At 51.5% G+C, this 55656-nt stretch carries 56 protein-coding genes, 1 tRNA gene and 1 rRNA gene (1 of these 58 only partly in view); 33 read left to right on the forward strand and 25 right to left on the reverse strand.

The window, feature by feature from the left end:
* Positions 1-85, forward strand: a 5S ribosomal RNA gene (gene rrf, locus JYB63_RS16320); the annotation flags it as partial.
* Positions 86-325: 240 nt separating this feature from the next.
* On the opposite strand, the gene ppiC is transcribed toward rrf, so the two are convergent.
* The gene (gene ppiC, locus JYB63_RS16325; protein WP_205658976.1) at positions 326-601 is read right to left on the reverse strand and encodes a peptidylprolyl isomerase PpiC; all 276 of its coding nucleotides are present in this window, start codon (positions 599-601) and stop codon (positions 326-328) included.
* A gap of 69 nt (positions 602-670) precedes the next feature.
* Here ppiC and JYB63_RS16330 point away from each other — a divergent pair, with 69 nt between their 5' ends.
* On the forward strand, positions 671-1198 hold the full coding sequence (locus JYB63_RS16330; RefSeq protein WP_205658977.1) for a GNAT family N-acetyltransferase: 528 nt from the start codon (positions 671-673) through the stop codon (positions 1196-1198).
* A 2-nt stretch (positions 1199-1200) separates the two neighbouring features.
* On the opposite strand, the gene JYB63_RS16335 is transcribed toward JYB63_RS16330, so the two are convergent.
* Positions 1201-1989 (reverse strand): substrate-binding periplasmic protein, encoded by a 789-nt coding sequence (locus tag JYB63_RS16335; protein WP_205658978.1) that lies wholly within the window; start codon positions 1987-1989, stop codon positions 1201-1203.
* Between the two features lie 232 nt (positions 1990-2221).
* On the opposite strand from JYB63_RS16335, the gene JYB63_RS16340 reads away from it, so the two are divergent.
* The 5 genes from JYB63_RS16340 to JYB63_RS16360 all read left to right on the forward strand — a co-directional run bounded on the left by JYB63_RS16340 (position 2222) and on the right by JYB63_RS16360 (position 5564).
* Positions 2222-2653 carry a disulfide bond formation protein B gene (locus JYB63_RS16340; RefSeq protein ID WP_205658979.1) on the forward strand — a complete coding sequence of 144 codons (432 nt, stop codon included), beginning with the start codon at positions 2222-2224 and terminating at the stop codon, positions 2651-2653.
* The gene (locus JYB63_RS16345; protein WP_205658980.1) at positions 2653-3291 is read left to right on the forward strand and encodes a DsbA family protein; all 639 of its coding nucleotides are present in this window, start codon (positions 2653-2655) and stop codon (positions 3289-3291) included. Before JYB63_RS16340 ends, JYB63_RS16345 begins: the two co-directional genes overlap by 1 nt.
* Before the next feature lie 347 nt (positions 3292-3638).
* On the forward strand, positions 3639-4121 hold the full coding sequence (purE, locus tag JYB63_RS16350) for a 5-(carboxyamino)imidazole ribonucleotide mutase (protein ID WP_205658981.1): 483 nt from the start codon (positions 3639-3641) through the stop codon (positions 4119-4121).
* Positions 4121-5221, forward strand: a complete 1101-nt coding sequence (locus tag JYB63_RS16355; RefSeq protein WP_205658982.1) for a 5-(carboxyamino)imidazole ribonucleotide synthase — start codon at positions 4121-4123, stop codon at positions 5219-5221. The genes purE and JYB63_RS16355 overlap by 1 nt, the downstream gene beginning before the upstream one ends.
* Before the next feature lie 46 nt (positions 5222-5267).
* The gene (locus JYB63_RS16360) at positions 5268-5564 is read left to right on the forward strand and encodes a hypothetical protein (protein WP_205658983.1); all 297 of its coding nucleotides are present in this window, start codon (positions 5268-5270) and stop codon (positions 5562-5564) included.
* Positions 5565-6013: 449 nt separating this feature from the next.
* Here JYB63_RS16360 and JYB63_RS16365 read toward each other — a convergent pair.
* The 5 genes from JYB63_RS16365 to rpsU form a co-directional block, all read right to left on the reverse strand.
* Positions 6014-6090: transfer RNA gene (locus JYB63_RS16365), tRNA-Ile, on the reverse strand.
* A 63-nt stretch (positions 6091-6153) separates the two neighbouring features.
* Positions 6154-7986, reverse strand: coding sequence for an RNA polymerase sigma factor RpoD (gene rpoD, locus JYB63_RS16370; RefSeq protein WP_205658984.1), 1833 nt, complete (start codon positions 7984-7986; stop codon positions 6154-6156).
* A 214-nt stretch (positions 7987-8200) separates the two neighbouring features.
* Positions 8201-10192 carry a DNA primase gene (gene dnaG / locus JYB63_RS16375; protein ID WP_205658985.1) on the reverse strand — a complete coding sequence of 664 codons (1992 nt, stop codon included), beginning with the start codon at positions 10190-10192 and terminating at the stop codon, positions 8201-8203.
* A 96-nt stretch (positions 10193-10288) separates the two neighbouring features.
* The gene (locus tag JYB63_RS16380) at positions 10289-10738 is read right to left on the reverse strand and encodes a GatB/YqeY domain-containing protein (RefSeq protein WP_207758401.1); all 450 of its coding nucleotides are present in this window, start codon (positions 10736-10738) and stop codon (positions 10289-10291) included.
* A 112-nt stretch (positions 10739-10850) separates the two neighbouring features.
* Positions 10851-11066 (reverse strand): 30S ribosomal protein S21, encoded by a 216-nt coding sequence (gene rpsU, locus JYB63_RS16385; protein WP_124926012.1) that lies wholly within the window; start codon positions 11064-11066, stop codon positions 10851-10853.
* A 278-nt stretch (positions 11067-11344) separates the two neighbouring features.
* Here rpsU and tsaD point away from each other — a divergent pair, with 278 nt between their 5' ends.
* Positions 11345-12370 carry a tRNA (adenosine(37)-N6)-threonylcarbamoyltransferase complex transferase subunit TsaD gene (gene tsaD, locus JYB63_RS16390; RefSeq protein WP_205658986.1) on the forward strand — a complete coding sequence of 342 codons (1026 nt, stop codon included), beginning with the start codon at positions 11345-11347 and terminating at the stop codon, positions 12368-12370.
* A gap of 4 nt (positions 12371-12374) precedes the next feature.
* On the opposite strand, the gene plsY is transcribed toward tsaD, so the two are convergent.
* A complete protein-coding gene (gene plsY / locus JYB63_RS16395) occupies positions 12375-12965 on the reverse strand; it encodes a glycerol-3-phosphate 1-O-acyltransferase PlsY (RefSeq protein ID WP_205658987.1) in 591 nt (196 codons plus the stop codon).
* Positions 12966-13257: 292 nt separating this feature from the next.
* Between plsY and folB the strand changes: the two genes are divergently transcribed.
* Genes folB through JYB63_RS16415 form a run of 4 tightly spaced genes read left to right on the forward strand, consistent with a single transcriptional unit; the run spans position 13258 to position 16646 of the window.
* On the forward strand, positions 13258-13614 hold the full coding sequence (gene folB / locus JYB63_RS16400) for a dihydroneopterin aldolase (RefSeq protein ID WP_205658988.1): 357 nt from the start codon (positions 13258-13260) through the stop codon (positions 13612-13614).
* Positions 13614-14123, forward strand: a complete 510-nt coding sequence (gene folK, locus JYB63_RS16405) for a 2-amino-4-hydroxy-6-hydroxymethyldihydropteridine diphosphokinase (protein WP_205658989.1) — start codon at positions 13614-13616, stop codon at positions 14121-14123. Before folB ends, folK begins: the two co-directional genes overlap by 1 nt.
* Positions 14124-14156: 33 nt before the next feature.
* Positions 14157-14753, forward strand: coding sequence for a LemA family protein (locus tag JYB63_RS16410; protein WP_205658990.1), 597 nt, complete (start codon positions 14157-14159; stop codon positions 14751-14753).
* A gap of 12 nt (positions 14754-14765) precedes the next feature.
* Complete coding sequence (locus JYB63_RS16415) at positions 14766-16646, forward strand: M48 family metallopeptidase (protein WP_205658991.1); 1881 nt, start codon at positions 14766-14768, stop codon at positions 16644-16646.
* Here JYB63_RS16415 and JYB63_RS16420 read toward each other — a convergent pair.
* Genes JYB63_RS16420 through JYB63_RS16455 form a run of 8 tightly spaced genes read right to left on the reverse strand, consistent with a single transcriptional unit; the run spans position 16624 to position 24890 of the window.
* A complete protein-coding gene (locus JYB63_RS16420) occupies positions 16624-17724 on the reverse strand; it encodes a tRNA nucleotidyltransferase/poly(A) polymerase-related protein (protein WP_205658992.1) in 1101 nt (366 codons plus the stop codon). The two genes, JYB63_RS16415 and JYB63_RS16420, sit on opposite strands and share 23 nt — an antisense overlap.
* 2 nt (positions 17725-17726) lie before the next feature.
* Complete coding sequence (glpE, locus tag JYB63_RS16425) at positions 17727-18053, reverse strand: thiosulfate sulfurtransferase GlpE (RefSeq protein WP_205658993.1); 327 nt, start codon at positions 18051-18053, stop codon at positions 17727-17729.
* A gap of 4 nt (positions 18054-18057) precedes the next feature.
* A complete protein-coding gene (locus tag JYB63_RS16430) occupies positions 18058-18876 on the reverse strand; it encodes a symmetrical bis(5'-nucleosyl)-tetraphosphatase (RefSeq protein WP_205658994.1) in 819 nt (272 codons plus the stop codon).
* A gap of 11 nt (positions 18877-18887) precedes the next feature.
* Positions 18888-19274 (reverse strand): Co2+/Mg2+ efflux facilitator ApaG/CorD, encoded by a 387-nt coding sequence (gene apaG, locus JYB63_RS16435; RefSeq protein WP_205658995.1) that lies wholly within the window; start codon positions 19272-19274, stop codon positions 18888-18890.
* Between the two features lie 4 nt (positions 19275-19278).
* Positions 19279-20088: a 16S rRNA (adenine(1518)-N(6)/adenine(1519)-N(6))-dimethyltransferase RsmA gene (rsmA, locus tag JYB63_RS16440; protein WP_205658996.1), complete on the reverse strand. Its 810-nt coding sequence runs from the start codon at positions 20086-20088 to the stop codon at positions 19279-19281.
* Positions 20089-20135: 47 nt separating this feature from the next.
* Positions 20136-21137 carry a 4-hydroxythreonine-4-phosphate dehydrogenase PdxA gene (gene pdxA, locus JYB63_RS16445; RefSeq protein WP_205658997.1) on the reverse strand — a complete coding sequence of 334 codons (1002 nt, stop codon included), beginning with the start codon at positions 21135-21137 and terminating at the stop codon, positions 20136-20138.
* Positions 21137-22441, reverse strand: coding sequence for a peptidylprolyl isomerase (locus JYB63_RS16450; protein ID WP_243432032.1), 1305 nt, complete (start codon positions 22439-22441; stop codon positions 21137-21139). The genes pdxA and JYB63_RS16450 overlap by 1 nt, the downstream gene beginning before the upstream one ends.
* The gene (locus JYB63_RS16455) at positions 22431-24890 is read right to left on the reverse strand and encodes an LPS-assembly protein LptD (RefSeq protein ID WP_205658998.1); all 2460 of its coding nucleotides are present in this window, start codon (positions 24888-24890) and stop codon (positions 22431-22433) included. The genes JYB63_RS16450 and JYB63_RS16455 overlap by 11 nt, the downstream gene beginning before the upstream one ends.
* Before the next feature lie 188 nt (positions 24891-25078).
* Between JYB63_RS16455 and JYB63_RS16460 the strand changes: the two genes are divergently transcribed.
* From JYB63_RS16460 to djlA, 3 genes are read left to right on the forward strand one after another with little or no spacing between them, the layout of a single operon-like run.
* The gene (locus tag JYB63_RS16460) at positions 25079-26128 is read left to right on the forward strand and encodes an aminoglycoside phosphotransferase family protein (RefSeq protein WP_205658999.1); all 1050 of its coding nucleotides are present in this window, start codon (positions 25079-25081) and stop codon (positions 26126-26128) included.
* Positions 26128-26829: an N-acetylmuramate alpha-1-phosphate uridylyltransferase MurU gene (murU, locus tag JYB63_RS16465; RefSeq protein ID WP_205659000.1), complete on the forward strand. Its 702-nt coding sequence runs from the start codon at positions 26128-26130 to the stop codon at positions 26827-26829. The genes JYB63_RS16460 and murU overlap by 1 nt, the downstream gene beginning before the upstream one ends.
* Before the next feature lie 58 nt (positions 26830-26887).
* Entirely contained in the window at positions 26888-27730 is an 843-nt protein-coding gene (gene djlA / locus JYB63_RS16470; RefSeq protein ID WP_205659001.1) for a co-chaperone DjlA, read from the forward strand.
* A gap of 1 nt (position 27731) precedes the next feature.
* Here the strand turns inward: djlA and JYB63_RS16475 are convergent, their stop codons facing one another.
* Positions 27732-28979, reverse strand: coding sequence for a DUF3530 family protein (locus tag JYB63_RS16475; protein WP_336510898.1), 1248 nt, complete (start codon positions 28977-28979; stop codon positions 27732-27734).
* On the opposite strand from JYB63_RS16475, the gene rpe reads away from it, so the two are divergent.
* From rpe to JYB63_RS16490, 3 genes are read left to right on the forward strand one after another with little or no spacing between them, the layout of a single operon-like run.
* The gene (gene rpe, locus JYB63_RS16480; protein WP_205659003.1) at positions 28978-29646 is read left to right on the forward strand and encodes a ribulose-phosphate 3-epimerase; all 669 of its coding nucleotides are present in this window, start codon (positions 28978-28980) and stop codon (positions 29644-29646) included. The two genes, JYB63_RS16475 and rpe, sit on opposite strands and share 2 nt — an antisense overlap.
* An 8-nt stretch (positions 29647-29654) precedes the next feature.
* Entirely contained in the window at positions 29655-30335 is a 681-nt protein-coding gene (locus JYB63_RS16485; protein WP_205659004.1) for a phosphoglycolate phosphatase, read from the forward strand.
* Positions 30336-30387: 52 nt separating this feature from the next.
* Positions 30388-31389 (forward strand): CobW family GTP-binding protein, encoded by a 1002-nt coding sequence (locus JYB63_RS16490; RefSeq protein ID WP_205659005.1) that lies wholly within the window; start codon positions 30388-30390, stop codon positions 31387-31389.
* Positions 31390-31402: 13 nt separating this feature from the next.
* On the opposite strand, the gene JYB63_RS16495 is transcribed toward JYB63_RS16490, so the two are convergent.
* From JYB63_RS16495 to JYB63_RS16510, 4 genes are all read right to left on the reverse strand, one after another.
* The gene (locus JYB63_RS16495) at positions 31403-32506 is read right to left on the reverse strand and encodes a saccharopine dehydrogenase family protein (protein ID WP_205659006.1); all 1104 of its coding nucleotides are present in this window, start codon (positions 32504-32506) and stop codon (positions 31403-31405) included.
* Positions 32503-33150 carry a DUF4166 domain-containing protein gene (locus tag JYB63_RS16500; protein WP_205659007.1) on the reverse strand — a complete coding sequence of 216 codons (648 nt, stop codon included), beginning with the start codon at positions 33148-33150 and terminating at the stop codon, positions 32503-32505. The genes JYB63_RS16495 and JYB63_RS16500 overlap by 4 nt, the downstream gene beginning before the upstream one ends.
* Positions 33147-33614 carry a DUF2269 family protein gene (locus tag JYB63_RS16505; RefSeq protein WP_205659008.1) on the reverse strand — a complete coding sequence of 156 codons (468 nt, stop codon included), beginning with the start codon at positions 33612-33614 and terminating at the stop codon, positions 33147-33149. Before JYB63_RS16505 ends, JYB63_RS16500 begins: the two co-directional genes overlap by 4 nt.
* Before the next feature lie 267 nt (positions 33615-33881).
* Positions 33882-34409 carry a MarR family winged helix-turn-helix transcriptional regulator gene (locus JYB63_RS16510; protein WP_205659009.1) on the reverse strand — a complete coding sequence of 176 codons (528 nt, stop codon included), beginning with the start codon at positions 34407-34409 and terminating at the stop codon, positions 33882-33884.
* Between the two features lie 157 nt (positions 34410-34566).
* Here JYB63_RS16510 and JYB63_RS16515 point away from each other — a divergent pair, with 157 nt between their 5' ends.
* The 3 genes from JYB63_RS16515 (at position 34567) to JYB63_RS16525 (ending at position 37610) form a co-directional block, all read left to right on the forward strand.
* Positions 34567-35556, forward strand: coding sequence for a glycine betaine ABC transporter substrate-binding protein (locus JYB63_RS16515; RefSeq protein WP_205659010.1), 990 nt, complete (start codon positions 34567-34569; stop codon positions 35554-35556).
* Positions 35557-35668: 112 nt separating this feature from the next.
* Entirely contained in the window at positions 35669-36556 is an 888-nt protein-coding gene (locus JYB63_RS16520; RefSeq protein WP_205659011.1) for an ABC transporter permease, read from the forward strand.
* Positions 36549-37610, forward strand: coding sequence for a quaternary amine ABC transporter ATP-binding protein (locus JYB63_RS16525; protein WP_205659012.1), 1062 nt, complete (start codon positions 36549-36551; stop codon positions 37608-37610). The genes JYB63_RS16520 and JYB63_RS16525 overlap by 8 nt, the downstream gene beginning before the upstream one ends.
* A gap of 55 nt (positions 37611-37665) precedes the next feature.
* On the opposite strand, the gene JYB63_RS16530 is transcribed toward JYB63_RS16525, so the two are convergent.
* A complete protein-coding gene (locus tag JYB63_RS16530) occupies positions 37666-38598 on the reverse strand; it encodes a LysR family transcriptional regulator (RefSeq protein WP_205659013.1) in 933 nt (310 codons plus the stop codon).
* Between the two features lie 177 nt (positions 38599-38775).
* On the opposite strand from JYB63_RS16530, the gene JYB63_RS16535 reads away from it, so the two are divergent.
* Both JYB63_RS16535 and JYB63_RS16540 read left to right on the forward strand, forming a co-directional pair.
* The gene (locus JYB63_RS16535) at positions 38776-41202 is read left to right on the forward strand and encodes a GcvT family protein (protein WP_205659014.1); all 2427 of its coding nucleotides are present in this window, start codon (positions 38776-38778) and stop codon (positions 41200-41202) included.
* 5 nt (positions 41203-41207) lie between these two features.
* Positions 41208-42761, forward strand: a complete 1554-nt coding sequence (locus JYB63_RS16540; protein WP_205659015.1) for a trimethylamine methyltransferase family protein — start codon at positions 41208-41210, stop codon at positions 42759-42761.
* 109 nt (positions 42762-42870) lie between these two features.
* On the opposite strand, the gene JYB63_RS16545 is transcribed toward JYB63_RS16540, so the two are convergent.
* A complete protein-coding gene (locus JYB63_RS16545) occupies positions 42871-43968 on the reverse strand; it encodes a PQQ-dependent sugar dehydrogenase (protein ID WP_205659016.1) in 1098 nt (365 codons plus the stop codon).
* Between the two features lie 251 nt (positions 43969-44219).
* Here JYB63_RS16545 and JYB63_RS16550 point away from each other — a divergent pair, with 251 nt between their 5' ends.
* Positions 44220-44627 (forward strand): group II truncated hemoglobin, encoded by a 408-nt coding sequence (locus tag JYB63_RS16550; RefSeq protein WP_205659017.1) that lies wholly within the window; start codon positions 44220-44222, stop codon positions 44625-44627.
* 142 nt (positions 44628-44769) lie between these two features.
* Complete coding sequence (locus JYB63_RS16555; RefSeq protein ID WP_205659018.1) at positions 44770-45627, forward strand: CZB domain-containing protein; 858 nt, start codon at positions 44770-44772, stop codon at positions 45625-45627.
* Between the two features lie 74 nt (positions 45628-45701).
* Here the strand turns inward: JYB63_RS16555 and JYB63_RS16560 are convergent, their stop codons facing one another.
* The gene (locus JYB63_RS16560; protein ID WP_205659019.1) at positions 45702-46103 is read right to left on the reverse strand and encodes an MAPEG family protein; all 402 of its coding nucleotides are present in this window, start codon (positions 46101-46103) and stop codon (positions 45702-45704) included.
* Positions 46104-46465: 362 nt separating this feature from the next.
* Between JYB63_RS16560 and JYB63_RS16565 the strand changes: the two genes are divergently transcribed.
* From JYB63_RS16565 to JYB63_RS16580, 4 genes are all read left to right on the forward strand, one after another.
* Positions 46466-47788 (forward strand): FAD-dependent oxidoreductase, encoded by a 1323-nt coding sequence (locus JYB63_RS16565; RefSeq protein ID WP_205659020.1) that lies wholly within the window; start codon positions 46466-46468, stop codon positions 47786-47788.
* A gap of 92 nt (positions 47789-47880) precedes the next feature.
* Positions 47881-49389: a BCCT family transporter gene (locus tag JYB63_RS16570; protein WP_205659021.1), complete on the forward strand. Its 1509-nt coding sequence runs from the start codon at positions 47881-47883 to the stop codon at positions 49387-49389.
* Positions 49389-50513 (forward strand): mandelate racemase/muconate lactonizing enzyme family protein, encoded by a 1125-nt coding sequence (locus JYB63_RS16575; RefSeq protein ID WP_205659022.1) that lies wholly within the window; start codon positions 49389-49391, stop codon positions 50511-50513. Before JYB63_RS16570 ends, JYB63_RS16575 begins: the two co-directional genes overlap by 1 nt.
* A gap of 84 nt (positions 50514-50597) precedes the next feature.
* Positions 50598-51743: a mandelate racemase/muconate lactonizing enzyme family protein gene (locus tag JYB63_RS16580; protein ID WP_205659023.1), complete on the forward strand. Its 1146-nt coding sequence runs from the start codon at positions 50598-50600 to the stop codon at positions 51741-51743.
* Between the two features lie 40 nt (positions 51744-51783).
* On the opposite strand, the gene JYB63_RS16585 is transcribed toward JYB63_RS16580, so the two are convergent.
* Positions 51784-52668 carry a LysR family transcriptional regulator gene (locus JYB63_RS16585; RefSeq protein ID WP_205659024.1) on the reverse strand — a complete coding sequence of 295 codons (885 nt, stop codon included), beginning with the start codon at positions 52666-52668 and terminating at the stop codon, positions 51784-51786.
* Between the two features lie 150 nt (positions 52669-52818).
* Here JYB63_RS16585 and JYB63_RS16590 point away from each other — a divergent pair, with 150 nt between their 5' ends.
* From JYB63_RS16590 to JYB63_RS16605, 4 genes are all read left to right on the forward strand, one after another.
* The gene (locus tag JYB63_RS16590; protein WP_205659025.1) at positions 52819-53832 is read left to right on the forward strand and encodes a fatty acid desaturase; all 1014 of its coding nucleotides are present in this window, start codon (positions 52819-52821) and stop codon (positions 53830-53832) included.
* Positions 53833-53898: 66 nt separating this feature from the next.
* Positions 53899-54210 carry a non-heme iron oxygenase ferredoxin subunit gene (locus tag JYB63_RS16595; protein WP_205659026.1) on the forward strand — a complete coding sequence of 104 codons (312 nt, stop codon included), beginning with the start codon at positions 53899-53901 and terminating at the stop codon, positions 54208-54210.
* Between the two features lie 11 nt (positions 54211-54221).
* Complete coding sequence (locus JYB63_RS16600; protein WP_205659027.1) at positions 54222-55484, forward strand: NAD(P)/FAD-dependent oxidoreductase; 1263 nt, start codon at positions 54222-54224, stop codon at positions 55482-55484.
* Between the two features lie 69 nt (positions 55485-55553).
* Positions 55554-55656, forward strand: the 5' portion of a protein-coding gene (locus JYB63_RS16605; protein WP_205659028.1) for a M24 family metallopeptidase. 1196 nt of this gene lie beyond the right edge of the window; only the first 103 of its 1299 coding nucleotides appear in the window; it begins with the start codon at positions 55554-55556; its stop codon lies off the right edge, out of view.

The following is a 55656-nucleotide window of genomic DNA, read 5'->3' on the forward strand; positions in this document are numbered from 1 at the left end:
ATCCCTTACCGAACTCGGAAGTGAAACGTCTTAGCGCCGATGGTAGTGTGGGGCTTCCCCATGTGAGAGTAGGTCATCGCCAAGCACCTAATTAAGAAAGCCCTGCTACGTTGTAGCAGGGTTTTTTTTCGTCTGCAGGAAATGGTGATGCGAGAAATCTATCGCTAGAAGGCATGAGCAGAGACTCCCCGCTTGCTGTGAGGATATCTATCGCCAAGTACTTGATAAAGCGCCTCTTTAAGAAAAGGCTGTTACGTTACAGTGGCTTGTAATATCTGTAGGAAAGGACGTTTGCTTGGTTAAGGCTTACTGTGAGGAGATGACATCAGTCCCGGTAAATGGTTTTAATCAGATGGTAGCCAAATTTTGTTTTAACCGGTCCGTGTACTTTTAGTAAGGGTTTTTTAAACACCACGTCATCAAATGCTTTTACCATTTTACCTTTTCTGAATTCGCCCAGATCACCACCGCGCTTTGCTGAAGGGCAGATAGAGTGTTTTTTTGCCAGTTTGGCAAAGTCTTCACCTTTCTCGAGTTGTTTGAGGATTTTTTCTGCTTCAGGTTTGGTTTTAACCAGGATATGTATAGCGGCAGCTTTCATGTGTTTGTTTTATGGCTTTGTGACAGTGAACAGTTACTATAAGCGGAATATCCTGTGCAGGTAAAGTTTATGAATGCTTCAGAGTTGGTTGTGGATAACGAGATCGTGCTGGCATCTCTGCAGGAGAGTGATGCGGAAGTCCTATGGCAGCTTATCCGGGAGAACCGCCAGTATCTGGATAGGTATTTAGCCTGGGTAGCTGATGTTAACGACGTGTCGTCGACGGCGATGTTTATTCGCCAGCGTGTGGCAGTTCCGGGGCTGTTATCTGCCTGGTATAAAGTTTATGTTTCTGGGCAGTTGTGCGGAATTTTTGGCGCGAAATCGATTGTTGATGGCAGAGCTGAGCTGGGTTGCTTCATTGCTGAGAATAGTCAGGGTAAAGGTATTATAAACCGTTGCCTTATATATTTTTCAGATGTTCTGATCAGAGATTTCGGCGTTCAGGAAGTCGAGTGGCGTTGCCTGCCGGAAAATATTTCCAGTATCCGTGTTGCTGAGCGCTTTGGGGCGACTCTTCACGCAACAGAGATGTGTGAGGTTGCTGGCAGCAGCAAAGTGCAGGCATTAAGTGTTTATCGCAAAGCACTTGTGTAGGCTTACTTCCGTGCGTCCAGATAACCGTAATAACCGGGCATGCGGGTACGGTATATTCTGTCCCGGTTTGCGGCGACCAGATCCCAAATAGACTCGGTTATCTGAGGGTTTTTCTCAGCAAACTGGTGGCTGAAAATTAAGTAATAATGTTTTTCTGCCAGAGGTAGCCGTGCTTTTTCAAATTTACTGGTTTGCTGTTTCTGGAGGTATGCATCAGCGATTGCTTCCTGGTCGACCACGCCTTCAACCCGTTTAGCTGCCAGCATTGAAAAGAGTTGAGAGGTACTTCGCCCTTCGACCACTTCTATGCTTTTTTTCTTAATGTCCGCAACGATAGAATAATTGAGTTTTGCCGCGAGACTGCCATTGAGTTGCTCGAAGTCAGAGCCATTCCAGTTAAGTTTGCTGCTTACAGGACGGTAGAGTACGTATGAAAGGGTGTCCATACGTCTCTCGGTATCAACCTTGCCATCCTTCATGGGAAATACACCAAATTCCCGTCGTGCTTCTTTGTAAGAAAATATAAATGCTGCGTCCAGATCGCCTCTTTTCAGGCTCTGTAACACACGTTGCCCGGGCATGCGCTGATAGTCGATGTTCAGTTGGAGTTCCTCGGAGACATAATTTATCAGGTCAACAGATATACCTGGAGGCGATGCAAGTGCTTCACCTTTACCAAGGAAATAGGGAAAGGAATCTACATTGTTAAAGCCGATTCGCAGGTTTTCCTGTGCCGGGGCAAGTATTGGGCACAGTAAGCAGATCAGAAAGATGACTGACTGTTTAAGCATTACTACCTCTTTATGTTGAGAGGACTTACTTAAACTCTATCCCTGAGGTGTGAGATTTTTATTACGTTATAATTGTGACGCCAGAAGTATCCTATAACAGTTTTTTAAATAAGCCTAATTGTTGATATCTCCTTTTGACTCTGTAGCCACTTCAGGCTTTAAAATTGCCCGGATTAATCTCTGGCCGGTGACATTTCAGCCGGACATCCGTGTACTTTTAACGGGAAATATAATGTCTCAAAATTCTGTTGAAATGCCGGGGTGGTGGTTTTTACTGCTGGCCTGGTTTATCGCGCTGATTGCATCACTCAGTGCTGTTTTTATTGGTGAAGTGATGGGGCAAATGCCATGTACGCTTTGCTGGTATCAGCGTATTGCGATGTTTCCTTTGGTGCTGATTCTGGGGCTGGGCAGTTTCAGATCTGACTTTAATGCTGTGATGTATGCATTGCCTTTGGTGGCTGTGGGTGCTGTATTTGCGTTTTATCATTCTCTGACTTATGCCGGTGTTATTACCGGAGAGATTGTGCCCTGCGGGTCGGGCACGTCTTGCAGTGGCAGCTCTATGACAATATTCGGCTGGCTGCCGTTACCTTATCTAGCGTTGATCAGCTTTGTGGTCATTGCCTGCTTACTTTGTTTGGTTATCAGGAAGAATAAATAATGAGCCGTTCCAAGATCGTCATCCTTGTTTCAGTATTGGCCTTATTGGTTTTTGTGGTTGCAGGTTATGTGTGGCAGCAAAATCAAATTAATTCAGCACAATCTGTTGCAGACACTGCATCGTTGGAGCGGCCTTACTCGCCTTCTTTCGGGCCTGCTAATGCCAAAGTAACGATTGTTGAATTCTTTGATCCGGCCTGTGAGGCTTGTCGTGCCTTTTATCCCTTCGTGAAGAGAATTATGGCTGAATATCCACAGGATGTGCGCCTTGTACTTCGGTATACCACATTTCACGAAGGCTCCGATGAGGTTGTCCGTATTTTAGAGGCGGCGCGTAAGCAGGATCTGTTTAAGCCGGTGCTTGAGGAGATTCTCAAGCGTCAGCCTGAGTGGGCTATACACGGCAGTCCTGATATCAGTAAGGCCTGGGCTGCAGCGGAGTTTGCTGGCCTGGATATTGCTCAGGCAGAAAAAGATGCGAATGCAATTACTGTGACGTCCTTGCTGAAGCAGGAAGCGGCGGATGTAAGAACGATGAAAGTTGAAAAAACGCCAACATTTTTTGTGAATGGTAAAGCCTTGCCTAGCTTTGGTGCGCAGCAGCTCTATGATTTAGTCACTGCCGAAGTAAACCGGTAAGTATTCGCGGCGCTGCCGGAATACACCGCCGGCAGTGCCTGTCATTATTGCGCCTGTGCCGAAAGAAAATGGTTATTTTATAGCTAGTTTTGGTATCATAGCGGCCTCTGATCGGGACGGCAGCCAGCCGTCATATCCAGAGCATGTTCTTCAGTACCGGATACCGGCTGCGAATGAATTTTAAATGCTGCTCCGGCCTTTATATGCCTGCCTTCCCCGTCGCCAATCAGAACCTTTATTACTCTTTTGAATACCGCCTGTGTTCCGTGAACATGGGCCGTAGCGTGTTTTCAGACAGTAATATGTAAACTTACAGCTTAAGCCAAATACAACGCAGGTATTTATTGATGAGCAATGTGACAGTAAGCATCATTATGGGATCACAGTCCGACTGGCCGACCATGGAGCTGGCTACTATACCCCTGAAAGAACTGGGGGTGGAATTTGAAACTCAGGTGGTTTCTGCTCACCGTACACCGGATCGTCTGCATCAGTTTGCCAGCGAAGCACATACCCGTGGTATCCAGGTGATTATTGCCGGTGCAGGCGGTGCTGCTCATCTTGCGGGTATGGCTGCCGCAATGACGCACCTGCCGGTTATTGCTGTGCCGGTGGCAAGTAAATACATGAAAGGTATGGACAGCCTGATGTCTATGGTTCAGATGCCTAAAGGTGTTGCTGTTGCCTGTCAGGCGATTGGTGAAGCCGGCGGCTATAATGCTGGTCTGATGGCTGCTCAGATGCTTGCTCTGCAGGATGAAGCTCTGAGTGCACGTCTGCAGGCGTGGCGTAAGAATCAGACTGACAGTGTGCCACTGGAGGTATGTTAATGCATATTGCAATTGTAGGCTGTGGACAGCTGGCGCGGATGATGGCGCTGGCAGGCTGGCCAATGGGTTACCGCTTTACGTTTCTGGCCGGTGCTGGTGAGAATACAACCTGTGTTAAAGGACTGGGCGACATCGTTGACCTGACCGATGATATGACAGGCAATTCACTGTTTACTGCGCTGGGTGGACCGGATGTGGTGACCGTTGAGCGTGAGCATGTTGATACAGCATTGCTGAAGACACTGGTACCGCACTGTGCAGTCTATCCTCAGCCAGAAGCAATAGAAGTGTGTCAGCACCGTGGCCGTGAGAAAACCTTCCTGAATAATCTGGGGATTCCGACTGCGAATTTCCGCGTGGCGAACAGCGATGAAGAGCTGCAGGCTGCGATTGATGAAATGGGTACTCCGGTACTGATTAAGTCATGTGAAGAAGGCTACGATGGCCGGGGGCAGTGGCTGATCGAAAATCCACAGCAACTGACTGACTTGCTGAACAGCGATACGGTTTTACCTGAAGTTGTTGTTGAAGGCTTTGTTAAGTTTGAGCGGGAAGTATCTCTGGTCGCAGCACGTTCACCAAACGGTGATATCAACTGCTACCCGTTGGCAGAAAACCACCACAGTGGCGGTATTCTGCTGAGCTCTGTTGCTCCGGCTCCTGCGCTGACTGATGAAATGACCGCGCAGGCCAAAGAGATCGCTGATGCAATCTTCAACAAGCTTAATTATGTAGGTGTGCTGGCGATTGAATTATTTGTCAGCGATGGCAAGCTCATTGTGAATGAGCTGGCGCCCCGTGTGCATAACAGCGGCCACTGGACTCAGATTGCAGGCATTTGTACACAGTTTGAAAATCATATGCGTGCGATTACTTCTGTTGGCCTGGGTACCACTGAGCCGACAGGTCATTCTGCCATGGTTAACCTGCTGGGTTGTGACCCAACCCCGGAAATGGTGGATATGAGTAATGTACAGCTGCATAAGTACAATAAATCCCTGCGTCCGAACCGTAAGGTTGGCCATCTGAATCTGCGCCATAACAGCCTTGAAGAGCTGCAGCAGCAGGTTGAGAAGTTTAAGCAGGAACTCTACGGCTAAAAGCTATTCTGCTTTTCTATATAGAAGAGCCCGGTTGCTGATATCAGTGACCGGGCTTTTTATTGCGCGGAATATCAGAAAAATAGCAGGAAGGCTAAAAATTGGTGGTGATGCTGTTGCTGTGAATATATTGCAGGCAGCGAAAGTGTTGGTGAATTTTGAGTTATACCAGCTTCAGGGAGGGAGAAGTGAAGCTGGCGGTAAGATTGGCTTTGGTTCTGAGCGTTTATTCAGAATCAGTCGATTCGGTTTTATTGCCCTCGGTTTCTTTTTCAGTTGGTTTTTCGTCATTTTGTCCGTCACAGGAGCCACAGCAACCCATAATGTACCTCTGTTTTGTTAAGCAAATTTAGTGGTTAGAAATGTATCCTGCTGCTAGCTAAGAGTATTTGATATCCATCAATTCGCAGTTCAGTCATTTGGCAGAGTGATAAGCAGTATTCTGTTGTCGTGTTGGATGACAGTCTGAGAGATCTATAAATCTGTTAAGAGGTTTGATATCTAAGAGAGTAAGAGACGTTGACGGTGGTCCTCGGGGCTTAAACTCAGGTGCTTTGTGCCAACTTTTTATAAAGAATAAAGAGTGAGTCGGATGCTTTAAATCTAAGAATGAAAAAGTGATGGTGGGCCTTCCGGGACTCGGATTCAGGACCTGTGAGATCTATAAAGAGCGAGTCGGATGCTCTAAAAGAATGCGTATAAGATGGTGGGCCTTCCGGGGCTCGAGCCCAAGACCTGTGAGATCTATAAAGAGTGAGTCGGATGCTCAAAATCTAAGAGAGAAATAAATGATGGTGGGCCTTCCGGGACTCGAACCCAGGACCTGCCGATTATGAGTCGGATGCTCTAACCAACTGAGCTAAAGGCCCCCACAGGAGGGTGCCCATAATACCACAAGGTAAAATGGGCACAAGAGTTTGATTTAACTAGTTTTAATGATCGTCCAGGAAGCCACGCAGGTGGTCTGAACGGCTTGGGTGACGTAGCTTACGAAGGGCTTTTGCTTCGATCTGACGGATACGCTCACGGGTTACATCAAACTGCTTACCAACCTCTTCAAGGGTGTGGTCAGTGTTCATATTGATACCGAAACGCATACGCAACACTTTGGCTTCACGGGCTGTCAGGCCGGCCAGAACTTCCTTGGTTGCTTCGCGCAGACCTTCGCCAGTCGCAGAATCAACAGGGGAATCAATGGTTACGTCTTCAATGAAATCACCCAGGCTTGAATCTTCATCGTCGCCGATTGGGGTTTCCATTGAAATAGGTTCTTTTGCGATTTTCAGAACCTTGCGGATCTTATCTTCAGGCATATCCATACGTTCAGCCAGTTCTTCAGGGGTAGGTTCACGACCCATTTCCTGCAGCATCTGACGTGAGATACGGTTCAGCTTGTTGATGGTTTCGATCATGTGTACCGGGATACGGATGGTACGTGCCTGGTCAGCAATCGAACGGGTGATTGCCTGACGGATCCACCAGGTTGCGTATGTGGAGAATTTGTAACCGCGACGGTATTCAAACTTATCCACTGCTTTCATCAGGCCGATGTTACCTTCCTGAATCAGATCCAGGAACTGTAAGCCACGGTTGGTGTATTTCTTAGCGATTGAGATTACCAGACGCAGGTTGGCTTCAACCATTTCCTTTTTCGCGCGACGGGCACGTGCTTCACCGATAGACATGCGACGGTTAACGTCTTTCATCTCATTCAGTGTCAGCTGGATGTCACCTTCAATCTGGATCAGTTTTTTCTGTGCGCGCTTGAGTTCGATCTCATGGCGTTTCAGTGCAGGCGCATAGGCTGCATCTGAATTGATCAGGTTCTGAAGCCATTCAGTGTTGGTTTCATTGCCTGGGAATTCTTTAATAAACTGACGGCGCGGCATTTTTGCACGCTGGGTGCAAATCTGCATGATGGTACGCTCCTGACGGCGAATGCGGTCAATAGCGTCACGTACGTTATCAACCAGCATGTCGTAATAACGCGGGGCCAGTTTAATCGGTGAAAACGCATCGGTCAGTTCGTTAAAAGCTTTCGCGGCAGCTTTGCTGTCACGGCCCTGACTTTCGGTTGCTTTCAGATACGTGATGTAAGTGCTGCGTACCAGATCGAAGCGGCGTTTTGCTTCTTCCGGATCCGGTCCGCGCTCTTTCTCTTCGTCATCATCGTCTTCTTCTGATTCGTCATCATCTTCAGAATCGGTTTCAGCAACAGTCGAAGGTGCGGCAGTTGGGATTTCATTACCTTCATCCGGATCAATATACCCACTGAAGATATCGCTCAGGCGGCCTTCTTCTTCCAGGGTGGCATCGTAAGCACCCAGAATAGCTTCTACAGAGCCTGGGAACGCAGCCAGACCAGCCATGACTTCACGCAGGCCTTCTTCGATGCGTTTTGCGATTTCAATCTCGCCCTGGCGGGTCAGCAGTTCTACAGTACCCATTTCACGCATGTACATGCGGACCGGGTCAGTTGTACGGCCGGCATCTGATTCAACGGCAGCCAGTGCGGCAACGGCTTCATCGTCTGCTTCTTCTGCAGAATCGCCTTCGGTCATCAGCAGAGTTTCTGCATCAGGCGCTTCTTCGGTTACAGAAATGCCCATGTCGTTGATCATGCGAATGATGTCTTCGACTTGATCCGGATCGGCAATATCTTCTGGCAGGTGGTCATTGACTTCAGCGTAGGTAAGGTAGCCTTGTTCCTTACCGCGTGCGATCAGTTCCTTGAGGCGTGACTGCTGCTGGGAGGTGTCTGACATAAGTGCCCTTCATGATGATGACAGAGTGAAAAATTAGCCCGACATTATAGCGACAGACCGTTGTGATTACTACCGATATACTCGGTTGGATCGTATCAAAGTGGTTAAAAAGTTTACGATTTTTGCTGTTTAATTCAGGTGTCAGAAATACTTTCTTAAAGTCTCTGATTAAGCATAGTAAATAGATGGGGGTAATGCCCAATACTTCAAGGGCTTAGCGTCCGGATCTGCTCGAGTGTTGCTGCATTAAAAGCTGATTCAGACGTTGATTATCTTCGGCTGAGCGCTGTTTTAATGATTTCAGTTCATCGATTTGCTGATCGATGCTGCGTTCTTGCAGACGTTGCAGAGAGTCACTGAGAACATTCTGGGCGCTGTCAGTATTCTGAATCGGCTCTAAATGGGAAATTTCGTTGAGTGTATGCAAGTAGCCAGCGAGCTCAGAATCTGATTCCCAGTCAACAAACAACATTCCCAATGTTGCGTCAGGTGTCAGGCGAAGATATTCCACTAACCGATACAGCAACAGTTCTGTCTGGTTTTTACTCTTGGCCAGAAAGTCGAGCTCGCAGCCATTTGCCAGATGCGGCGCATGCAGCAGAATAGAGATGGCGCTGCTTGCCGGTGTGATCCGGATATTCAGATCCTGAGGAGGTCGGAATTCCTGTTTATCCTGGCGGAAATTCTTGTTTTTAAACTTGCCTTTGCCCTTGTTGCCCCGGCCTTTGCTTTTTGGCGAGAAATCGTTGCCACTGTGCTGCTGGTCGTTACTGTAGCCTGAATAGTCATTGTCATAATAACTGCCACCCTGATCGTATTCAGGCTGGGGGTAGTCATCGTACTGCATAGCCGGTTCGTGTTCGTAGCTATGGGCAGCAGGTTGCTGAGGGGCTCTGGTAGCTTCCTGCAGGTTGGTAATGCTGTTTAGTTGTTCAAAGCTCAGGCCGGTAAGTTCGCTGATTTTTTCCTGCATCATCTGCTGGAGAATGCTTGGCTGCATAAGCTGAATCATTGGCAGGGCCTGATTACTGAAGCTGGCGCGGCCGTCCAGACTGTTCAGGTCAGCATCTTCTCCGAGGGTACGGAAGAAAAAGTCCGACAGGGGTAGGGCCTCCTGCAGGCGCTGCTCAAAATTTTCAGTGCCTTCCTGGCGAACCAGACTGTCAGGGTCTTCGCCTTCGGGCAGGAATAGAAAACGGGCCTGTTTACCGTCTTTGATGACCGGTAATGTCGTTTCCAGTGCGCGGCTTGCTGCTTTACGGCCGGCCTGGTCACCATCGAAGCAAAAGATAACTTCGTCGACCATTTTAAAAATGCGTTCCAGGTGCTGAGCGGTAGTGGCGGTACCCAGGGTTGCAACCGCATAACTGATGCCGTACTGGGCAAGGCCGACGACATCCATATAGCCCTCAACAATGATCAGTTTGGTCAGATTCTGGTTAAATTTGCGGGCTTCATAAAGGCCGTACAGTTCGCGGCTTTTATGGAAGGTTTCGGTTTCCGGTGAGTTGAGGTATTTGGGTTTTTCGTCCCCCAGAACCCGACCGCCGAATGCAATAACCCGGCCGCGCATATCCCGGATCGGGAACATGATGCGGTCACGGAAACGGTCGTAGTAGCGGTCGCTTTCTTCTTTGTGAATAAGCATGCCTGCCTGTTCCAGGCGGGGCTTATCCGCGTCAGACTGAGTCAGTTTTTTCAGCAGGTTATCCCAGCCAGGCGGGGCATATCCGATACCAAACAGAGCCGCTATTTTGCCGGTAAGTCCACGGCCTTTCAGATAATCTACGGCCTTGGCTTTCTGGCTGTGCTGTTTAAGTTGTTCCTGATAAAAGTCAGAAGCTTCTTCCAGCAGGGCAAAGATGTCTTTACGGCGCAGCTCCCGCTGATGGTCTACCCGGGATTCATCCCGCGGCACTTCAACACCGGCCAGTTTGGCAAGCTCTTCCACAGCTTCAGGAAAGCTCAGCCGGTCGTGCTCCATAATGAACCCCAGTGCGTTGCCGCCGGCGCCGCAGCCAAAACAATAATAAAATTGTTTTTCGTTATTGACGGTAAACGAAGGGGATTTTTCTTTATGGAACGGGCAAAGGCCTGAGTAGTTTTTGCCGGTACGCTTGAGTTTTACCCGTGACTCGACAATGTCCAGCACGTTAATGCGGGCGAGCAGGTCGTCAATGAAGGATTGTGGGATTTTTCCTGCCATGGAACATTCGCCTGGGTAACCAATTACCGGGTATGTTAACGGTTAAGGGAATGGTTGTCAGTATGACTGACTGGCCTGCTGGTGCAGGCAAATCGCTCAGGAGGTCAGGCGGTCTTTAACCAGTTGACTGATTGGGCCCATATCGGCGCGACCCTGTACCTGAGGTTTAACCAGTGCCATTACTTTACCCATATCCTGCATGCTTTGCGCCTGGGAATCAGTGACAGCCTGATCAATGATGCTGATGAGTTCAGCTTCTGAAAGTGCCTGAGGCAGGAACTCTTTGATGACAGCGAGTTCCTGCTGCTCAATATCGGCCAAATCATTTCGGTCAGCCGCTTCAAACTGGCTGATCGAATCGCGACGCTGTTTTTGCATTTTATCCAGCGTGGCGACAATACGGGCATCGTCAGGTGTAATCCGCTCATCGACTTCGATGCGCTTGATTTCAGCGAGAATCATACGGATGGTTGCCAGGCGGTCTTTTTGCTTGGCGCGCATAGCTGCTTTCATCTCATCACTGATGCGTTGCTTCAGTTCAGACATAATCGCTCCGTTAGAATTCTTAAATAGCTGTTGGGTGAAATAATCAGGTCTTCAGCGTTTGCTCAGGACCTGACTCAATCAGTATGTCACCGGTTGACGAACCCGCCGATGATTAGTACAGACGTACGCGACGCTGGTTTTCGCGCTGAACTTTTTTCAGGTGGCGCTTTACAGCAGCAGCAGCCTTACGCTTACGAACAGACGTTGGCTTCTCGTAGAATTCACGACGACGTACTTCAGCCAGAACACCTGCTTTTTCGCAAGAACGCTTGAAACGACGCAGAGCTACGTCAAATGGCTCGTTTTCTTTAACTTTAACTGCTGGCATATTAAATACCTTACCTTCCTTAAAAATTTAATCTGATTAGGCTGAGTTTAGACTCAGCTGGCCAATAAGGGCGAACATTCTATTCTGATGCAATGGCACTGTAAAGGCTAAATGCGATGAAATCTTCTCTAAATTGAAGCATAATGGCGCCGCTTTTTATGCCGCTTGGGCAAAGTCCGCGGCATCTTACAGTAAAGTCCGGATAAGAGCAGGCTGAATTTGAATTTTTTTGGCCAGAAAAGCATTTTTTTAGCAATTTTTAACCTGTGGAAGCCAGCATGCGTGTATTGGGTATTGAAACTTCATGTGATGAAACCGGCGTAGCGATCTACGACACCGATAAAGGTTTATTGGGTGATGCTTTATATAGCCAGGTGGCAATGCATGCGGAATACGGTGGTGTAGTACCTGAGCTGGCATCCCGGGATCATGTACGTAAGTTGTTACCGCTGGTGCGTGAAACCCTACAGCAGGCAGACACGACGCCTGATCAGCTGGATGCGGTCGCATATACCGCAGGCCCAGGGTTGATAGGGGCGCTTATGGTTGGAGCAGCAACCGGCCGGGCTATGGCGCTGGGCTGGGGTATACCTGCGTTAGGCGTGCATCATATGGAAGGCCACCTGCTGGCACCTATGCTGGAGGAGACGCCACCGAAGTTTCCGTTTGTAGCCTTACTGGTATCCGGCGGTCATACCCAGTTAGTTCGGGTGGATGCTATTGGTGAATACAGCTTGCTGGGAGAGTCGCTGGATGATGCTGCCGGTGAAGCATTTGATAAAGCCGCCAAGATGCTGGGGCTGGCGTATCCTGGCGGGCCGGAAGTTGCCCGTATGGCAGAGCTGGGTGATCGCAGCCGTTTTCGGTTCCCACGACCGATGACAGACCGTCCGGGTCTGGATATGAGCTTTAGTGGTCTGAAAACCTTTACTCTGAACACCAGTAATAATTTACGGGTTGATGGCGAGCTGGCTGAGCAGGATCAGTACGATATTGCCGCTGCTTTTGAGGATGCAGTGGTTGAAACTCTGGCCATTAAATGTCGCCGGGCGCTTCAGCAGACAGGTTTTAAACAGTTAGTGATTGCCGGAGGGGTGAGCGCTAACCAGCGTTTGCGCCGTAAACTGGGCGATATGGTTGCTAAAGAAAAGGCTGAACTTTTTTATGCGCGGCCACGGTTCTGTACGGATAACGGTGCAATGATTGCGTTTGCCGGCGCACAGCGTCTGATGGCCGGCCAGCAAAGTGATCTGACCATTTTAGCTCAGCCGCGCTGGCCGTTGGATACTCTGCCGGGTATCTGAGCTGTCAGGCTTTTTTCAGTAAATGACTGATATTCTGATGATGACTGGCAAACAGGATGCAGGATATCAGCAGGCTGAGCAGCAGCCATTGTGGGGCAAGCAGCCAGGCAAACAGGGGGGTTAACAGCGCCATTCCCAGTGCCGCCAGTGCCGAAACCTTTAACAGTCCGATAAGTGCCAGCCAGCATATCGCCTGAGCCAGCCCCAGATGCCAGTCTAATGCCAGGCAGGCCCCCACGGTGGTAGCGACGCCCTTACCACCGTTAAAGCGCAGGAATACTGACCATATATGGCCGCCCAGTACGGCCAGCACTGCCAAAGCCATCCATAAGGTGGTTGAGTGATCAGTAGGTAACAGGTATTGCGCAAGCCAGATGGCAGCCAGTCCTTTAAGCAGATCACCGGCCAGAGTCATAACCGCAGCTGCTTTGTTGCCAACTCTCAGTACATTAGTGGCGCCGGGATTACCTGAGCCTTTCTGGCGGGGATCGCTGATTTGCATGCAATGACAGACGATAACCGCTGTGGGGATAGACCCCAGCAGATAAGCGGTCAGCAAGATTGCAATGTTGATAGCGATATCAGGGCTGTTCATGGTCAGAACCGGTATTCATGTGTCGTCCTATATACCGCGTATTGTGTAAAGATACAAACAACTTGCCGGAATTTGGCAGTATATTCAGGGTTCGGACGGTTTCTTATTTTCCGGTATTTCATCAGTGAAGTGGGACGGAAATAAGCAAGCTTCTGACCGTCAGACGTAATACACTGCCTGTATAACAGTATTGACATCCTGATGTCCTATGTTGACTATCAGGTCATCCGTTTATGCACTGCATTTACACGTGTTTTTTTAATTCGATTTATCAACAGGTTACAAGATAGTAATGGATATTGTTTATATTAAAGGTCTTGAGATTGAAACCATTATCGGTATTTACGACTGGGAACGGGAGATCCGCCAGCGTGTGGTACTGGATATTGAGATGGGGACCGATATCCTGTCGGCGGCTTCCAGTGAAGATGTGGATAACACACTTAACTACAAAACTATCTCTGAACGGTTGATTGATTTTATTGCGAACAGTGAGTTCCAGCTGATTGAAACTATGGCTGAAGAAGTCACTAAGATCCTTGCCAACGAGTTTGGAGTGCGCTGGGTGCGTTTGCAGCTGGGTAAACCCGGTGCAGTCCCGGCGGCTCAGGATGTGGGGATCATTATTGAGCGGGGAGAGCGTTTTTAATGGCAAAAGTATTCGTCAGTATCGGCAGCAATCAGGAACGTGAACATAATATTTGTGGCGCTCTGGATGCATTGCAGGCAACTTTCAGTGAGTTGCGCTTGTCGCCGGTCTATGAAAGTGATGCTGTCGGTTTTGACGGTGCACCGTTTTACAATCTGGTTGCTGAGTTTACGACTGATCTTGAGCTGGCGGCGCTGAATGCGACGCTGAAGGATATTGAAGATCAGCACGGACGCTGTCGCAAGAGTGACAGCCTGGGCCGGACGCTGGATATTGATATCCTGACTTATGATAATCTCATCGGCGACTTTGACGGTGTTCAGTTACCCCGTGCAGAAGTGCTGGTGAACAGCTTTGTGTTACGGCCTCTGGCGGAACTGTCACCAAAATCACGTCATCCGGAGTCCGGTGAAACGTATCAGGATTTGTGGCGGGATGCGGATAAAGACAAGCAGCCGTTAACGGCGGTGGACTTTATCTGGCAGGAAAAGCAAATTTCGGCGGTTTAAAACATCAGTTAATTCGGCTTAGGGAGTGGCGTTATGGATCTGACAACCATTATCAGCATTGTTGTGGCGGTCATTGTTATCGGTTATGTGATTACAGTGTTTAACAGTCTGGTCAGCCTGCGTAACCGGCATCAGAACGCGTTTTCGCAAATAGATGTGCAGTTAAAACGCCGCTATGACCTGATACCGAATCTGGTGGAAACAGCTAAGGGTTACCTCAAGCACGAGCGTGAAACCCTGGAGGCGGTTATCAGTGCCCGCAATCAGGCGCGGGCAGGGCTGGATAGTGCTATGGCCAGTGCTCAGAGTGCCGACTCTTTACAGCAGCTGGGGATGGCTGAGTCCGGTTTACAGGCTGCGCTGGGGCGATTTAATCTGGTCGTTGAAGATTACCCTGAGCTGAAAGCTGATGGTCAGATGCAGCAGCTCAGTGAAGAACTTACATCAACCGAGAATCGTGTGGCGTTTGCCCGCCAGGGGTTTAACGATGCGGTTACCGACTACAACGAATATAAACAGAGTTTTCCGCCAGTGATTTTTGCGGGCCTGTTTGGGCATAAAGCCGATGCCAGCTTGCTGGAAATCGCTGACCGGGAACAGATCCAGAAAGCCCCTGAAGTCAGTTTCTGATTTTAAAACCGGATGAACTTCTACGAAGCACAGGCACAGGCCGGTAAGCGAAGCTACTGGCTGGTTGCTCTGTTTCTCTGCATTACCCTTCTTATCATCGGATTAACCACCTTGTTTGTGGTGACCTGGCTGTGGATTGATGATGGCGGTTACTACAATCAGCAGGCAGAACTGCTTGAATATTATACTTTGCAGCGGTTTGCCTGGGTTGCGGTTGCGGTTTGCAGTGGCCTGATCATTACCGCGTGGCTGAAGTGGCATGAAGTCTGCCGTGGTGGTGCAGCCATTGCAGACTCCATGGGGGCAACGCAGGTATTACCCGCTACCCGGTATGCCGAACAGCGGCGTTTACTCAATGTTACCGAAGAAATGTCAATTGCGGCGGGGATTCCGGTGCCGCCGGTTTACCTGTTAACCCAGGAAGCCGGGATTAACGCATTTGCGGCTGGCCTGCGGCCCTCTGATGCCGTTGTGTGTGTCAGTCAGGGCGCACTGGATCATCTCAGCAGGGATGAACTACAGGGGGTGGTAGCCCATGAGATCAGCCATATTTTTAACGGCGATATGCGTTTGAATATGCGTTTGCTGGTGTTGCTGCACGGGCTGATGTGGATCGGTGAAATTGGCCGTGAGCTGCTGTACAGCCGAACATCTGTGCGGGCGAAACCGTTTGGGCTGGGGTTGTTTGTAATCGGCTGGACAGGTATTGCCGGTGCCAGAGTCATTAAGGCTGCCGTGGGGCGTCAGCGGGAGTTTCTGGCAGATGCCGCCGCGGTACGTTTAACCCGTAATCCGGCAGGTATTGGTGGCGCACTGAAAGCGATTGGCAGTATTAAGAGCAGCAGCCGGATCGATAATCACCGTTGTCATGAAGCCAGCCATTTGTTTTTTGCCAACATTAATGGTGCGGCTATGAGTTTACTGGCGACACATCCGCCATTACGGCAACGTATTTTGGCAATTGAGCCGAACTGGGACGGTCGTTTTTCTGAAGATCGCTGGCAGAAAGCCAGAGAGCATGTCAAAGAACATGAGGGTGACCACAAGCAACAGGTGTTGGGCGCGGTGACGACCATGATTCTCAGCAGTGCCGTACTGGATGTGGCTGAAATCTCGGATCTGGATCTGGTATCTGAAACTGAATTGCCGGAAGCATTGGTCGCGATCGCCCATGACGCTTTTGCTGCCCGGGCAATTTTACCGGTGCTGCTGTTGGCAACCGATACCTCTTTACGTGAGCAGCAGATGCATATGTTGTCCGGATTTGATCCTGCACTGGCGGAACAGACAGAAAAGCTCACAAAGATGCTTAAGGATGTTTCCCGCGGTGTATATTTGCCCTGGGTGTTAATGGCGATGCCTGCCCTGAAACTGCAGTCTGCTGAACAGTACCGTGGGTATAAGCGTTTACTGATGCAACTGATCAGAGCCGATAAGCAGATTGATCTGTTTGAGTGGTGCCTGTATCAGTTAACCGGTCATTATTGTGACGGCCACTACGGCATACGCCGCCGAGCCCGGATGCTCGAGCAGTCCGAGGATGATCAGGCGGGGGCATTTGAGCGGGTCGCATCAATGCTTGTCTGGCATGGACGGCAGTCTGACAGCAGTGGGGCTGACCTTGAACGGCACTTTAATCTGGCCGCCAGCACCGCCGGCTTTTATAACATCGAACTACTGCCTCAGCAGCCCTGCGCTGAAACTGAGCTGAAGGCGTTCAGTGAAGCGGTATTTATTCTCGCTGCTGCGGGGCCGTTATTGAAATCCCGCTACCTTAAGGGACTGGTACGATGTGCCCGTCAGGATGGCAAAGTTTCTGTGGTTGAGCGTGAGTTACTCACAGCCGTCGCGGCTGTGATGGAGAGTCCGCTTATTGGTCTTGAGGATCAATAGCCTGTTCGCAGATGGTGAGCTGGCGCCGTTTTATTTCCTCTCCCAGCGCTTTACCTTTAAAACCCTCTGCCATGATGTCCCGGGGAACTATGCTGCCTAGCTGGCTCAGGAGTTCAGGCAGTTGTGTTTCAGCGGCAAGAGCCTGTTGGTCATTAAGCGTTTTGCAGGCTGCAAACAGGTTTGTCAGCCGCTCAGGGCGACGGATTAGGTCTAAATCCAGAATTAACTGCAGGCAGGCATCCGCTGTCAGGTGTGGAAAGTTCAGCAGGTCATCGGCACCGCGGAACAACTGCAGCGCCAGATCGCGAAACAGATTGGGCAGCCGTTGGCGTTCACTGAAAGTCTTAATGACTGAAGCATCTGTAGCCGCTTTAAATAACAGCAAAGCACAGCGGACTTCAGCAGATACCGGTGTATTCAGAAGTATCAGTTCTGAGGGGGAAATCGTCAGTTCCGGGAACAGTTTACCGTTGGCGTGACACTCTTCCAGTATTTGGAAAAACGTTTGTGGGCTTTGCTCTCCCAATGCCCGCTGCATTTCCTGCCAGACCCGTTCCGGGGTGAGAAACTCAAGTTCGTCACTGCTGGCCAGCTGTTGCATCAGTGCCAGTGTTTCCGGTGCAAGGGTAAAGCCCAGGTGGGCATAGCGGGCAGCAAACCGGGCGACACGTAACACCCGTAACGGGTCTTCTGCAAAAGCGGGGGAGACATGACGCAGAATGCGTTGTTGCAGATCCTGCTGGCCGTTATACGGGTCGATAATCTGGCCATCAGCACTTTCCGCCATCGCGTTGATGGTCAGGTCGCGGCGCAGTAAATCTTCTTCAAGGGTGACATCCGGGCTGGCATGGTACTGAAAGCCTGTATAGCCTTTACCCGATTTACGTTCGGTGCGGGCCAGCGCGTATTCCTCACCGCTGTCCTTGTGGATAAACACAGGGAAGTCCTGTCCGACAGGCCGGAAACCCTGCTGCAGCATGATATCCGGTGACGCACCGACCACGACCCAGTCCCGGTCATACACCGGATACCCCAGAAGTTTGTCGCGAACCGCGCCGCCCACCAGATAGATTTGCATATTCAGGCCTCAGGGGCGCTGCACATTTCAGGCTTATTTGCCTGCCAGAGCTGATAGCCACCGTCGAGGCTGTAGACCTGATCAAATCCCTGACCAATCAGCAGCTGTGCCGCAGACTGGCTGCTGTGACCGTGATAGCAGCAGACAATGACCGGCTGATCCATATCCGCACCGGTGATAAATGTATGCAGGTTTTCATTGCTCAGATGGCTGGCGTTTACAATGTGGCCGGCAGCAAAGCTTTGTGGGTCACGAATGTCTACAACGACTGTACCGTCTTCCATCAGGGCAACAGCCTGTTCGATATTAATACACTGATAGGTTTCCATCGGGTTACTCCGGTTGTTTCAGACTTGGGACACTGAACAGCTGCTGGTCTTCGAGACGCATGGCTGTCAGGGTATTACCCCACACACAGCCGGTATCGAGGGCAAATACGTTATGGTGGTCGGCTTTGCCTTCCAGTGCTGCCCAGTGGCCAAAAATAATACGGTGTTTATCGACAGTTTTTCCCGGATGTTCAAACCAGGGTAAAAAGCCTTCCGGCTGGCTGCTCAGGCCACCTTTGGCGAGAAAGTCGAGCCGGCCTTTGTCGCTGCAAAAGCGCATCCGGGTGAAGTAGTTGGTGATCATCCGCAGCCGTTCCCAGCCCTGGATTGATTTTTTCCAGCGGTCTGGTTTGTTGCCGTACATATTGCGGAAGTATTCAATAGCCAGCGTACTTTGCAGGACCTGTTCAACTTCTTTGGCACAGCTGCGGGCTTTCTTTAATGACCAGTTAGGCGGAATACCTGCATGCACCATGGTATAGCCAAGGGCTTCATCATGAACAAGCAGAGGCTGGTGGCGTAACCAGTCCATCAGGTCTTCCCGGTCTGGCGCATTAAGAATTTCGTCGAAGGTATCACTGCGACGCTGGGTCGTGGTGCCGTAATGAATAGCAAGCAGGTGCAGGTCATGATTGCCGAGCACAATTCTGGTCTGACTGCCGAGCTCTTTGAGAAAGCGCAGAGTTTCCAGAGACTTAGGCCCGCGGTTCACCAGGTCGCCGGCAACCCATAGCGTATCTTCAGGGCTGAAGTTCAGGGTGTCCAGCAGTTGTATAAGTTCATCAAAGCAGCCCTGTATATCACCAATGGCGTAATGGGTCATAGCAGGCCTGATCAGTGCAGCGCGTTTGGTTGTGCCAGTGTAAACGGCGCAATTTCAGCATTGAAGGTCTGGCCATCTTCGGCCTTCATTTCATAATGTCCCTGCATACTGCCGACATTGGTGGCCAAAACGGTGCCGCTGGTATAGCTGTAGCTTTCTGTGGGATCAATGACCGGTTGCTCACCGACCACACCTTCACCTTTCACTTCCTGTACCTGTTCATCACCGTCAACAATCAGCCAGCGGCGGTTAAGCAGCTGAACCGGCTGATTCGCATGGTTAGTGATAGTGATGTGATAGGAAAAAACAAAGCGTTTTTTATCCGGGTCAGACTGCTCCGGGAGGTACGATGTTTCCACGTTAATGGCGATACTTTCTTGTTCTAATGCGGCAATCATCTGTTTAGTCGCTCTGTTGAGTGCTGATGAAATCACTGATGCGGATAAATTCCTGCAGGCTCAGGCGTTCCGGGCGCAGACCCGGATCTATATCCAGTGCCTGAATATCTTCGGCGCTGATCAGCGGCTTCAGGTTGTTCCGTAAAGTTTTGCGGCGCTGGCCGAAAGCGGTTCTGACGACGACCTCCAGTTTATCAACATCCTTAGCCGGGTGCGGGATTTTTTTGTACGGGATCAGCCGGACAATTGCGGAGTCAACTTTAGGTGCCGGATCAAATGCTTCTGGCGGCACAATAAAGAGTGGTTCTACGTGGCAGTAGTACTGAGCCATGATCCCCAGACGGCCATACGCACTTTCTCCCGGTTGTGCCGCAAGACGGTCAACCACTTCTTTCTGCAACATGAAGTGCATGTCTTCGATCTGTTCAGCATAGCTCAGCAGATGAAAAATCAGTGGCGTGGATATGTTGTACGGCAGGTTACCGACGACACGGAGTGGCTGAGGAGGTTGGTGCAGGGAGGCAAAGTCAAACTTCAGGGCATCCGCTTCATGAATATTAAACTTGTCTGCATAGCTGAAGAATTTGGTACGCAGAATAGGAATCAGGTCGCGATCCAGTTCAACCACATTTAGTTGCTGGCATTCAGGCAGTAATTCTTCGGTAATAGCACCCAGACCCGGGCCGATTTCTACCAGATGCTGGTCTTCCTGCGGTGCGATTGAGCGAATGATCCGGCGAATGATGCCCTGATCCTGCAGAAAGTTCTGGCCAAAGCGTTTACGGGCTTTGTGGCCGACGGGTTTTTTACTCATGAATGACGTTCCGTTGGGGTTTCTTGTGGATAACTGAGAATGATAGCTCAGTTATCCTGATTGCTGTGGCTGGCCATTTCTGCCGCGTAGTCGATGGCAGTTAGCAGGCTGCCGGTATCGGCTTTGCCGCTGCCGGCCAGATCAAGGGCGGTGCCGTGATCCACAGATGTGCGGATAATGGGCAGGCCCAGCGTAATATTGACGGCGTTGCCAAAGCCTTTGTATTTTAGAACAGGTAATCCCTGATCGTGATACATCGCAAGGACAGCATCTGTTTGCTGCAGGTACTTTTCAGTAAAGAGGGTGTCTGCTGGTAACGGGCCAGTAAGGTTTATACCCTGTTGGCGCAGGTTTTCAAGGGCTGGCTCAATGGTATCGATTTCTTCCCGGCCCATGTGTCCACCTTCCCCTGCATGAGGGTTCAGGCCGGCAACCAGAATACGTGGCTGTTGTAAGCCAAAGCGTTGCTGTAAATCCTGATGCAGAACCCCGATAACCTGATGAAGTAACGGTTCAGTAATCGCGCCCGGTACTTCCAGTAATGGCAGGTGGGTAGTGGCCAGGGCAACCCGTAGTCCCTCGGTGGCCAGCATCATAACGACTTTATCGCTGCCAGTCAGGGCTTCAAGAAACTCTGTGTGACCGCTGAACGGAATGCCGGCATCGTTAATAATGCCTTTGTGTACCGGAGCCGTAACAATGGCTGAAAACTCGCCATTCATACAGCCGGTTGTCGCCCGGGTCAGGGTGTCCAGCACATACTGTGCATTTGCGGCGTTAAGCTGGCCCGCCACAACAGGGGCTTTGCAGGGAACTGTTTCTACCCACAGGCAGCCGGGTGGGGTGCTTTGTGCCGGCTGCCTGGCATCGTACTGGCGGATTTCCAGAGGGAGTGCCAGTTGTGCAGCCCGTTCAGCAAGCATGTGAGGGTCAGCAATAGCAATCAGTTGCTGTTGGTGGCCTTGCTGGGCAATCTGAATGCAGAGATCCGGGCCGATGCCTGAAGGCTCGCCCGGTGTCAGTGCTAACTTGAAGATCTGTTCCGGCATTATTTCAGCTCGATATATGCCTTGGCACGGATCTCCCGTAACCAGTTTTGCAGTTCTTCGTTGAACTTACGTTCACGGATGCTGGCCCGTGCCTGATTGATCAGCATTTCTTCACCCAGATCCTGCTGGCGGCGGTCAGTTACCTGAAGAATGTGCCAGCCAAAGCGGGTTTCAAACGGAATACTGACTTCACCAATCGGGGTTTTACGCATGACTTCTTCAAACTCCGGTACCATCTGGCCCGGCTGCGCCCAGCCTAAAGCACCGCCTTCTGCGCCGCTGCCCGGATCATCACTGAATTCTTTTGCCAGTTCAGCAAAAGGCTCACCCAGTGCCAGACGGTTGTAGAGGGATTTAATTTCCCGCAGGGTCTGAGCTTTGGAACGGATTTCAGTCGGCTTAAGCAGGATGTGGCGTACTTCGGTCTGATCAACCATCTGTACGTTGCCCTGCTGGGTATCGTTTACTTTAAGAATGTGGAACCCGTTCGGGGTGCGGATTGGTGCCGTTACCTGACCTTTTTCCAGAGACTGAAGAGCCTGAGCAAAAGCCGGAGGTAATTCAGCGGCTTTCTTCCAGCCCAGCTGGCCGCCCTTTAAGGCGTTATTACCGGCGGAGCGTTCCAGGGCCAGTTCAGCAAAATCTGCACCGTTCTGTAATTCAGCGCTGATTTCAGCGGCGGTTTCAGCGGCCTGTTGAATTGTAGTGGCATCAGCCTGCGGTGGAACGGCTACCAGAATAAGGCTCAGGTTATAGCTTTGCGAAGCAGCCAGCTTACCCTGATCTGAACTGAGGAAGTTGTCGATTTCCTGCTGAGATACGTTGATACGGCTGTTAACCAGCTGGCGCTGGGTTTCATTGATCAGTAATTCCTGACGGATCTGGTTACGTACCTTGGCGTAGTCCTGACCTTCAGCAATCAGTGTTTCACGGAACTGCGCCAGACTCAGGCCTGACTGGCCGGCGATACGGTTAAGTGCGGCATTGAGCTCGTTATCGCTGACACGGATTCCCCGCTCATCTGCCAGTTGCATCTGGACCCGATCGATAATCAGGCGGTTCAGTACCTGTTTACGCAGAGCCTCAGCCGGTGGCTGGGCGGAGTTGCTGCGGGCCAGGCGGCGCAGGATCATGTTTTCACGGGCTTCGAGTTCACTTTGCATGATGATGTCGTCATTGACGATCGCAATAACCCGGTCCAGTGAGGTCGCAGCAAAGGCTGAAACGGATGCGCTGAGCGCGATTGCCGCCAGTGCCGGCTTGATGAGCTTGGCCCCGAACGGGCGCATACACTTAATAGTCATTTTGTTTTTCACGTTCTTCAAAACCGGTAATGTTATCGAATAAGCCTTTGCCTTGGCCGAAAGCGCCCAGTCCTTTCAGGACAAACTGTACGTAAATTCCGCTGTCTCTTTCGGTACTGCCGCTGGGCAGATATTCTCTGGCGGCCACCCGTACCTGCCAGCAACAGTCGGAGTATTCAACACCTAAGAGTGCTTCCGGGGTCGTATTGTTCCGGATATCTTCCTGCCAGCGTCCCAGAACGCTCCAGTTTTTAGCAACCGGCCAGATAAATGACAGGTCTGCCTGCTCACGGGTGTCTTCCCGGTCGCGGAAGCCCAGGGTGAATACTTTGTTGATGTTCGGAGAGTAACTGAATTTAAGATTGTTTTCGATTAAATGATAGTCACTGGCATCCAGTTCGCTGTCATTACTGATCCGCAGGGCGTCGGTGACATTCCAGCTGGCTTCCAGTGCCACATTGGAACGCTTGCTGGTATCTGCGGCAGTGGTGCTTTCCAGCTGGACCTCACGATCGGCAAAGTAATGGGCCTGGGCAATGCCCATACGGGCCACTTCACTGCCGTTGCTACGGTAGAAACCGGAGCTCAGTCCCAGCGTCAGCTGTTGTGTATCACCGATCTTGTCATAACCGCTGAAGCGGTTTTCACGGAACAGTGAGCTGTAGGTGAAGCTGTATTCGGCGGTATCGAAGTTCGGAATTGCCGTCTGGTCTTCTTCAGGCACGTAGAGGGCAAACAGGCGCGGCTCCAGAGTCTGAATCATGCCTGATTCATTAACAGTACGCTCAAAGCTCAGACCACTGTCGACGCTGAATACACCCACTGTGCGGCTGATGCTGTCGGACTCGCCGGCAACCTGATCATCAAGCTTGTACTGAGAAGACCAGAGAGTCGCTTTTGGTGTGACGTATGCCCATGGCCAGCGGAAAGGAATACTGACAGAAGGCTGCAGGTGAACACGCTGGCCATTCACACGGTCAATGCCGATCAGGTTGTCATTATCCCGTTCAAAGGATGTGAAGTCTGCCAGGTATTCCAGTTCAAGATCAGAACCGTCCACCAGATCACTCTGGCTGCCTTTAAGGGAAATCTGCGGCAGTTTCCGGTAAGGCTGGGTGGCGCTGGTAATGGTCTGGTAAGACTGGACGCGGGCGGTTGCCGTCCAGTTATCAGTGACATATCTTGCCTGGGCAATCTGGTCCAGGTGATCCTGGCGATTTACTTCAAGGCCGGTATTCAGGTCATTGAAGTAGTCATCATCGCTGACCCGGGTGTAATCAATCGTTGAACGCCAGTTACCCTGATAACCGCGATGCTGCGCATCAACGAGCCAGCGGTCTTCGTCGGCTTTACGGTCATTAGGCAGATAGGCGGTACTCAGTACGTTATAGCTGTAGCTGTTCATGTACCGCAGTTCGTTATCCAGTGACAAGCCACGGCTGCTGTACAGGTGCGGCGTCAGCGTATCATCGATGTTCGGGGCAATATTGAAATAATACGGGGTAGCCAGTTCCAGTCCGTCACCGTCGGAGTAGCCCATGGTCGGGTAAAGGAATCCGGAGCGGCGCTTATCGTCAATCGGGAAGGTGAAGTATGGGTAGTAGAATACCGGTACATCACCAATGCGAAGGGTCGCATGTTTAGCGGTACCAAAGCCTTCTTCCGGATCAAGCACCACTTCGTCGGCGTTGATTTTCCAGCTCTCGTCCCCCGGAGGACACTTGGTGTACGAGGTGTCTTGCAGGTTGATCTTGCTGTCCGGCTGACGGGTAATGCTTACGGCAGAACCACGGATCCCTTGCTGATGCATCACATAATCGGCTGCTTCAATCCGGGTTTCGCTGGTATCAATGTTCGCCTGAGCGTTATCTCCGACAATCAGTAATCCGGGTTCCCGGTAAACCACATTGCCTTGTAAGGTTGCGGTATTGGTGGCTTCGTACAGGGTTGCTTCATCACTGCTGATTGTCCGGTTGCCCTGTCGGACGCGGATATCTCCCCGCATTGTGGATGTCTGGCCAATCTGGGTCAGGGACTGATCCGCGTTAATGATAATTTCTTCTTCTTTGCCTGCTTCGGCAACAGGATATTGCGGCTCAACGTAGCGGCCGCACTGGCCGCCTTCGCCCGGTTGCCAGTCCAGTTGTTGGGCTGCCAGGTCAGCAACAGGGGCGCTCAGTACTGCCTGCTGCGCTGCTGGCTGTGGCTGTTTTTCTTCTGTGCCGATGACTGCAGGAGCAACCGCCGGTGCTGATTCAGCAGGGGTCACATTTACCGATTCCGGTTGAGTAACTGTTTCTGTAGCGTTCAGTGGCCGGGTTGGCACGCTGGCCGGTTCGGTAAAAGATGGTTCTGCAGGGGTATCGTTGCCGGCGCATTGCCAGCTGCCGTCGGCCATGGTCTGACATTGCCATAAATCGGCGGGTGCAGCATATAACGAAGGCGACATAGCGGCAGCGACCGCTAAGGTAAGTAAATATGAAGATTGTCTTTTAAAGGGCATCCGGCCTATCCATTCTACAGCGGAAAAATGTGCTTCGATTTTGTTTATCGCCAAACCGTTATTTCGAGTAATATACGCACTAAAGCGCTGAATGATAAAACATTCCGGCGCATCTATGCTAGAGGATTAAAATTATGGGTCAACGATTGGCCGGGTTACGTGCCTGGGTGGTCGACATTTGTGCTGCATCGGGTATTGAACTGGCGTCAGACTGGCAGTGCCTGCCTGTGTCCGGGGATGCAAGCTTTCGGCGTTACTTTCGGCTGATCAGTGGTCAGCAAAGCTGGATTCTGATGGATGCACCACCGGAAAAAGAGGCCAGTTTACCTTTTGTGAAAATTGCCGACAGCTGGTACAGCCAGGGTATAAAAGTTCCGCAGGTGATCGCTGCGGATTTATCACTGGGATATATGCTGTTAAGCGACCTGGGTGATGAACAATATCTGCAGCATCTGAATGATTCCTCTGCGGATGACTTATATACCCGTGCACTGGATGAGTTGTTGCTGATTCAGAAAGCGACAGACGTTGCAGGGTTTCCGCTGCCTGAATATGACGAAGCGTTGCTGCAGCGGGAAATGGCGCTGTTTCATGACTGGTTCCTGCAGGACCTGCTGGGGCTGACAATCAAGCCCGGTGTTGAACATCTCTGGAAAGACGTTTGTGCACAGCTGGTCAGCAGTGCCCGGGCGCAGCCGCAGGTTGCTGTACACCGGGACTACCATAGCCGCAATCTGATGGTATGTGGTGACTCCCTGGGAGTGATTGATTTTCAGGACGCCGTTATCGGCCCGGTAACTTATGATCTGGTGTCGTTGTTGCGGGATTGCTATATCGCCTGGCCGGATCTGAAAGTGTATGGCTGGGTGGATCAGTATGCCGCTCAGCTGGAGGCTGAAGGTGTGCTGCAGAGCTTCGACCGTGCAGAATTCTATTACTGGTTTGACCTGATGGGTGTGCAGCGCCACCTTAAAGCCAGCGGTATATTTGCCCGGCTGAAACTGCGTGACGGAAAAGACGGTTATCTGGCGGATATTCCCCGTACCCTGCATTACATCATTCGGGTCTGTTCGCGGTATCAGGATCTGTTAACGTTTGCTGCGTGGCTTAACGAAGTGGTTGTGCCAGCGATGTATGCCTCTGAGCACTTCGACAGTGCATTACTGGATGAGTGGTTTAAATAATGCGTGGGATGATTTTGGCGGCGGGTCTGGGTACCCGGATGCGCCCCCTGACACTGAAGACTCCCAAGCCGCTGATTAAAGTGGCCGGTAAAGCGCTGATTGAGTATCACATTGAGCGGCTGGTGGCTGGTGGAATCACTGATCTGGTGATCAATCATGCATGGCTGGGTGAACAATTGGAAAGTGCTCTGGGGAGCGGTGAACCTTATGGTGCCATCATAGTCTACTCGCCGGAGCCTGAAGCACTGGAAACCGGTGGAGGGATTTTTCAGGCCCTGCCGCTGGTCTCACCGCAAGGTGAATCGTTTGCGGTGATCAACGGTGATGTATTTACGGATTATCCGACGGATTCATTACTGAAGGCGCAGGCAAACCTGGAGGCCAGCGGTGCGCTGGCGCATCTGGTGATGGTGAATAACCCTGAGCACAATCCTGACGGTGACTTTATACTGACCGGTGGCAATGTCAGCGAAGGGGAAGGGAACCGGTTAACCTTCAGTGGTATCAGTATCTTATCCCCACGGTTATTTGCCGGCTGTCAGCCCGGTAAGTTTGCCCTGGCGCCGCTGCTGCGTGACGCCATGGCTAAAGGTCTGGTGAGCGGCGAACATTATGCCGGTTACTGGCGGGATATAGGCACGATTGAGCGTTTGCAGGCGGTTGAAAATGATTTAACAGACAATCATATAACTGCTGAGTAACTTTTTGCGTCCTCGGTTTGAGGACGGGACGACTTTTATCTGATTTGGGAAATGACCAATGGCATTCGATGCACAGCGTTCCGGTGAAAACTTCGGGCAAATGATCCGCAACAACAGTACGGCCCTGGTTATTGGCGGGCTGATTGGTTTGATGTCCGGTGGTCTGTTCGGGCTGTTGCTGGGCGGTGCAATCGGTGTTGCTATATCCAAAGGGCTGAAGAACCTGGTGGGCAATGCGCTGAATCCGCAGGATGCCTTTTTTAAAGCCACGTTTTCTGTAATGGGGAAACTGGCAAAAGCCGATGGCCGGGTCAGTCAGGAAGAAATTCAATATGCCCGTGACGTGATGAACCGTATGGGGCTGAGCAGCGAACGGCAGAAGCAGGCGATAGAGCTGTTTACCCAGGGGAAAGATGAGCATTTTGATATTGCTGATGTGTTACGGCCATTAAGTGCCCTGATCCGCTATCGCGTGCCGCTGAAACTGATGTTTGTGGAAATTCAGCTACAAGCTGCAATGGCTGATGGTCAGGTAAGTGAAGCCGAGCTGGCAATTATCCGTGAGGTCTGTGCCTTGCTGCATATGTCTCAGGCGGAAATGGCAGCATTAATGGCCAGAATGCAGTCCCAGTTCTCATATCAGCAACACAGCTATCAGTCCCATCAGCATGGTTCGGTTTCTCAGGCGACCCTGCTGAAAGAAGCGTATGGTGTGCTGGGAGTGTCTGAAGATGTCAGTGATGCCGAGCTGAAGAAAGCATACCGTCGTCTGATGAGTCAGCATCACCCGGATAAGCTGGTGGCTAAAGGGTTGCCGGAAGAAATGATGCAGCTGGCGAAGGAAAAGACCCAGGAAATCCAGTCCGCCTACGACCGTATCCGCCAGGCGCGGAAAGGCTGAGTCAGCCTCCGGGCATCAGCTGCATGGCTTTTTCCGCTTCCAGCCGGCCTTCGGTGGTTCTGGCAAAGTCCGCGTCGATGATGTTGGTTTTCAGGATGCCGCGGACTTTTTTCGCCAGCCACTGCTGTTCACGTTTGCTGTCATCCGGGCGCTGGTTAATTTTTATCTGGCGGTAATCCGGCAGTTTACTGCGTTTACTCAGGCGCAGCCTTTGTCTGGCCTGGGCTTTACTCAGTTCAGAGTTTTCAAAATACAGGTCAAGCACAGTTTCACTGTCCAGCAGAGGGATCAGCTCGCTTAGCTGCGGGGCCTCCGGGTCTTCAGGCTGGCGCGGGTCTATCATCAGCAGGCGGATGTTCTGGTCATCTTGTGCGTACGCTATATAAGCTGCAGCCCAGACTGCACCGGTGCCAACACCTATAATAATCTGGCGGTTCTGTTCCCGGTCTGTTAGCTGCGTGCTGGCAGCAATGGCAATTCGGGTGAGTTGATCAATATAGGGTTCTTTCGGTGTGCTCTCCTCTTTTGCCATGCTGTTTGCCATGGTTTCATCCTGCATGGCGGATTCTGTCATTGCCGCTTCTGAGGCTTCAGTTTCTGTTGCATCTGTCAGTTCGGCATCAGCGGCAGGATCAGTGTCTGTGCCATCACCGGAATTTGATGGTGCAGATGGCTGCATGTTCCTTTCCGGAACGGGCGCGGGGTTCGGATCAGGTAATGCCACAGATAGCGTTGCCCAGCCCTGGTCACTGAGAGACAGTCTTAACGGCCGGATAATGTCTGGCCAGTCCGGGGTGGCCATACTGCCGTGGAATAAAATGATCCCGCCATAGGATTCGGTAATACCGCTGGGCATAAACAGGCCCAGTTGGGTTTCTTTATCGGTTTCCAGCCAGATAATTTCTGTTTCCGGAGACTGCTCCTGTGCCAGGGCAGCAGCCCGCTGGGCGGCCGGGTTGGGAATGCTTCGGGGGGCGCTGGAGGTCGGGGTGTCAGACATACCGTCAGTCTGCATGGTGTCAGACATTTCAGTCATGCCGGCTGAGTCATTATTCTCTTCGGCCAGTGCAGTAAATGATGCCAGTGCACAGTAAGGAAACAGTGTGGCGCATATAAGTTTCCGGAGTCCGGTGGGCCAGCGTCGATTTGAGGGATTGTCTGTTGTCTGCACAGGCTGCTTTCGTGTTGTGTTTAGATGTTCCGACAGTACAATAGGCGCCATTATTATTTCAAGAGTTGCGACTGCCATGGCCGATTTTAAGATTGCTCCTTCTATATTATCAGCAGATTTTGCCCGTCTGGGTGAAGAAGTTGAAAATGTGCTCGCTGCGGGTGCGGATTACGTGCATTTTGATGTGATGGACAATCACTATGTTCCGAACCTGACAATTGGGCCGATGGTGTGTAAGGCACTGCGAGACTACGGTATTGAGGCTCCAATTGATGTGCATCTGATGGTGCGTCCTGTGGATCGCCTGATCGGTGACTTCGTCGATGCCGGTGCCAGCATTATCACTTTCCATCCGGAAGGTTCTGATCATATCGACCGTTCACTGCAGATGATCCGTGACGGTGGCTGTAAGTCTGGTCTGGTATTTAACCCGGCAACCCCGCTGCACTATCTTGATCATGTCATGGATAAAGTAGATATGATCCTGCTGATGTCGGTTAACCCGGGTTTTGGCGGTCAGAAATTCATTCCTTCGACCCTGGATAAGCTGCGTCAGGTACGCGAGCGTATCGATGCCAGCGGTTATGATATCCGCCTCGAAGTAGATGGTGGTGTGGGCATTGGTAATATCCGTGAAATCGCTCAGGCAGGTGCAGATACCTTTGTTGCAGGTTCGGCTATTTTCAATACCGATGATTACCAGGCGACAATTACCAAAATGCGCGAAGAGTTGGCGCAGGCGTAACGGCGGTGATGAAATCCCTGTTTGGCGGACAGCTGCCGGCACTGGTGTTGTTTGATTTCGACGGCACACTGATCGATTGCCTGCCGGATCTGGCAGCAGGAATTGACCGGATGCTGGCGGATCTTGGCCGGCCAGCGGCCGGAGAAGAAAAAGTCAGTCACTGGATTGGCAACGGTGCAGCGATACTGGTTCGCCGGGCATTGCTGGACCGTTACGATATCGCCGACAGTGAACCGGATGCTTTGTCTGAACAGGCGCTGGAACTGTTTCTCCGGCATTATGGTGAAGTGAGCGGTCAGCGAAGCCGTTTGTACCCCGGCGTGGAAGCTTGCCTTGAAACGCTGGCAAGTCTGAATATTCCGATGGCGCTGGTGACCAATAAACCGCTACCTTTTACAGAACATCTGTTGCAGCAGTTCGGCCTGGATAAGTATTTCAGGCTGGTGCTGGGTGGTGACTGTTTAGCGGAAAAGAAACCGCATCCTTTACCTTTGTTGCATGCGATGAAGGTTCTGAATGCAGAACCTTTACATACCCTGATGGTCGGTGACTCGGCGAACGATATATTGGCGGCTAAAGCTGCGGAATGTCCGGTGGTCGCGGTAAGCTATGGTTTTAACCATGGTAAGTCTGTCGCTGAATATCAGCCGGATCTTATTCTCGACAGCCTGGCTGATTTAGCCGGCTGATTCATCTTTTATAGTCAGGTCATCTGCAGGGCTTTTCTCGGAGCTTATTAGTATGCAATTTAATGCGATTCCTACCAATGTCATTACCGGCTTTTTAGGCGTTGGCAAAACCACCGCCATTCAGTATCTGCTGGCAAATAAACCGGATAATGAGCGCTGGGCGGTGCTGGTTAATGAGTTCGGTGAGGTTGGCATTGATGCCAGCATGATGGGGGAAGACTCTGACGGCGGCATATTTATGCGGGAAGTGCCCGGCGGCTGCATGTGCTGTACGGCGGGTTTACCCATGCAGATGGCGCTGAATCAGCTTATACAGCGGGCAAAGCCTGACCGTTTGCTGATAGAGCCTACTGGTCTGGGACACCCTCAGGAAGTGCTTGCCAGCCTGCGCAGTGCGGAATACAGCGATGTAATTCAGTTACAGGCGACAATGACCCTTGTGGATGCCCGCAAGCTGTCTGACCCTGAATATGCAACAGACGAAACCTACCAGCAGCAGGTCAGTGTTGCAGACTGCATTATTGCCCATAAAAGTGATTTGTATGAAGCGGATGAGCTGCAGCAGTTAGATACTTATCTGGCGCAACTGCAGGTTACAGGCAGACCGGTTTATCCGGTGGCGCATGGCCAGTTACAGCTACAATGGCTGGATGCTCCCTGCCACTGGCAGCCGCAGCCTGAAGTTGACGTTGAGCCTTCCCATAGCCATGGTCATGGTGATGTCTTTGCCGCAACACCGGATATGCCGGCAGAAGGCTATCTGCGTAAAGATAATAAAGGTGACGGATATTTCAGCAGTGGATGGATTTTTCAGCCGGATTTTGAATTCGATTTCATTACCCTTGAGTCTATCCTGATGGGCATTGATGCTGAGCGGGTGAAAGGTGTGTTCATCACCGATGAAGGGATTTTTGCCTTTAACATTGTGGATGGTCTCATGAGCAGCACCGCATTGGATGAGGTATATGACAGCCGGATTGAGGTGATTGGCCGCGATCCTTCCGCATGGCAAACACTGGAATCAGATTTACTGGCTGCCAGCCAGCGGTTGTAACCGGGAAAATCGCTTACTCAGTTACCGTCCAGGAAATATCCAGTTCCCCCAGGGCGTTCAGATACTCATCCAGAGTGATCAGCCCTGTACAAGCCTGTGCGCCGCGTTGCGTTAGCTCACCGTTCAGCAGTTTTCGGGTCAGCAATATGGCAGGCATGCAGGGGATAAAAGGACCATCGCCGGATCTGGCCGTCAGTTCAAAGCAGATTTTCTTTGCATCACCGTTATGATCAGTGCCGCTCAGTTGCATATGAAAGGCGCTGTTTGCTGTGCCCAGCCAGTCGAACAGAAATGACATGCGCAGTAAGAGAGGTGCAGAGCCGCTCAGGTCTCTGATCAGACCGAAGCGTACGCCCCAGGAAAGCAGCCAGAGGGTGATGTGAATCAGGGGGATTTCAAGGCCGGCATAAAAGCGTATGTTTTGAAGGCCGGGATAACGCTCCGGAAATAGCGTCAGATCCGGAATGTCGCAGTTGCCCAATAATCGCCAGCCTAACAGTGGATAATTTCTGGCCCTGAGTCCCTGCCAGCCATAAATCGTATCCCGTTTTCCATCGGTGAGTGTTTCTACAGGCTTGCCTGTGTAGCCCAGTATTGCGGCGGTAGTTGCCAGACCCCGGGTGGTTTTCTGAGCGGTGGTTATGCCGTAATCCAGGCTTTCCAGATGGCTGAATTCAGGCAGGTATTTATCGACAATAGCGGATGTAAGCCCGGGGACGGAGCTGGCTCCGCTGACAACCAGGACATTATTTTCACTGGCGGCGGTATTCAGAGCCGTGATGCCGCTGACAAACTCCCGGCCATCAGCCAGATCAATGTAATGGGCACCACAGTCAATGCAGGCCTGAGCGACATCGTATCCCTGTTTTTGGAAAGGGCCTGATGTGTGTATGACAATGTCTGGTTTAAGGCATTTGAAGTGATCTTGCAGCGGTTCACTGATATCTAACCGATAGCTCTGCACGTGAGTGCCGTGCTGTAACTCCCTGACCAGCGCTTCTGCCTTTTCTTTCGAGCGGCCGGCAATTGTCAGTTTAATGCCGTTTTCTTTGGCGAGTGTTTGACTGATAAAAAGGCCAAAATTACCGTAGCCGCCAATAATAAGTACATGTGTCATCGGGAGGCTGATCCTTTTGCATCGTTTGTGTCTGGTAGCTGGCTGATCATGAACTCACCATCATACTGATAGAGTTTCCCCCACCAGGGATGGGAAATATGCATACACATGGCGAACCGGTTTTCATCCAGTGCCCACTCTTCTGCATAACCTTTGCCTATCAGCCAGCTAACCGGTAAAGGAATTTTGAGTTTTCCCAGACAGATAACGTAACCCTGATGTTTCAGTTTTACCTTCTGATCTTCCCACGAATAACGCAAAAGCCAGCCAATATGACCTGACATTCTTTCAACTACCAGGTCGTCTTTAATCGGTTCCATGACTGAACTGAACCGGTAATGGGGCTTTTCTCTGAACCTGAACAGACGTTCAAAACGGAAGTGGTTGTTGTCCGGCGAACTGTGGAAATCAACCGTAATCGGTACATCGGTTTCGCTGTGTGGCGGAATGCTTTTCAGTCGCCAGAGTATCTGTGCACACAGTTTTAATGGGCGGGCGCACCAGACATTGATCGTACCTGTTACCTGAGTATGGTCATTACTATAGGGCCTGTTGAGATAATGCTTGTGCATGACTGCCGGTAGCAGAGGCCACTGCCTGTCAAACACACGGCTAAAAACCGGTTGGCTGTTATCGGTCGTCATAAGGGCTTGAGTACCATCAGGAAAAAAATGATCAGAATACTGATAAACGCCGGAATGCCCAATGCAATCCACCAGTGGAACAGTTTACGGTAGTCTGAGGGCAGGGGGCTTTGGGTGGCGTTGGCCAGAATCAGTTGTTGCTTTAGTTTTATCTGAATCCAGATGACGGGAAACCAGCACAGGCCGATAAGTAAATACAGAACGTAACTTGCGACCAGCCATGCTGAATCCCAGCTATAGCCGGCCAGGTGAATCAACCAGACACCGGACACAGGTTGGAAAATCGCGGCGGGGAGGGTAAACAGATAATCGGCCAGTACGGTGTTGCGAGCGGCGTATAGCCGGGCACCGGAATCATCACTGAAATAACTGCGAAACATGAAAAATGCAATGCCTGCGCCGGTACCGAACAGAACCGCGGCGCTCAGGATATGCAGTGTTTTCACCGTCAGGTAAAGAGTCATTGAATAACTGATCCTTCAGTTAAAGCCTGAGCCCTCACTTTAGCAGATTCCAGAAGCAATGAAATGCTTTGTCCGGTGTATGGAATGCTGGTGGTGTATGAAGCTTTTTAAGGTAAATTCAGAAGTGTGCGGGAGTTTATTCTGAAATTAAAAATGATTCGGAAAAATGGCCTGAAACGTCTGTTTGAGTGGCTTTCGGCTGGTTTTACATTGTCGCAAAGCGTCACCTTTTTGCCTTTTTGCGGCACGCTATTTTTGTTTTGAGCTCTAATCTTCTATGGCTCTGGCCTGTTTCTCTGTGTCGTTCAGGGCGGTGTCCTTGGCAGGGGCCCCTATGTCTAACAGCGGCGAAGCATCTAGGCTTTCGGCGTCCATCATGCTGGCGACACGCTGCAGAGAAGACAAAATCTGGGTCTGTTCCCAGCTCTCAAGACTCTCCAAACGGTCGATAAATGCCTCGTGAAGCAAGGGTGGCGCTGTTTCCAATACTTCGATACCTTGTTTGGTAAGGCGGGCGTTCACGATACGTCTGTCGCTGGCGCTACGTACCCGTTCCACCAGTTGCCGGTCTTCAAGCCGGTTCAGTATGGTTGTTACGGTTGCCTGACTGAGGGATACGTCAACCGACAGGCGCCTGACAGTGACGTCGCCGAGATTTTTTATCGCTCTTAAAACCATTACCTGAGGAATTGTCAGACCACAGCTTTTTGAAACACGTTTAGACTGCAAATCAGTTGCGCGGATGATCCGGCGCAGCGCAATCAGAACTTCTTGCCAGCGTGTTGATTCATTCATTATTAATTTCAATCAGTTAGTAAGGATGACATAAAGTAATGGCCCCATTATATGACAAAATGAATAAAGGTTTGAACTCTAAATATTAGAGTTGTAAGATGAATTTCAGGCATTATAAAACAATAACATTAGCCCGATTTTATGGGACGGAGATATCATGAAAACACTGTTAGCAGCTGTACCATTGGTAATTGCAAGTTCACTGACACATGCGGCCGATTGCGGTACCGTTACTATTGCTGAAATGAACTGGGCCTCCGCGGAATTCGCCGCCAACCTGGATAAAATCATTCTTGAAGAAGGTTACGGATGTAACGTTGAGTTAATCCCGGGATCAACCGTAACCTCCTTTGCCTCTATGGAGTCTAAAGGTCAGCCGGACATCGCACCGGAACTGTGGGCCAACGCATTTTTCGATCGTATTGATGCAGCTGTAGAAAAGGGCGACATTGTTCGTGGCCCGCGTCTGATCACCGATGCTGCAGAAGGCTGGTTCATTTCTAAAGCGGTTGCCGATGCTCATCCGGAAATTAAAACTGTTCAGGACGTACTGAACAACCCTCAATTATTCCCAAGCAAAGAAGATCCGAATGTAGGTCAGTTCATGACCTGTCCTGCGGGCTGGGCGTGTCAGATTGCATCTAACAACCTGGCTAAACCATCAGCATTCGACTTTGCCAAGCATAACTTCACAGTTGTAGATCCGGGTTCTGCTGCGGGTCTGGACGGTGCAATTGCCAAGTCTTATGACCGTGAAGAAGCGTGGTTCGGTTATTACTGGCAGCCAACAGTGCCAATCACCAAGTACGAGCTGAAAAAGCTGGACTTCGGTGTTGAGTTCGATAAAGAACACTGGGATGGCTGTCTGGTTAACGAAACCTGTGCAGAGCCGAAGAAGTCTGATTACACACCTTCCGACGTAATGACTGTTGTGGTGTCTAAGTTTGCTAACTCTCACCCTGAAGAAATGAAGTACCTGAACACTCGTTCTTATGATTCCAACATGGCGGGTCAGGTAATCGTTTACATGGATGATAACCAGGCAAACGGTGAAGACGGTGCATACTTCTTCCTGCAGAACTTTGAAGATGTATGGACTAAGTGGGTACCTGCAGACGTAGCTGAGAAAATCAAAGCTGCCCTGTAATACCGCACAACTGTTATACACATAATAAGAATCGTAGGCAGGGCTGCAGTGGGTAATTATCTGAATACCCACTGCACTTTCGGTACCCTGCCTTCCTGATAAGGAGCAAAAAATGAGCTGGTCTGACTTCCCGAGTATGTCGAGGGGCGATCTGCGCAGCATGCGCAAAGCTATCGACGATGGCTTCCGCGAGTTCACCCAGGCTTATGGTGAATCGCTAGAAGCGTTTTTCGATCCCCTGTTAACTTTTCTTGTCTGGAGCGAAAAAGTTCTTCTCAATTCTCCATGGCCTCTGGTAATTATTGCGATAGCGGGACTGGCTTATTTAGGTAGCCGAAGCTGGAAGCTGGTTGTGGGTGTCATTGTTGCTTTCTGCGTCATCGGTTATCTGGGGATGTGGGAAGATACGATGAGTACGCTCAGTATCATTACCGTATGTACCATTGTTGCGATAGCAATCGGTATTCCACTGGGTATTCTGATGGCGCGGTCTGACAAAGTTCAGGCAGTGGTTACGCCGATACTCGATATCATGCAGACCATGCCGAGTTTCGTATATCTGATTCCGGTGGTTATGTTGCTGGGTATCGGTAAAGTACCGGGTCTGATTGCAGTAATTATTTATGCACTGCCACCAATCGTTCGTCTGACCAACCTGGGTATCCGTCACGTGGACCCGGATGTTGTGGAAGCGGCTAACGCTTACGGTTGTACCTCCTGGCAGAAGCTGAAGAACGTTCAGATTCCACTGGCATTACCTTCTATCTTTGCCGGTGTTAACCAAACCATCATGATGGCGCTGTCTATGGTAGTAATCGCCTCTATGATCGGTGTTAAAGGTCTGGGTCAGCCGGTACTGAAGGCGATTACCAACCAGTATTTCTCTATGGGTCTGTTAAACGGTCTGGCGATCGTAGCAATTGCAATTATTTTTGACCGGGTTTCACAGCAGTACGGCTTACGTATTCAGAAACATCGCGAAGGAGGTCACGGTGTCTGATAAAGATGTAAAAATTCGCATTGAAGGGCTATCGAAAATTTTCGGTGCTAACCCTAAGTCGGTGATTCCTCAGGTACAGCAGGGCATCAGTAAAGAAGACCTGCTAAAGAAACATAAGCATGTACTGGGTCTGGATAACATCAATATGGACCTGCATGATCACTCAATTGAGGTGATCATGGGATTATCAGGCTCCGGTAAATCGACGCTGATCCGTCACATTAACCGCCTGATTGATCCGACAATCGGTAACATTATCATCGACGGTGAAAACGTCTGTGATATGAATGACAAGCAGTTGCGAGACTTCCGTCAGGCAAAAACTGCAATGGTATTCCAGAAGTTTGCACTGTTACCGCACCGTACCGTTATTGATAACGTACGTTTTGGTCTGGAAATGCAGGGCAAAGACGGTGCCTTTATCAAAGAAAAGGCGCACTACTGGCTGGAGCGTGTAGGCCTGAAAGGCTTTGAAAAGCACTACCCTGCACAGTTGTCCGGTGGTATGCAGCAGCGAGTAGGTCTGGCACGGGCGCTGGCCTGTGATGCAGATATTCTGATGATGGACGAAGCATTCTCGGCACTGGATCCACTGATCCGTTCCGATATGCAGGACATTCTGCTGGAGCTTCAGGTCGAGCTGAAGAAGACCATTGTCTTCATCACCCACGACCTGGATGAAGCACTTAAGATCGGTGACCGGATCGCTATTCTGAACAATGGCCGTCTGGTACAGCAGGGTCCTGCTCAGGATATCCTGATGAACCCGGCTGACGATTACGTGGAACGTTTCGTTGCCGACGTAAACCGTACCCGTGTACTGCTGGCTAAGTCGATCATGTCGGCGCAGGTACCATCTGAAATTAATCACACTGATACGGTTGTGGTTGGCCAGGATGATACCGTTCAGGAAGTACTGCACCAGATGCTGACTGAAGACGCACTGCAGGTTGTAGTCGCGGATGAAGATGGTCAGCACGTTGGTAGTATCGATACTGATACACTGGCAGAAGCGGTTAGCCATCAGGTTGAAGAAGAGAAAACCACTACCTGATTACAGGTGGTATGACAAAAAGGCTGCCCTATGGCAGCCTTTTTTGTGCCTGTAATTACATGCGTTCCAGCATGTCCGGCTGGCTGCTGGTGGCCAGTTTTTCAGCCAGCCATTGCTGTAACAGTTCGGCATTATGGCTGATAATTCTGGAAGGTTCGCAAAGCAAAACATAACCGTAGCCGTTAAGGCCATGATCAAAAGGGCTGACCAGTAAGCCGTTATCCAGCTCGTTACGCATTAACGCATCTGCGAGCATCCAGCCCTGGCCATCGATGGCTGCCTGCACCCTTACGTTGGCGTCACTCAGTGTTCGGCGGGGATTGGGCAGGTTGTCCTCCTGCCCGTCAAACCATTCCGTCCAGAAGTCCTGAGCCCGGTCTTCACATAATAAAGTGATATCGCACCATGGTGGCTGCAGCATGGCTTCGCGTGGCAGTTTTACCTGAGCGTTATAACCAAGTTTCTCCAGCAGTCCCGGACTGCAAACCGGGAACATGGGCATCGTTGCCTGCATGATCCGGTCAGGGGATGAGCTCTGTTTTGACGGACTCCAGCGTAGCGCCATATCGACATCAGGAAGTTTGAAGTCTGCTGAGTTAACCGTGTGCTGCAGTACGATGGAGACATTCGGATAGCGTTCATTAAAGCCAGCGATGTTAGCCGATAGCCAGCGCACCGCAACGTAAGTGGTGACCGCCACAGTGACCTGGCTGTTGTGGTCGGTTTTCAGTGCCTCAAAGCTTTGGCGCAACTCAGTAAAGACCTGCTGGGTGCTTTTTAACAGGCTCTGTCCTGCTTCAGTCAGGTAGACCTGACGGGTTGCCCGGCGAAACAGCGCACAATTGAGATGATCCTCAAGCTTTCTTATCTGATAGCTGACGGCGCCTTTCGTGAGGCAAAGTTCGTCAGCAGCCAGACTGAAGCTCAGGTGCCGGGCGGCAGCTTCAAATACTTTCAGTGAATCCAGTGCAGGCAGGTCATGTTTCATAAAAGCTCTGTGCTAACAGTTTAATTTGATTGAACCATATAACAAATTTTTCGGTTTGTCAGTGATCACTTTCTTGGGGAATATCAGGGGAAGAAACATAACCGCACAAACTGTCTGCCGGGTGGGCTAAAACTCAGCGTCCCGGCAGACTTGCTAAGAATAAGAAGGATTTGTTGCATGAGTGAACCTATTAAAAGCCACGCTAAAGTAGTCGTCATAGGTGGTGGTATTGCCGGCTGTTCAACCCTGTATCACCTGACACAGGAAGGCTGGACCGATGTCGTCCTGGTGGAACGTGATGAACTGACATCCGGTTCTACCTGGCATGCGGCTGCACAGGTTACCCAGTTTGGCGGAAACCAGACTATGGTCGCCCTGAAGCGCCACAGTATTAATCTGTATCGTGAGCTGGCTGCTGATCCGGAAAACCCGATCTCCTATCATATTACCGGCGGCATGCGCACCGCTTACACTCAGCAGCATATCGATACCTATAAGCACTATGTGGGCATGGCGAAAAGCATGGGTGTTGAGATGGAATTTATTGACGGTGCTGAAGCCGGTCGTCGCCATCCGCTGATTAATACGGATGGCTTGCTGGGGGCCTGGTGGGATCCGCTTGATGGCGATATCGATCCGGCGGGCCTGACCTTTGCGCTGGCCCGCAAAGCCCGTGAAGCCGGTGCCAAGGTATACCGTTTTAATCCTGTGGAAAACATCACCCGTAAGCCCAATGGCGAATTCATCGTTCATACCGCTAAGGGTGACATCACCTGTGAAATGGTGGTGAACGCCACCGGTTACCGGGTGAACGAAGTGGGCCGGATGCTGGGGGTTGAGCATCCGGTAACATCTATGGAACACATGTATTTCCTCACCGACACCATTGCAGAACTGGAGGCGATGGATAAGCGGGTACCGATTATCCGTGACCCGGGTGATGATTTTTATTCCCGTCAGGAAAAGAACGGCCTGCTGGTAGGGGTTTATGAGCAGGGTTGTAAGACCTTCGGAATGCACGGCATTGATCCGCACTTTACCCAGGCACTCTGCCCGTCAGATCTGGACCGCTGTCTGGACAATATGGAACGCATTTTTGAACGGATGCCATGCCTGACTGAAACCGGTATCCATACGGTAGTGAACGGCCCGATTACTTACACCATTGACGGTATGCCCCTCATCGGGCCGGTACCGGGTGTGCCGAATGCATTCTGTGCGATCGGTTTGCGGGCCGGCATCGGTGAAGGCGGTGGCCACGGTAAGATTCTGGCGGAACTGATGGTACACGGTGAAAGTGAATGGGATGCCTGGTGTCTGGACCCCCGCCGCTTTACCCAGTACGCCAATACGGAACATACCTGCCTGAAAGCCATTGAGGACTATCAGAACGAATTCCATTATCACCAGCCCCATGAGCACCGGCCGGCGGCACGTCTGGCCCGGACAACGCCACTGTATCCGGTACTGGATGCCAAAGATGCTGCCTGGGGTGTCGTGAATGGTTGGGAGCGGGCACTGTTCTTTAAACCGGATGCTGATTTTGTAGACGAGCACGGTTACCGGTTTACGCCGACGAAAAATATCGTCGCGCAGGAAATTGCCAATATTCAGCAGAATGTCGGCCTGATGGAGGTTTCCGGTTTTAACCGTTATGAGATTAAAGGTGAAGGCGCAACGGCATTCCTGGACCGTATGGTGTGCGGCAATCTGCCGAAAAAAGTCGGCAAGGTGGGCCTGTGTTATCTGCTTAATGAAAAAGGCCATGTGCTGGCAGAAGCCACCATTGCTAAGTTGGGTGAGGAGCATTACTGGTATGGCTCGGCCGCCGCAGCAGAATGGCATGACCGTGACTGGTTGATTGCTTATAAGCCGGATACTGTCAGCCTCACTGAAATGACCGCCAGCCATACCATTCTGGTGGTGGCCGGGCCGAAATCCCGTGAGCTGCTTCAGTCTTTGTCGCCCCGCTGTGACTGGTCGAAAGAAGCCATGCCATGGATGAGCGTTCAGGAGAAAACTCTGGGACATGCAAAAATGATCGCCATGAGTGTGAGTTTCTCCGGTGAACTGGCCTATGAACTGCATATTCCGAATGAACAGCTGTACCTGACCTGGAAGCAGATTACTGAAGCCGGTGAGTCATTCGGGCTTGGGCTGTTCGGCCTCTACGCCACTGAATCAATGCGGTTGGAAAAAGGCTATCGTCACTGGAAGGCCGATCTGATCTATGAGCGTAACCCGCTGGAATCCTGTCTGGACCGGTTTGTAAATCTGGAGAAGCCTGACTTTGTAGGCAAAGGCGCATTACTGGAAGAGCAGGCCAGAGGCCCGCAGAAACTGTTTGTCAGCTTAGAAGTTGACTGCGATTTTGCACCGGCCCATTCCGGCGACTCTATCTATAGTGGTGATGCTTTGATCGGATCAGTGACATCCGGTGGCTATGGTCATCGTGTCGAAAAGAATCTCGCCTATGCCTTTATAGATCCGGAATTTGCAGCCGTAGGTACAGAGCTGAGTATTGACCTGCTGGGTGAGATGCATCCGGTTAAGGTAATAGAACCTGCGCAGTATGACCCGGAAAACGCCTTGGTACGGGGGTAAACAACATGACTGAAGAATCAACCAAAGCCAGACGCCGGGGCCGGGGCGGGCCCCGTGCCCGGGACATCATGCGGGCAAAACGCAGTGCGCCTCCTGCGGTGAATCCGTGCCCGCCGGGGCCGGTGGGAGGGCAGTATAAACCGTTAACTGACGACCAGATTGAAACCATTTATCACAGTGCACTGAGGATTCTGGAAGAGATCGGCATGGGGGAAGCCCCCCAGGTACTGATCGACCAGGCCTGTAGCAAAGGAGCTTTTGTGAATGATGACGGGCGGCTGTGTTTTCCTCAGAGTATGGTGGAAGAACAGATTGCCGGGGCCTGTAAAAGTTTCACCTACTATGGGCGCAACCCGAAACATGACTTCACGGTCGGTGGTGACAGTGTGTACTTCGGAACCGGCGGTGCCGCAGTACAGACACTGGATATCGACAGCGGAGAATACCGTCCTTCTACTCTGAATGATCTGTATGACTTTACCCGGTTGATGGATACCCTGAATAACGTCAGTTGGTTTACCCGCTGCTGTGTGGCAACGGACGTACCGGATAACTACGATCTGGATGTGAATACGGCTTATACGTTACTGGTGGGCACAGAGAAGCCAGTGGGTACCAGCTTCACGCTGGCAGAACATGTTGATCCGATCATCGACATGTTTGATATGGCACTGGGCGGGGAAGGGAAATTCCGTGAACGACCGTTCTGCAAAGCGCATATCAGCCCGGTTATTTCTCCCCTGCGATACGGGGAAGATGCGGTGGATGTCGCACTGGCCTGTATGCGCAGAGGCGTACCGATAAATAACATCGTGGCGGCACAGTCCGGGGCAACTTCTCCGGCTACTCTGGCGGGTATGCTCAGTTCAACGCTGGCGGAAACGCTGGCAGCACTGATCATGGTGAATGTGTTTGAGCCGGGTTACCCGATGATTTTCTCGAACTGGCCATTAGTGATTGACCTGCGTACCGGGTCGTTCTGTGGCGGCGGTGGAGAAATAACCCTGCTGAATGCAGCCTCGGCGCAGCTTTCCAATTATCTGGGGCTGCCCTCCGGTGCTGCTTCCAGTATGAGTGATGCCAAGGCGGTAGATGCTCAGATGGGGCTGGAAAAGGCGCTGTCGGCGGTGTCAGTAGGGCTGTCCGGTTGCAACATGGTCTATGAATCCGCGGGGATGACCGCCAGTTTGCTGGGGGCGTCATTCGAATCTTTCCTGATCGATGACGAGATGATCTCCCACGTATACCGGGTGTTGCGCGGCGTGGAAGTTACCGAGGAAACTTTGGGGTTTGAAGCGATCCGGGAAGCGGTCAGTGGTGAAGGGCATTTCCTTGGCGGTGAGCACACGCTGGCGGCCATGCAGCGGGATTACTTTTATCCCAGTGATTTGTCCGACCGGCAGGAGCCGCGTACCTGGCAGGAAACCGGCGGGCAGGATATGTGGCAACGGGCCAATCTGAAAGCGAAGCAGATTTTAGCGGAGCACCGGCCTAATTATCTGGATCCGGCAACGGATGCTGCTATCAGGGCTAAGTACAATATTCAGCTGACCTTTTAAGGAAGAGGCACAAACAGATGCTTCAGCTCACTGTGTTTCTCGCAGTGATTAGTCGTTGAGCAGCTCCCGGGCTGCTCTTTTTTATTCAGGCGATGCCAGTTAAGAGGGACTAGTCAGGAGAAGTAAGGTGAAGTAATTTCCCGCTGTCTGTCAGTAAATAGAGGCTGCCGTCCATCGATGTGTGGATAAAACGCAGCCTTTCATTCAAGTCGCCGAGTAATTCATGTTCAGCAACCGGTTGATTACCATCCATTTCGACGTGGCGCAGATGCCGGGCTTTAAGAGTGGTGCTGAGCAAATCCCCCTGCAGTTCCGGGAACATGTTGCCGTAATACACCGTGATAGAAGAGGGGGCGATGGAAGGCGTCCAGTCTACCAGCGGCTGCTCCATGCCGGGCCGTTCACGGTAGGGGGTTATACTCAGGCCGGAGTAATCCACGCCATAGGTGATAACCGGCCAGCCGTAATTGTTGCCGGGCTGAATAATATTGATTTCGTCGCCGCCTTTCGGGCCGTGTTCATTGGAAAAGACCTGCTGGCGTACCGGATCATAAATCAGTCCCTGAGGGTTGCGGTGGCCGTAGGAATAGATTTCAGGGGCACTGCCAGAGTTGCCGGCGAAGGGGTTATCTGCAGGCGCTTTGCCGTTTTCATCCAGCCGGATAATCTTGCCCAGCAGGCTGTCTTTTTCCTGCGCCTGATCCATATACCGGTAACCGTCACCAACGCTCAGCAGCAGCGTATTATCCGGCAGGAACGCGATGCGGCCAGCAAAATGCAGTCCGCTACTCTTATCCGGGCTGGCGCTGAAGATTACCTGCTGATCTGTTAGTTGATTACCTTCCAGTTTCGCCCTCATCAGGCGTAAGCGGTTACTACCACGTGTACCCTGTGCATAACTGAGATAAAGCCAGCTGTTTTCTGCAAAGCGGGGGTGAAGTTTAATGTCCAGCAGACCGCCCTGACCGACATCCAGTACATCCGGTACACCGGTGATACGGTGAACCTGATCGGCATTTATACGGATCAGCCTGCCCCGACGTTCAGTAATTAACAGCTGCCCGTCCGGTAATTCTGCCAGTGACCATGGACTGTCCAGCTGGTCAGTGATTTCTGTGATCTTGAAGCGTGGTTGGCTGACAGTCAGTGTACTGATACTCAGCAGCAGGGCAGAGGTCAGTAGCATGTAACAGGCACGAATAGACATAGTGCTTCTCTGGCAGAAAGTTAAAGGGGCACGGGATGTATCCCGGACAATCATTAAAGCTGTTATTAATACTTCTCTTAAGACTATAGCGATCAGACACAGGAATCAGCAAATCATTCCATGTACGGTGAATCCGGGTCCTGAGGCGACACATAACACCGGCAGGCGACTACTGAACATTTTTCCATTGAATTAATTGCCGCAGCACCGTATATATTCCCCCATTTAATTTTTCAGTGAAGAGAGCTGGCATGCAACAAGAAGTACCGCAATACGGTGTGGAAGACACCTCCTTCCGGGCTGCCGGAGGGCAGGATGGCATTTTCCGGCTGGTGGATGAGTTTTATCTGCAGATGGATACGCTGGAAGAAGCCCGGACAATCCGTGCCATGCACCCTGAGGATATCAGTGGCTCCGCCGATAAACTGGCACGTTTTTTATGTGGCTGGCTGGGCGGACCGAAGTTATATCGTGAGAAATATGGCTCAATTCATATTCCCCAGGCCCATAAGCCCTTTGATATAGGCTGTGATGAGCGGGATGCCTGGCTGCTGTGTATGCGCAAAGCGCTGGAAAAACAGCCCTATGAAGAAGACTTTAAGACTTACCTGCTGGAGCAGTTATGGCGTCCGGCAGAGCGCAGCCGTACCCGTGACTGAGGGTGAATTACTCAAAGTGGGCCATGCTGCGTGCTGTAACCCGCTGTATTAACTATTGTTGTTGTAAGATGTAATCACTGTGCGGGGAACGAGCCCTTATGTTTGCCCTGCCCAATCACACAACACAACCGGAAGTGATGGTATGTCATTACGAAACCTGGACGGCAATGGAAATCAGGCGCTGACGTTTAGCATTGGCGATAGCCTGTATGGCATAAATGTCGGAAACATTCTCAGCTTTTCTGATACCTTTAGCGACATACAGTATTCGGGCGGCCAGGAAGAAGAAGGTTTTCTGGGGTATCTGGATTTTCGTAACACCCTTGTGCCGGTATTTGAGTGCGCAACCTCTCTGGGGCACCGGCGTGAGCGGGACGACCTGATGAGCCTTGTAGATGAAATCGCCGACTATCAGAAAGCTCATATAGACTGGGTTGCTGCACTGGAGCAGTCTATTACATCCGGCGACCCCTTTACCCGGTCACGAAATCCCCGAACCTGTGATTTCGGCAAATGGTATTACAGTTTTGAAACCAAAGATGAAAGTTTGCGTTCCCTGCTGGACAAAATTGAAGAGCCACATGAGCGCATTCATTCCATGGCAGACATCCTGCTGGACATGGTTGCAGCCGGTCAGGCTGATGAAGCGGTGGCTAAACTGCGGATTGAAAAACAGACCACCCTGCGGGTGCTGCTCAGAACACTGGACCATATCACTGAATTTCTGAAGAACGGTGTGCATCCTGTGGTACTGCACCTGACCCGTGAAGGACAGAATACCTGGTTTTCACTGGTGCTGGATAATATCGGCGATGTCATTGATTACAACTCTGAAACCATGGAAACCGTTAACCGGGAGAACAGCCGGGAGCCGCTGGAAGGCTTTGTTCGTGACCCGTCCGGCTTAAGTTTTATGCTGTTGTCGCTGGAAAAACTGCATCAGCAACTGAGCAGTCAGGAAGTGGCTGAGCCTGCGGAGGCTGAAGCCCCCGCCGCTTAAGTAATCATCGGCAAAAGAAAAGCGCTTCTTAATGAAGCGCTTTTTTTATATCTGTCAGACATATCCGGGCGCTTTTACAGGCAACTGGCTGCAATGGCCAGAATTGCAAACCAAGACAGCAGATAGACCGGAGTACGTAAGTATGGAATACCCAGAATATACACAGCCGCGTGTCCCAGTCGTGCCCAGAAGAACACACTTATCCACATAGCCACTTCGGCAATATTGGCCTGCAGGCCGATTGCAGCAAACACTACCGCAATAAATGCCGGCATGGTTTCAACCATATTCAGGTGAGCCCGTTGTGCCCGTTCAGCCCAGAGTGGCTGTTGCGGAGCCTGTTGCGGATAGCCTTCAGGATAATTATTCAGAAAGGTTGGTATTCCCCAAACCGCCGCGCGGGCAAGAATGTAGGGGGTCCACAACAGTAATGTCAGGGCCCCGCTAAGCAGTAAATAGGTATAGATCTGTTGCATGGCTTTTTCCTCATTGACGATTATTGATGGCCGTAACCACCGTGTTTCTGATGAGTTAATGATGATCCCGCTGATGCGGACTAACCATGATCAGATATGCGAAATCCTTGACCGATCATTCTTTTTGACGCGCTTCCGGCAGTTTTCCCCAGACATATTTTGTTATCAGACATGCTGTCGCATGTGTCTTTTCTGAGTGAGTAGTCTGTTCGCTCCTGAACTTTCCCTGTGGATATTTCATGTTAACAAGGATTGACAGCTCCGGTCTCTTAATGACAATATCCAAAATATATTAAAAATATATTTATATTATTCGGTTTGTGTTCGAGTGATATTTTTTAAATTATGTGAAAGGGTCCGTCATGACATACCGCAATAATCTGCCGGCTGATTATAAAAACCAGCTCCCTTGCTTTGGCACGTTCGACATCATCGTTGTAGGTGGTGGCCCTGCAGGCATTGCCGCCGCTGTCAGTGCCAGCGAGCTGGGCAACAAGGTACTGCTGATTGAACAGCTGGGCTTTCTGGGCGGAGCGGCCGTATCCGGTATGTCCGGTACCATCTGTGGCCTGTATATGACGGTTGCTGATCCGCTGGTGGCTAAACCTGAACAGATTATCTTCGGCTTTGCCGAGCGTTTCCGTGATGCTCTCTATCAGGCCGGCGGTTTAACCGACCCGCAGATTTACGGTAAGACCTGGGTCGCTACCCATGACTGCGCGACTTACAAGCGAGTCGCCACGGATATGACCCGGCAGGCAGGCGTGACCGTGCTGTACCACACCCAGATGGTCGATGTGATTACTGAGGATGACGCTTTCAAAGGCATGGTGCTGCATACCAAGTCCGGCTTTACCCGGGTGAATGCGAAGAAAGCCATTGATGCCAGTGGCGATGCCGACGTGGTTTACAAAATGGGCCTGAAAACCAGCAAGGGGAACGACGGTGTTATCCAGAACCCGACTATGATGTTCAAAGTGGGCAATGTGGATATGCAGCAGTATCTGTCGTACTGGGGGCAGGACACTATTTCACCGCCGAAGGTTGTCAGCATGCTGGAAGCCGAAGACGAACTGCTGCGCAAAAAAGTCTGGCTGTTCCCAACGGTGAACCCGGGTGAGCTGTTGGTGAATGCCACCAAGGTAACCGGTTTTGACGGCCGTGCGCTGGATGTGACCAATCCTGTGGATCACTCTGAAGCAGAGCAATTCTCCATCTATCAGGCGCAGAACTTCTTTAAGTTTATGCGGGATAACATTCCCGGTTGTGAAAATGCCTATTTCATCGATTACGCCACGGAAGTGGGCGTACGGCAGACCCGTTCCATCGACGGTATTGCCAAACTGATGAACGACGATGTTATTAACAAGCGTAAGCGTGAAGACAGCATCGCCAAAACCTCCTGGCCAATCGAGCTGCACTACGGTGCCAAGCCAAAAACAGAATGGCTGGTGGATGATTACTACGATGTCCCTTTCCACACCCTGGTACCGAAAAGTGGCCAGGATGTGATCGTTGCCGGGCGTTGCCTGAGCAGTGAACACGAAGCACTGGCCAGCTGCCGGGTGACAGCGCAGTGCTTCGAGTACGGACGGGCTGCAGCCTTTGCTGCAGACCTTTCCATTAAGGAAGATCTGGCTTTCCAGGAAATGGAAGCCGCCCAAATTGTTGCACTCATGCAGTAATTCTTTACCCCGCAAGGCTTCGGCAGGCTGTGCCATCCGGTTTGGATGGTATGGCTGCTTGCGGTTTTTAAAACCCTAACAGGACAAAAATAATGAAGACTGTTGAAACCAACCGGCAGATGCAAATTGTCAGTCTGGCGGTGATCCTTCTGGCGGCATTACCTCTGGTCATGTATCCGGATGCATCAAAAACGGTGATCAAAGACACCATTTTCAAGTGGATGACCAACTCGTTTGATTTCGCTTTTCTGGCGATCGGGCTGGCAGCACTGATGTTTCTTGTCACACTGGCATTCTCAAGCTATGGCAGCATTAAGCTGAGTAAAGATAAAGACCAGCCGGCTGAATTCTCCAAAGGCTCCTGGGCAACCATGGTATTCCTGGCGGGGATCGCCTCCGGTCTGATGTTGTGGGCCGGTACCGAATGGGGTTACCACTATGCCTGGACACCGTTCGGTCTGGAAGCCAAGACAGAACAGATGTTCACCGTGGGGCAGGCCTATGGTCTGTTCCACTGGGGCCCAACAGCCTGGGCGCTGTACTGCGTGCCAACCATTGCGATTGCTTACGTGTATTACATCCGTCAGGTGCACACCTACGGCATCAGCGAAGCTTGCCGTGGCGCGCTGGGTGGTCTGGTTGACGGCCCGCTGGGTACCTTACTGAACTACCTGTTTATTTTTGGTGTACTGGGTGCCGCAGCCACTTCGCTGGGGCTGGGTACGCCGATGATCAGTGGTGCGTTTGCTGAAGTATTTGGCTTCGAGCGCAGCACCTATCTGGATGTCAGCATCATTCTTGCCTGTACGGCTATCTTCACCGTATCCAGTGGTTTAGGTCTGGATAAAGGGATTAAAAACCTGTCTAACTTTGCAACCACCATTTCCATTGCGGTTGTGATCTACGTGTTTGTTGTCGGTCCGTCTAACTTCATTCTGGGTCTGGGTATGGACTCAATCGGCTATGCGGTCAGCAACTACATTAAGATGAGTACCTGGACTGACAGCATTTCCGGCAGCGGCTTCCCGCAGGCCTGGACCGTTTTCTACTGGGCATGGTGGGTTTCCTATGCACCGTTCATGGGGATGTTCGTTGCCCGTATTTCCCGTGGTCGCACTATCCGTGAAGTAATTCTGGGCATGCTGACCTGGGGTACCCTGGGCTGTGCCATCTTCTACATCGTACTGGGCGGTTACAGCATCGACCTGCAGGTTAACGGCGGCGTTGATTTCCAGGCGATTGTGAACAGCTCCGGCCCTGCGGTAGCGATCATAGAACTGTTCAAGACCTTACCTATGGCCAGCATGGTGCTGATTGCTGTGGGTATCTCCGGCATCGTGATGCTGGCAACCACCTTTGACTCTGCGGCCTACACCATGGCCTGTGCGAGCACCAAAGAACTGGATGAAGGCCAGGAGCCGGCGCGTAATAACCGCCTGTTCTGGTGTTTCGCCATTGCAGTAATGCCGGTCATTCTGCTGTTCCTGGGCGGTCTGAAGACCATGCAGACAGCAGCCGTCATTACTGGTCTGCCTATCATGTTTATTCTAATCTTTATGATGTACACCACCTGGAAGTACATCCGTGAGGACAATCCATAATGAACCAACCGGTTGTCGAGTCAATTGACATCTATGGTATCGGTCCCGACGGTGAGAAGGTCTCCTGGTCTTCTTTCCTGGGGCCCATGTACGAGGCGATGATTGTCGTCGAGTTGACCTTTGATAACGGTCTGGTCGGCATTGCCGGCTCGACCGTCTATACCGAACACGAATTTGACCGCAGCGTGGTCGAAAGTGCCTCGCTGATGGCGCCTTTCCTGCTGGGTAAAGGCCTGTTCGATATACCGAAGATCTATGCCGAATGTATGTCCCGGTATGTGCCACTGAAGAATGTCGCCACCTCGCTGTTCGATATCGCCATGCACGATGCCAAGGGCAAACTGCTGAACCTGCCGATCTATAAAATGCTCGGTCAGGCGCAGCCGAAAGTCCGGGCATATGCTTCCAGCCCGCTGCTGGAAGATAATCAGCAATACATTGAGTACTGTCACCAGATGCTGGCACAAGGTTTTAATGCCATTAAAATCCATCCGCGCTGTGTCTTTCAGGAAGACTACGCACTGGTGAAAGCGCTGCAGGCTGAATTTGCTGATCAGGACATTGGCTGGAGTCTGGATGTTGATGCCAACTACAACCGGCAGCAGGCGCTGCGTATGGGGCGCCTGCTGGATAAATACGAGTGGGACTTCTTTGAAGAACCCTTAAGCGATACCGACTTTGAAGGTTATCGCTACCTTTCAGAAAATCTGGATATCGACATTGTGGCCGGCGGTAACGCGGTGCCTAACCTGCAGCTGATTAATCAGGCACTGCAGCGCGGCAGCTGGGACCGGGTGCGCTTTGACTTTACCACCATTGGCGGTTTTACCAACGGTAGCCGGGTAATGGCGCTGAGTCAGGCCTACGGGTTGAAAGCCGAAGTGCAGTCATGGGGCTACACCCTGACGCAGGCGGCTAACCTGCACATGATGTTATCCAACTCTAACTGTGAATACTTTGAACAGGCCGCGCCGTATGAAAAATACGAAGTGGGTGCCAAACAGGTTTTCCGGCCGGACAGTGACGGCTATATCAGCCCGACTGAACTGCCGGGACTCGGCGTTGAGCTGGACTGGGATGTACTGGATCCGCTGGTGTATTTCCACCGGCGCTTTAGCCGTTAGCAGGGCCGCCACTTAGCGACTCCGTTGTAAGAACAGAAAACCCGGTTGCCGTGCAGGCACCGGGTTTTATGCGTGTGTTAGAAAATGTCTGTCAGAATTGAAAATATTCAGGTGCTTTGTCTGCAGGACCCGCAGGCAGACTATGTGCGCTTTGAAGGCAGTTACCAGAATGTGCTGGTAATTGTTCACGGGGATAACGGCCTGTATGGCATCGGCGAGAGTGACTCTCCGCCGGCGGTCATCAAGGCACTGATTGATGCCCCCGCCTATAACCATTTGTCCTGCGGGCTGGCCGGATTACTTAAAGGTGAATATCTGGATGATCCGGTGCGTTTGTGGCACAAGATGTTTAAACATACCAGCTGGCACGGCCGGCATGGGGTGGCGATTCATGCGATCAGCGCGCTGGATATTGCCCTGTGGGATCTCTATGCCCGCTCCGAAGGCAAGCCGTTACTGAAATATTTCGGCCCACAGCAACACCGACGGTTACCGGCTTATGCCACGGTGTATCCCATGAAGGAACAACCGGAAAGTTTCAAAATCCAGATCGGCGAGTTCCTCAGTCAGGGCTTCCGGCGAATTAAAATCTGTGTGGAACCCTGGTGGCATGACTTTGATCTGGCCTGCAGTAATCTGGAAGAACTGCGGGCCTTTATCGGCCCGGACATTGAACTGATGCTGGATGTGGCGCTGGAGTTCCAGCATTACGCCCAGCTGGAACCCTTTGTTGACCTGCTGGAAGCGCTGGATATCAAATGGCTGGAAGCGCCGTTTCCACTGGATAACCCGGGGGACCACCAACGTCTGAAACAGAGAACCCATTTGCCGCTGGGGGTGGGAGATCTGGGGCTGACCACCGTGCGGGAATATCAGCCCTGGCTGGATGCCGGGGTAGTGGATATTGCTCAGCCGGATATCACCATGTTCGGCGGTGTCAGTGAAGTGATGAAGTTACAGAACACCCTGGCGGATACCGACAGCCGGATCATTCCCCATGGCTATAACACGGATATCACCATTGCCGTAAACGCCCATTTTCTTGCTGCGCAAACAATCTGTGAACCACTTGAGTATTCCACCAGCCCGTCGGAATTGCGCCGGCAGCTGGCGCTGAACCCTCATCAGCTGGACGATGACGGCATGATTGCTGTGCGTTCAGAATTACCGGGGCTGGGGGTAGACCTGAACTGGGAGTTGGTCAGGGAATGTGCGCTGCCGGGGCAGTGAGCCCCGGAAGTATCAGGGGACCAGTCCTGCCACGGCAGGATTATTCTGCGTCAGGGAAGAAGGCTTTCACCCAGTTGCAGAAGGTCCGGCCGCTGGCATTGCGTTCGTTGTCCGCCGGGCTGAGCAGGTAGTAGTTTTCTTCCATGGGCATGTTGATGTCGAAAGGCTTGACCAGTTCGCCACTGGCCAGTAAATCCGCACAGACCAGCGGATGGCCCAGGGCGATACCCAGCCCCCGCCGGGCCATATCCATGGAGACCACAAAGGTAGAGGTGGAGTGTACCGGCTGGCTGCCCTGTGCTTCGCAATCGGCATAGCTGAGCCAGTTTTCCCAGCGGTCTGCGGACCCCTGAGTCTCCCAGCGGTTGAAATTGAAGATATCAGCAGGGGAGTTGAGCTGAGCAGCAATTTCCGGCGTACACACCGGGAAACAGGTCTGGCGGGGAAAGGGGTATAAGTCATCCACCTGCCAGTCCCCTTTACCGAAACGTATTTCCACGTGGTCTTCCTCGCCCAGCCCGTATTCCCGTTGCCAGATCATGGTGGTCAGGCTGGTCTGAATATCTGGGTAACGCTGGTAGAAGTCCGGTAAACGGGGGGCAAGCCAGAAGGTGATAAAGGCAATATTCGCCCGCACGGTAATGGCCTGCTGGTGGTCCTTGCCGGTAAACAGTTCGGTGCCCTGACGCAGGGTTTCGAATGCCTGCTGCACCCAGGGCAGGTACAGACGTCCCGCTTCACTCAGCTCCAGGCTGCGTACCCGGCGGATGAACAGGGATTCCCCCAGATGGTTTTCCAGCAGCTTTACCTGCTGGCTGACCGACGACTGGGTGACATGCAGTTCGCTGGCGGCCTGGGTAAAACTCAGGTGCCGGGCGGCCGCTTCAAAGGAACGCAACCATTGCACCGGGGGCAGTTTATTCACAGCAATTTCCTGATATTTGTTGTTATTTTTGTAATGGCCAACTTATGCATAAGTTTGAGTAATGTGATAACAGTAAAATCATCGTTTGTCACTTTTCAGCGGCTGTTTTCTACTGAACTCAGAAAAACAATAACGTGATGAAGAGTTCCTATGACTGACTATCAAGCCACCAATGCTGCTTCTTCCGGCATTAGCGTCCCCAAGAAAAATCTCAAAGCGCTGATGCGCCGCAGCGACAAACCGGGCCTGATCTGGCTGGCCCAGTGGGTAGCATTTCTGCTGATCACCGGTTACGGCGTATACCTGAGTATTGGCACTGTCTGGCACTGGCCGGCCATGTTCCTGTACGGCATCTTCCTGACGGTGCCCAGCTATGCGTTATCCCACGAATGTGCCCACGGCTCCGCTTTTCGTACCCGTGGCCTGAATGAAGCCCTGCTGTGGATTTCTTCACTGCTGTATTACGAAGAGCCAAATCATCGTCGTTTTGCCCATGCCCGGCACCACACCTACACCTGGATTGAAGGCAAAGATGCTCAGATGCCATTTGCTACGCCGATGAATTTCAAAGGCTGGCTGCTGGAGATCACCGGCTGGGCTTTGTATGTCTACGAAACCCGCCTGTTCGTTCGCAATGCTTTGGGCAAGTTTGATGCTGAGGTGCTGGATTACACCCCGGCCTCTGAGCTGGGTAAGCTGAAGTGGGGCGCACGTATCTGCCTGGCGGTCTATGCCAGCCTGTTTGGCATGGCGCTGGCCGGCATCATGTGGCCACTGTGGTTCATCATCATCCCACGTTTGCTGGGGGCGCCGGTGATGCTGCTGTTCACCCTGATCCAGCACGTGGAAATGCAGGAAAACGATGTGGATATCTGCAAGTCCACCCGCTCGTTTACCAGTAACTGGCTGGGTCGTTTCCTGTACATGAATATGAACTTCCACATTGAACATCACCTGTATCCGATGGTGCCGTTTCATCAGTTGGAAAACCTCAATGCCGAGATTAAAGACCAGATTCCACAACCGGACCCGGGCTTTATCCGCACTAATCTGGAAGTGCTGCAGGTGGTCTGGCGCCGTTCCATGGGCGGTTCGACCCGGGCGGCGAGTATCCGTCAGGCACCGCACATGATCAATACACCGGACCTGCAGGAAATGTCCTGACGTCTCACCGGAACAACATAACAACCATAAGAACATCAATAAGAGCGATGCTGTGAGGAATAAATTATGACTGACTGGGTGCTGGCCTGTGCCACTGATGATATCGACGAAGAGGATCTGATCCGTTTCGATCACGAAGACAAAACCTATGCTATCTACAATACCGATAACGGCTTTTTTGCCACCGCCGGTTACTGCACCCATGAAGTGCAGCATCTGGAAGACGGACTGGTGATCGGCAATGTCATTGAATGTCCGCTGCATCAGGGACGGTTTGAAATATCCTCCGGTAAGGCGCTGAGTGCCCCGGTGTGTGAGGACCTGGTGACCTATCCGGTGAAAGTGGAAGGTGATCAGATTTACATTCAGATCGTCTGAGAGGTTTCTGCATGACTGAACTGAAAGTTGGCACCCTGATTATCGGGGCCGGGCAGGCGGGGGCCAGCGCGGCGTTTGCCCTGCGGGAAAAAGGCTACAGTGACCCGGTGTGCATCATCGGTGAAGAAGCCCTGCCGCCCTATGAACGGCCACCGTTATCCAAAGCTGTATTGCGCGACGAGAAAAACCTCGCCGACATTCTGGTGCGGGATTTACCTGCCTACGATACCCACAATATTCAGTTGATGCTGGGGAGCCGGGCAGAGCAGATTCTGCCACAGGAACAGCGGGTAAAACTGGGTGACGGTCAGGTAATCCACTATGACCACCTGATACTGGCCACCGGTGGCCGTCCCCGTCAGCTACCGGGTAAAGCCTTGCCCGGTGTGCACTACCTGCGCAGCCACGGTGACGGTACCCGGCTGGCTGCCGAACTGAAACAGTATAGAAAACTGGCGGTGATCGGCGGTGGTTTTATTGGCCTGGAAGTAGCGGCCAGCGCCCGGCAAATGGGGCTGGAAGTCTGCGTGATAGAAGCAGCACCGCGGGTGTTGCAGCGCAGCCTGCCGGAAACCATTGCTGCCGACGTAGTCGCCCTGCATGAAGACCAGGGGGTGGAGTTTCACTGTAACGCCCGCCTGGAGGGCTTTGTCGGCACGGACCGTCTGAGCGGCATTCAGCTGGAAGACCAACTGATTGACGTGGACATTGCGGTTGTCGGCATTGGCCTGATTCCCAACACCGAACTGGCGGAAGCGGCCGGGCTGGCGGTGGATAACGGCATCTGCACCGATGCGCATTGCCGCACCGGCAATGCGCATATTTACGCCATCGGTGACTGTGCCAACAGCTATCACGGCCATTATCAGCGGGCGGTTCGCCTTGAGTCCTGGCAGAACGCCAATCTGCAGGGGGCTATTGCTGCCGCTGCTATTTGTGCTGATGCCTGTGCTGATGCCTGTTCTGAGATACAGGCGGTTAAAAACGACGCAGTCCCCTGGCTCTGGTCAGATCAGTACGACTGGTCATTTCAGGTGGCAGGTATGTTCGACAGTCAGGCACAGCTGATCAGCCGGGGATCGGCAGCTGAAGGCAAGGTGATTTACTTTATCCACAGTGACGGCGTTCTGACCGGCGTGGTGGGCTGGGGCAAAGGCACATCCGTTGCCAAAGATGTCCGCGTTGGCCAGATGTTACTCCAGCAGGGTAAGAATCCACCCTTTGAAATGCTGGCGGATGACAGTATCTCCCTGAAAAAATTGCTGAAACTCTGACGGGCATCGTTATTGCCTTATCAGGCGCGCCCGCAGAACCATAACAAAAACAATTAAGAGTCAAAAATAATGAACCGAGCATCTGATTACGAAACCGGCATTGCCGCCAACCCCCAGCCAATGACACTGGAGGAAGCGGCCTGGATTACCCCGCCGACACAGCTGACAGATA

Source organism: Aliamphritea spongicola (genome assembly GCF_017051665.1).
In the GTDB taxonomy this organism is placed as follows: Bacteria; Pseudomonadota; Gammaproteobacteria; order Pseudomonadales; family Balneatricaceae; genus Amphritea; species Amphritea spongicola.

Excerpts from the sequence above, each read along its gene's own strand:
- JYB63_RS16550 (WP_205659017.1), top strand. The coding sequence starts at position 44,220 with ATGCAACAAGAAGTACCGCAATACGGTGTGGAAGACACCTCCTTCCGG.
- JYB63_RS16410 (WP_205658990.1), top strand. The coding sequence starts at position 14,157 with ATGGATCTGACAACCATTATCAGCATTGTTGTGGCGGTCATTGTTATC.
- JYB63_RS16565 (WP_205659020.1), top strand. The coding sequence starts at position 46,466 with ATGACATACCGCAATAATCTGCCGGCTGATTATAAAAACCAGCTCCCT.
- JYB63_RS16535 (WP_205659014.1), top strand. The coding sequence starts at position 38,776 with ATGAGTGAACCTATTAAAAGCCACGCTAAAGTAGTCGTCATAGGTGGT.
- JYB63_RS16560 (WP_205659019.1), bottom strand. The coding sequence starts at position 46,103 with ATGCAACAGATCTATACCTATTTACTGCTTAGCGGGGCCCTGACATTA.
- JYB63_RS16575 (WP_205659022.1), top strand. The coding sequence starts at position 49,389 with ATGAACCAACCGGTTGTCGAGTCAATTGACATCTATGGTATCGGTCCC.
- JYB63_RS16455 (WP_205658998.1), bottom strand. The coding sequence starts at position 24,890 with ATGTCGCCTTCGTTATATGCTGCACCCGCCGATTTATGGCAATGTCAG.
- apaG (WP_205658995.1), bottom strand. The coding sequence starts at position 19,274 with ATGATTGCCGCATTAGAACAAGAAAGTATCGCCATTAACGTGGAAACA.
- JYB63_RS16495 (WP_205659006.1), bottom strand. The coding sequence starts at position 32,506 with ATGACACATGTACTTATTATTGGCGGCTACGGTAATTTTGGCCTTTTT.
- pdxA (WP_205658997.1), bottom strand. The coding sequence starts at position 21,137 with ATGCCGGAACAGATCTTCAAGTTAGCACTGACACCGGGCGAGCCTTCA.
- folB (WP_205658988.1), top strand. The coding sequence starts at position 13,258 with ATGGATATTGTTTATATTAAAGGTCTTGAGATTGAAACCATTATCGGT.
- JYB63_RS16380 (WP_207758401.1), bottom strand. The coding sequence starts at position 10,738 with ATGTCTGAACTGAAGCAACGCATCAGTGATGAGATGAAAGCAGCTATG.
- murU (WP_205659000.1), top strand. The coding sequence starts at position 26,128 with ATGCGTGGGATGATTTTGGCGGCGGGTCTGGGTACCCGGATGCGCCCC.
- rsmA (WP_205658996.1), bottom strand. The coding sequence starts at position 20,088 with ATGAGTAAAAAACCCGTCGGCCACAAAGCCCGTAAACGCTTTGGCCAG.
- JYB63_RS16460 (WP_205658999.1), top strand. The coding sequence starts at position 25,079 with ATGGGTCAACGATTGGCCGGGTTACGTGCCTGGGTGGTCGACATTTGT.
- JYB63_RS16510 (WP_205659009.1), bottom strand. The coding sequence starts at position 34,409 with ATGAATGAATCAACACGCTGGCAAGAAGTTCTGATTGCGCTGCGCCGG.
- JYB63_RS16545 (WP_205659016.1), bottom strand. The coding sequence starts at position 43,968 with ATGTCTATTCGTGCCTGTTACATGCTACTGACCTCTGCCCTGCTGCTG.
- djlA (WP_205659001.1), top strand. The coding sequence starts at position 26,888 with ATGGCATTCGATGCACAGCGTTCCGGTGAAAACTTCGGGCAAATGATC.
- rpsU (WP_124926012.1), bottom strand. The coding sequence starts at position 11,066 with ATGCCAGCAGTTAAAGTTAAAGAAAACGAGCCATTTGACGTAGCTCTG.
- rpoD (WP_205658984.1), bottom strand. The coding sequence starts at position 7,986 with ATGTCAGACACCTCCCAGCAGCAGTCACGCCTCAAGGAACTGATCGCA.
- JYB63_RS16340 (WP_205658979.1), top strand. The coding sequence starts at position 2,222 with ATGTCTCAAAATTCTGTTGAAATGCCGGGGTGGTGGTTTTTACTGCTG.
- JYB63_RS16485 (WP_205659004.1), top strand. The coding sequence starts at position 29,655 with ATGAAATCCCTGTTTGGCGGACAGCTGCCGGCACTGGTGTTGTTTGAT.
- JYB63_RS16330 (WP_205658977.1), top strand. The coding sequence starts at position 671 with ATGAATGCTTCAGAGTTGGTTGTGGATAACGAGATCGTGCTGGCATCT.
- JYB63_RS16530 (WP_205659013.1), bottom strand. The coding sequence starts at position 38,598 with ATGAAACATGACCTGCCTGCACTGGATTCACTGAAAGTATTTGAAGCT.
- JYB63_RS16555 (WP_205659018.1), top strand. The coding sequence starts at position 44,770 with ATGTCATTACGAAACCTGGACGGCAATGGAAATCAGGCGCTGACGTTT.
- purE (WP_205658981.1), top strand. The coding sequence starts at position 3,639 with ATGAGCAATGTGACAGTAAGCATCATTATGGGATCACAGTCCGACTGG.
- JYB63_RS16335 (WP_205658978.1), bottom strand. The coding sequence starts at position 1,989 with ATGCTTAAACAGTCAGTCATCTTTCTGATCTGCTTACTGTGCCCAATA.
- JYB63_RS16500 (WP_205659007.1), bottom strand. The coding sequence starts at position 33,150 with ATGACGACCGATAACAGCCAACCGGTTTTTAGCCGTGTGTTTGACAGG.
- JYB63_RS16520 (WP_205659011.1), top strand. The coding sequence starts at position 35,669 with ATGAGCTGGTCTGACTTCCCGAGTATGTCGAGGGGCGATCTGCGCAGC.
- JYB63_RS16515 (WP_205659010.1), top strand. The coding sequence starts at position 34,567 with ATGAAAACACTGTTAGCAGCTGTACCATTGGTAATTGCAAGTTCACTG.
- JYB63_RS16345 (WP_205658980.1), top strand. The coding sequence starts at position 2,653 with ATGAGCCGTTCCAAGATCGTCATCCTTGTTTCAGTATTGGCCTTATTG.
- JYB63_RS16600 (WP_205659027.1), top strand. The coding sequence starts at position 54,222 with ATGACTGAACTGAAAGTTGGCACCCTGATTATCGGGGCCGGGCAGGCG.
- ppiC (WP_205658976.1), bottom strand. The coding sequence starts at position 601 with ATGAAAGCTGCCGCTATACATATCCTGGTTAAAACCAAACCTGAAGCA.
- JYB63_RS16580 (WP_205659023.1), top strand. The coding sequence starts at position 50,598 with ATGTCTGTCAGAATTGAAAATATTCAGGTGCTTTGTCTGCAGGACCCG.
- JYB63_RS16415 (WP_205658991.1), top strand. The coding sequence starts at position 14,766 with ATGAACTTCTACGAAGCACAGGCACAGGCCGGTAAGCGAAGCTACTGG.
- JYB63_RS16490 (WP_205659005.1), top strand. The coding sequence starts at position 30,388 with ATGCAATTTAATGCGATTCCTACCAATGTCATTACCGGCTTTTTAGGC.
- JYB63_RS16450 (WP_243432032.1), bottom strand. The coding sequence starts at position 22,441 with ATGACTATTAAGTGTATGCGCCCGTTCGGGGCCAAGCTCATCAAGCCG.
- dnaG (WP_205658985.1), bottom strand. The coding sequence starts at position 10,192 with ATGGCAGGAAAAATCCCACAATCCTTCATTGACGACCTGCTCGCCCGC.
- tsaD (WP_205658986.1), top strand. The coding sequence starts at position 11,345 with ATGCGTGTATTGGGTATTGAAACTTCATGTGATGAAACCGGCGTAGCG.
- JYB63_RS16590 (WP_205659025.1), top strand. The coding sequence starts at position 52,819 with ATGACTGACTATCAAGCCACCAATGCTGCTTCTTCCGGCATTAGCGTC.
- JYB63_RS16505 (WP_205659008.1), bottom strand. The coding sequence starts at position 33,614 with ATGACTCTTTACCTGACGGTGAAAACACTGCATATCCTGAGCGCCGCG.
- JYB63_RS16430 (WP_205658994.1), bottom strand. The coding sequence starts at position 18,876 with ATGACCCATTACGCCATTGGTGATATACAGGGCTGCTTTGATGAACTT.
- folK (WP_205658989.1), top strand. The coding sequence starts at position 13,614 with ATGGCAAAAGTATTCGTCAGTATCGGCAGCAATCAGGAACGTGAACAT.
- JYB63_RS16355 (WP_205658982.1), top strand. The coding sequence starts at position 4,121 with ATGCATATTGCAATTGTAGGCTGTGGACAGCTGGCGCGGATGATGGCG.
- glpE (WP_205658993.1), bottom strand. The coding sequence starts at position 18,053 with ATGGAAACCTATCAGTGTATTAATATCGAACAGGCTGTTGCCCTGATG.
- JYB63_RS16475 (WP_336510898.1), bottom strand. The coding sequence starts at position 28,979 with ATGGCAGTCGCAACTCTTGAAATAATAATGGCGCCTATTGTACTGTCG.
- JYB63_RS16570 (WP_205659021.1), top strand. The coding sequence starts at position 47,881 with ATGAAGACTGTTGAAACCAACCGGCAGATGCAAATTGTCAGTCTGGCG.
- plsY (WP_205658987.1), bottom strand. The coding sequence starts at position 12,965 with ATGAACAGCCCTGATATCGCTATCAACATTGCAATCTTGCTGACCGCT.
- JYB63_RS16420 (WP_205658992.1), bottom strand. The coding sequence starts at position 17,724 with ATGCAAATCTATCTGGTGGGCGGCGCGGTTCGCGACAAACTTCTGGGG.
- rpe (WP_205659003.1), top strand. The coding sequence starts at position 28,978 with ATGGCCGATTTTAAGATTGCTCCTTCTATATTATCAGCAGATTTTGCC.
- JYB63_RS16595 (WP_205659026.1), top strand. The coding sequence starts at position 53,899 with ATGACTGACTGGGTGCTGGCCTGTGCCACTGATGATATCGACGAAGAG.
- JYB63_RS16540 (WP_205659015.1), top strand. The coding sequence starts at position 41,208 with ATGACTGAAGAATCAACCAAAGCCAGACGCCGGGGCCGGGGCGGGCCC.